This is a genomic window from Pseudomonas sp. HB05, from assembly GCF_016756915.1.
GTDB lineage: Bacteria > Pseudomonadota > Gammaproteobacteria > Pseudomonadales > Pseudomonadaceae > Aquipseudomonas > Aquipseudomonas alvandae.
Genome location: NZ_JAESPG010000008.1, coordinates 113,375 through 170,793, shown reverse-complemented (window position 1 = coordinate 170,793; position 57,419 = coordinate 113,375). Strand labels below are relative to the sequence as shown.

The following is a 57,419-nucleotide window of genomic DNA, read 5'->3' as shown; positions in this document are numbered from 1 at the left end:
GTGGCGCTGCCAGGCAGCCCCGGCGCGCCGGGCAAGGCCAACCGCAGCGAGCGTGGGGTCAAGGTGCTGGAACGGCCGCGTCGCGAAGACGTCGACACCGCCGCCTGGCAACCGGAGCTGGTCACCGATGCCAACGGCAAGGCGCGCTTTACCTTCAAGATGCCGGACTCGTTGACCCGCTGGCGTATCACCGCCAAGGCGATCGCCGACGATGGCCAAGTCGGCCAGAAGAAACAGTTCATCGCCTCGGAGAAACCGCTGTACCTGAAATGGAGCGGCCCGACCCGCTTCCGCGTGGGCGACAAGCCGCAACTGGGCCTGTTCGCTTTCAGCCAGTCCGAGAAACCGTTGAAGGCCGAGTTGCTGATCCGTTACGCGGGCGCCGAACAGCGCGTGGTGGCGGACCTGAAGAACGGCATCAACTACGTCGCGCTGCCAGCCATGGCCTTGACCGACGGCGACCTGACCGTCCAGTTGCAGTTGAACGGTGAGACCCAGGACGCCCTGGCCATGCACCTCAATGCCAGCGGCAACGGTTGGCAAGTCACCCAGAGCCAACGCCTCGACGTGGCCAGCGGCGACACGCCACTGAACTTGCCGGCGGACGCCAGCGATATACGCCTGCGCCTGGATGACAGCCCGCAAGCGCTGTTCCGTTCGGCCCTGGACGACCTGCTCAGCTATCCGTATGGCGGCGTCGAGCAGACCGCCAGCCGCCTGCTGCCGTTGAGCATCGCGTATCCGACCCTGGCGTCGAACCCGCAGATCCGCGACCGTTTGCGGTTGATCATGCAAAACAGCCGCCTGCGCCTGGTGCAGATGGCCGGGCCTTCGGCGAGTTTCACCTGGTGGGGCCAGGACGGCGAGCCGGACGCGTTCCTCACTGCCTATGCCTATTACGCCGACTGGAACGCCAGCAAGGCCCTGGACCTGAACCTGCCGCCGGAACACTGGCAGCGGGTGCTGGAGGTCTATGCCAAGCAGGCCGGCGATACGCCGCTGTTGCAGCGCGCATTGATCCTGTCGTTCGCCAAACAGATGCAATTGCCGGTGAACACCTTGCTCAGTGGGCTGATGGATGACTTGGCCAAGGCCAGTGAAGACAGCACCGAGAGCGTGCTGGACAGCGGCGAGGACAGCCTGGTCATGTACGCGCCGGATTCGGCCCTTGGCCTGGCCAGCGCCCGTGTCCTGACCGCGTCCCTCGCCAAGCAGGCGAAAGTGCCGTTGCCGGCAGCGTTCAGCCGTCAGGCCGACGCCGCGCAACAGCAACTGGAACTCAGCTCCCAGCCGTTCGTCGAGGCTTTGTTGTTGTCGGTGCAAGGCTTCGATCAGGCTCGCGCCAGCGCATTGCTGGAGCGCGTGCTGCCGCAGCAGTCCACCCTGGAACGCGCACTGGCCCTGACCTGGTTGCAGCGCAGCATCGAACAGGCCGCGCCGGCCGTGGCCCTGGCGCCGGGCGAAGGCTGGAAAGCCAAGCAAGGCGCGACCGGCGAAACCTACTGGCAATGGCAGGGCACGCAGCTTCCAACGCAGCTGACCCTGACCGGCGCCCAGGAGCGTCCATTGCAAGCGGCGTTGAGCTTCCAGAGCCAGCAAGCCCCCGTGGCGCCGATGGCCGTGTCGATCACCCGTCGCCTGTCGCGCCTGGTGCCAGGAGACGAGGCGTTCACCTTCAAGCTCGAAGCCGTGGGCAACAAGCCGTTGTCCAGTGACGCCCTCTATCTGGATGAAGTGATCATCAACAGCAAGGCCGCGACGCCGCTGCGCTACGGCATGCTCGAAGTGCCGCTGCCGCCGGGCGCCGATGTGGAACGCACCACCTGGGGCATCCAATTGATGGGCAAGGCCGACAGCGAGCCGACGTCCCTGGAAAAGGCCCGCTTCGAGCCGGGCCAGATGGCTTACGCCGTGCCGGTGGATGCCCTCAGTGGCGAGCTGCGCCTGCGGCACTTGGTGCGTTTCTCCCAGAAGGGTCAGTTCACCCTGCCGCCGGTGCGCTTCACTCAGGTCTACGCGCCACAGAACCAGGCCCGCGAACAGAAACCGGCGCTCGGTCAGGTGACGGTCGACTGACATGCGCAGGCGTTGGGGCTGGTGGTGGTTGTGCTTGATTCCTGTGCTGGCGACAGCGCAGGAGGAGCCGCTGCGCCTGGCCTTCGACGGTCAACTGTTGCGCGTAAGCCAGACCCAGGCGCTGGACCGCCAGCCGTTGCCCGATTCGTTACAGGCACCGCTGGGCAGCTTGTGGAAACTCTTCGTCTACGCCTGGCTGGTGGACACCGATGCCCGCGAGCCGGCCTATGAATGCCGAGGCGAATCGAAAGAAGAAGTCTATTGCTGCAACGCCGGGCAGAGCATTGGTCGCGACCAGGCACTGGTGAAGTCCTGCGGCTTGTATTTCGAACCGCAACGGCTCGGACTTTCGGCGCCTGGCTGGCGGGATTACTGGCAAGCGCGGCAGGCGCCGAAATGGTTGCAGGACCTGCCGGCCTTGCAGCCGCAAACCCAAGTGCCCGTGGCAGAGCTGCTCAAGGCGCTGGCGACGCTGCCGGCCCAGGATCAGGCTCGTCGGGTGTTGCTCGACGTAGTGCTTGGCGCGGCGGATGGTCGGTTGGTCGGTCAGTTGGGCGGTCGCCTGCGGGTCAAGACCTGGAGCTGGCTGGGCGATCAAGGGCCTTCGTCGCGCCAGGGCGGTTTCGCCGGTTGGCTGGTCGATGGCACGCCCGTCTGGGCCGGTGGACGCGGTACCAGCCAGCAGGTCTTGAAGAAATATGGCGATGGCTTGGCCATGGCACTGCCATCCCGTTGGCCGGCGGAAACCGGGCGTTGCGTGGAAGTGGGGTTGTTTGCCCGCTATCCCTTGCAACGAGTGATGTCCGGTGAACGTCCAGCCACGCCGGGACAACTGCGCGGCGACTACCGCGTCGAGTTCAGCAACGGCAACCAGCTGGATATCCACAGCGACGGCGAACTGTTCCTGCTGCCTGGCAAACTGGTCGCGCGGTTGGACCGGGAGGAATACGTCGCTCGGGTCCTGCAGCGCGAAGCCAAGGCCGAACCCGCCGAAGCGGCCAAGGCATTGGCCGTGGCTATCCGCACCTACCTGTTGCAAAACGCCCAGCGCAACGGCGATTGCCTGAGCATCGACGACAGCAGCCATCGCCAGCGCGTCGCGCCGCGTCCGGCGGCGCCTGAAACCCGAGCGATTGCCGCGTGGACCAGCGACCTGGTCCTGGCCGGCACCGATGTGACGTATCACTCCGATCAACCCGGCCCGGACAAGTTGTCCTGGGCCCAGGCCGTCGAGCAAGCGAACGGCGGCCAGCGCTACGACGCGATCCTGTTGCACGCCTATCCACGTGCCAGTCTCAGCCGTTGGGACAATCCGGTGGCGTCCTGCGAAGCGCTGCCCGCCGCCCAGGAGTGGCTGCTGAAACAGCGGCGAGGCTGGCGCCAGCGCTTGGAAAGCGAAGTCGGCTACAACGAAATCAGCGCCTTCGCGGTCTGCCGCGTCTCTTTCGGCCGGCCTTATGTCGACCGCGAACGCCAGCGCATCTATGTGCGCGGCGTGTTGTCGCTGCAAGACCGCCTCGACCTGACCCATGAATATCTGCACCTGGCCTTTGAGGCTCACCCCAATGGCCAGGACGAAAACTATATCGAAGGGCTTGCCCGTCACCTCTTGCTGGAATAGACCATGACACTCCGTTATCCACAGGTCTTGCTGTTGCTCTGCGCCCTGACCGCGTTGCCCCCGACCATGGCCGCCGACGCCATCAAGCTGGAAACCCCCATTGGCGGCTGGCGCAGCGGTGCGCCGGGCGGCGAGGGCGAAAGCTTCAGCCAGACCGTCAACTACCCGGCCTCGTCGGTCAACACGCCCCCAGGCCAGGCCAACACCGCCCGCATCACCGGCCAGATCAAAGGCACGCCGAAGAGCAATGAGCCGGGCCAACTCATCGTCAACGGCGTGAGCTTGCCATTGAAGCTCGACGAGGAAGGTCGCTTTGATCGGCCGTTCTCGTTCCCCAATGGCAGCAACAGCGTTGAGGTGCGTAGCGCCGATGGCCAGCAGCGCCACCGCACGCAATTCCTCAACACCAGCGGCGGCGCCACCCCGGCCAAGTTGCGGGTGTTGCTGACCTGGGACAGCGACGGCACCGACCTGGACCTGCACCTCGTCACGCCTGATGGCGCGCACATCTGGTACGGCGACCGCGCCGTCGCCAACGGCGCTGCCCTCGATGTCGACGTCACCACCGGCTACGGCCCGGAAATCTTCGCCATGCCCGCGCCGATCAAGGGCCAATACCTGGTGTATGTGAACTACTACGGCGGCGGGTACCGCGGTGATGAGGATGAAGAGGGCGATGGCGAACCAGTGGAGCAAGCGCAACAAGCCCTGACCACGGCAAAAGTCACTGTCATCACCGAAGAAGGCACACCGAGCGAGAAGATGGAGACCTTCGTGGTGCCGATGCGGGCGGTGGGCGAGCTGACGTTGGTCAAGAGCTTTAGCTATCCGTAAGACCGCATGTGATGACCCCTGTGGCGAGGGAGCAAGCTCCCTCGCCACAAAAGCGGTCAGCCCACAGGGTTCGTCGGTGTTTGTGATTCAGAAAAATCTCACGCGTGAGCTATTGTGAGGCTTGGAAAGTACCTGTAGTGTTTCTCACGCGTGAGTTTTTCACAGTGGGGTCAGTACCATGTCAACCAGCTCTCCATCAGACCCGGATGACGGGTCTGTGACCGATTCAGCGAGCCGCACGGGAGAGCGCGCCAAACCCTCCGCGAAAAAGCCATCGAGCTTCTACATGAAGCAGATGCGCGCGGGCCTGAGTGCCGCCGGGTATGTGAAACACGAGACTTGGGTGCTTCCTGAAAACCGAAGCCTGCTCAAGCAAATGGAGAAACAGCTACGCCAACCGATTCTGGCTGGCCCATTCATGTCGGAGGATTACATGAGCGCAGGTAACAACTGGAACATCGATCGCCTCTACAGCGCCCTTCAGGCTCTGGATGAAGTGGTCGCGAACGACATCACCCTCTCCCTCGTCCAAGGCGCCGAGTCCAGCATCAAGCTGGAAATGAATGACTTCGGTGGCTTGCCGATCTACATCGCCGTGGTCGGCGACCAGATCATCGTCGATACCGTGCTGGTGGATGTCGAGTCGATCAACGACGTCGCGGCCTTCAACGACGCCGTGTTGCGCAGCCGGGAAATGTTCCCGCTGTCGTCCATCGGCATCGAGTCCATGCCCAACGGGCAGGTCGTCTACAACATGTTCGGCTCCCTGAGCGCAGGTTCCAGCCTGACCAACGTCGTCACCGAGGTCAAAACCCTCGTCGACAACGTCCAGCGCGCCAGCGAAGCCTTCGAACGCTTCTTCATTTAATTCGCCGAATAGGAACCCTCCCATGACCCAGTCCATCTGGAGCAAGTTGTTCACCGCACTGCGTGGCGGTGCCAACGAAGTCGGCGAATCGATCGTCGACCAACAGGCCCTGCGCATCCTCGACCAGGAAATCCGCGACGCCGACACCGCGCTGGCCAATGCCAAGCGCGAGCTGGTCACCATCATGGCCAAGCACAAGCTGGCGACCGATCGCGTCGCTGAATACAACGCCAAGATCAAGGACCTGGAAGCCAAGGCCCTGGCCGCGATCCAGGCCAACCGCGAAGACCTGGCGCTGGAAGTGGCCGAAGCCATTTCGACCCTGACCAACGAACTGGACGCCGAGCAAAAGCACGCGACCGAGTTCGGTGGCTATGCGGACAACATGCGCAAGGACATCACCAAGGCCGAAAGCCGCATCAAGAGCCTGCGCCAGCAAGTGGACATGGCCAAGGCCCGGGAAAGCGTGCAGAAGGCCCAGGTCAGCGCCTCGATCGCCAGCGGCGGCGCCAATGGCAAGCTGGAAACCGCCGTCGGAACCCTCAACCGCCTGCAGGCCAAGCAACAGCAACGTGCCGCTGAACTGCAAGCCCAGGACGAGCTGGCCGAGGCTTCGACCGGCTCTGACCTGGAGCGCAAGCTGCGCGATGCCGGCATCACGCCGAACGAAGGCAGCGCCAATGCGATCCTGGAACGCCTGAAGAAAAAATCGGCTGAGTAAGTCGTGCAGGTGCGCTCATCACCCTGAGCGCACTGAACCTGTGGCGAGGGGATTTATCCCCGCTGGGCTGCGAAGCAGCCCTAAAACCTGACACCTCGGTGTGTCAGTCAGGTAGCGTTCGCTACTTGGGGGCCGCTTCGCGGCCCAGCGGGGATAAATCCCCTCGCCACAAGGACTGTGCCAGGCCTGCCTGCTCAGCGGATTTATTGTCGCCAAGGTACTTCTATCCAAGCCCCGCAACAGGTTTAATGCTGTCCGGCCACTACGCTCGGGCACTCGGATGCCAGAGCGATTAGCCCGCCAGGAACCAAGCCCCACGGAGTCAGGGACGAAATGTCGATTTTCCTTCTGTTGCGCACCTACGCGTCGTCCTTCTTCCATCGCTTCGGTTGGGCGGGGCTGGCCATTGCGTTGGGTGTGCATCTGTCCATCGCCTGGATCGGCCTGGTGCTGCTGGGCGAGCAGCACCTCATCACCGCCGCCACGTTTATCTACTTCTATCTCACCACCACGCTCACTGTCGGCTATGGCGATCTGTTGCCGCAGACATCCGCCGGGCGAATTTTCGTGGCGACCTGGATCATGCTCGGGGGCATTGCCCTGTTGACGACGGTCATCGGCAAAACCACCAGCAGCGTCATCGATGTATGGAGAAAAGGCATGAAGGGCAAAGGCGATTTCACCGGTAAGAGCGGTCACACGGTTCTGATCGGTTGGGAAGGTGCTTCCAGCGAGCGGGTCATTGAACTGCTGCTGCAGGACGAAACGTCCAATGACAACCTGATCGTCATCTGCGATTGCGATCTCGAAGAAAACCCCATGCCCGGCAAGGCCACGTACATCAAGGGCGATAGCCTGTCTTCCGTCGCGTTGTTGCAACGTGCCGGCGTGCCGGGCGCCGAACGCGTGTTGGTGCGCACCCATTCCGACGACCTGACCCTGGCCACCGTGCTGGCGGTCAATCGTCTGGGACCGGTCGGGCATGTCGTCGCTCATTTCAATGACAGCGAGATTGCCGCCCTCGCCAGCGCCTACGCGCCGAGCCTGGAATGCACCTCGAGCATGGCGATCGAAATGCTGGTGCGTGCTTCCCAGGACCCGGGCTCGTCAGTGGTCATCAATGAATTGCTCTGTGTCGGCGAAGGCGCCACCCAGTACCTGATGAAACTGCCCGAGGCGTTCGAAGCGACGTTCGGCGACCTCTACACCCGCATGAAAGAGCAGCACAACGCTACGCTGATCGGTTACCGCGCAAAGGGCGCCCGACATCCATCGATCAACCCGCCTGGCGCCACCCGCGTCATGGGCGGCGAACTTTTCTACATCGCTTCCACGCGTCTCAAGGATATTTCCCATGGGGTGGTTTAAACAGTTGATGGGGCTTGAGGCCCCGAACGCGAACACGACAACCAGCACACCTGTCGTTGGGCCGCTGGGCCTGGCCTCTGGCAAGCAAGTCATGTTCGATGCGACGCTCAAGTTGTTGCTCGACGGCAACAGCGCCGTGGTGATCCCGGCCAACCAACAGATCTGGAGCCTGGGCATCGTCGACCTCGGGCAGTCGAACTGGCTGTCGCGCGCCTACATGAACGACGAGGACTACTGGTTGCAGGTGCACACCAGCGGTGACGTCGCCGGGCAGGTCGAGTCGGTGATCCTGTTCAACTACCTCAGCTACGTCACGATCAACAGTGAGGCCGAGTTGCGTCGCCTCGCCGGCCCCGAAAGCCTGATCGGCCTGCCGACCTACACCCACGACGGCGTCGAATACACCCGCGAATGGGGCACCGAGGCGGGACAGACGGAGCTGGTGGTGTTGAGCGAGCGCGTGAGCAATCCGGACGAGTCCTACAACGTCGAACACCGTTCGATGCTGTACGCCCGCGACACGGGCCTGACGGATCGCCGGGAGTTCCTGCTGTTCTCCGTCGAAGAGGACGCCGAAGGCACTGTCAGCCTGAGCACTTCGCTGGGTATTTCGCTGTACACCACTGACCTGAACACTTTTTGAATAAGGAAGAAGTCCATGCTTGAAGCGCTCTCCATTTCCCTGAACAAAGCCGCCGTGCTCGGCTTTGTCATGTACATCCTCGGCGCCGCCGTGCTGTTTGCGCTGTTCCAGTTCATCTACACCCGCGTCACACCGCACAAGGAATTCGAACTGATCCGTTCGGGCAACGTGGCCGCGGCCATCGCCCTGGGCGGTGCCGTCATCGGTTTCGCCATTCCGGCCAGCAACGTGATTGCCTACTCGATCAACATGCTGGACTTCGTCGTCTGGGCGGTGATCGCCGCGGTCGTCCAGTTGCTGGCGTTCCTAGTGACCAGCCTGGTACTCAAGGGCGCTTCCGCGCGGATCAAGAACGGTGAAATCGCCGCAGGTATCTACATTGCCGCCGTGGCCATCAGCGTTGGCATGTTGAACGCCGCGTGCATGACGCCTTCCACGAACTGATCGCGCCACGGAGATCCCGATGAAACGAAGCAAGTACGTCCAGCTTTCGCTGGCTGCATCGGTCGCCCTGGCGATATCCGGCTGCGGGCCAACGGAAAAAACCTACAAGTTGCAGAAGAAGTACAACTTCCAGTCCGTCCAGCAATGTGTCGATGAAAAGCTGCCGGTGGACATCTGCGCCGACGCCTACATGACCGCCATGGCCGAGCACCGTCGCATCGCGCCGACCTACGACAGCCAGGCTGATTGCGATGCCGACTTTGTCCCCGATTGGTGCCAGCAGGACTCGGCCGGCAAGTTCATCCCCAAGCTCGGTGGTTTCGAGCTGAGTGCCGATGGCGAAGTCACGCAATCCCAGGTCGACGCCGCCCGGGCCCAATTGCCGGCGTCGGAAGCGAACGTCGGTGGTTCCGGCTTCGGCAACCTGCTGACCGGCATGCTGATCGGTAACATGTTGAGCAGCAACCGCAACAGCTATTACTCCGAACCGGTCTACCGCTACCGCGATGACCGTGGCGACTTCGGGTCTTCGACGCTCAGCCAGCGGGTGTCGAGAGGTTCGACCTTCAACAAGTCCAACCAGGCGCGGTATGGCAGCTACACCGACTCCATCAAGAGCAGCAAGGCGATGTCCGTCTCGTCCTCCACGTCCCGTGGTGGTTTCGGCAGCAGTTCCAGCGCCCGCAGCGGTTGGGGCGGTTCCAGCAGCTCCGGCGGTTGAGGAACCAGCGCCATGAAGAAGATCCAGTGCGCAGAACGTCCTGACTGGAAGCAGACCGCTGAGCAGCTCGGCTTTCTGTTCCACACCATCGACGACGAACCCTATTGGGACGAAAGCGCGTACTACCAGTTCACCCTCAAGCAGATCGAGGATGACCTGGAAGACCCGACCACCGAGCTCCATGAGATGTGCATGGACCTCGTGGCCCGGGTGGTCCGGAGCGAAGAATTGCTGGAGCGCCTGAGCATTCCCGCGCCGTTCTTCGACCTGGTGCGCACCTCATGGCTTGAAGGCCACCCGCACCTGTATGGGCGCATGGATTTCTCCTACAACGGCACGGGCCCGGCCAAGCTGCTGGAGCTCAACTACGACACGCCGACCAGCCTCTACGAGGCGGCGGCGTTCCAGTGGGGCTGGCTGGAACAGTGCATCGAGCGCGGCATGCTGCCGGCCCATGCCGACCAGTTCAACAGCATCGACACCAAGCTGCACCAGGCCTTCGCCCAGTTGCAGCTCACCGAGCCATTTTACTTCGCCTCGATGAAAGGCTCGGTGGAGGACAAGGGCACCACGGATTACTTGCGCCTGATCGCGGAAAAAGTCGGCATCGAATCGCGGCACATCGATATCGAAGACATCGGCCTCAACAGCGACGGACGCTTCGTCGATCTGGAAGAACGCTGGATTCCGCACCTGTTCAAGCTGCATGCCTGGGAGTTCATCTTCCACGAACCGTTTGGTGCTGCGATTGCCCAATGCGACACGCAGTTTTTCGAACCGGCCTGGAAGTCGATCATCTCCAACAAAGGCATCCTGCCCCTGCTGTGGGAATTCAACAAAGGCCACCCGAACCTGCTCGCGGCTCACCTCGACACCGACACCAGCAAAGCGGTGCCCAAGGGCTGGGTGCGCAAGCCGTTCTTTTCCCGGGAAGGCGCCAACATCGAGTTGCAGACCGCTGACGGCTTGATCGTCAAGGAAGACGGGCCCTACACCGACGCGCCGTTCATCCTCCAGGAATTCGCGCCACTGCCACGCTTCGGCGACAGCTACACGCTGATCGGTTCCTGGGTCATCGGCGACCAGGCGGCCGGCATTGGCGTGCGGGAAGACAACAGCCTGATCACCAAGGATTCGAGCCGGTTCCTGCCGCATCTGATCCTCGATTGATCCCCTGACACCGAACCCCTTGTGGGAGCGTGCTTGCTCGCGATAGCGGTGGACCAGTCGATATCCATGTGACTGACCGGCCGCCATCGCGAGCAAGCTCGCTCCCACAGGGTATCTTTTCCCGGGCATAGCCACCGCCTGTCGCCTTTGCGGAATTGCACCTGTCGCCTTCCTGTCGATTTCTTAGAGTCTAGAAATCGACACGCCATTCGTGCAGGAGGCCTCCATGCATATCCACCACCTGAACTGCGGTTGCATGTGCCCGGTGGGCGGGAAGCTGTTCGACGGCTACAGCCGGGGGCTGACGGCGTGCCTGGTGTGTCATTGCCTGCTGATTGAAACCGACAGCAACGGCCTGGTCCTGGTGGACACCGGTTTTGGCCAGCGGGACGTGCAGACGCCCGAGCGATTGAGTCGATTTTTCCGGGCCTTCAACAACATCAAGTTCGAACATCGCCTGACGGCCCTGGATCAGGTGCGGCGCCTGGGTTTCGATGCCAACGACGTGCGGCATATCCTGCTGACGCATCTGGATTTCGATCACGCCGGCGGGCTGCAGGATTTTCCCCAGGCGCGGGTGCATGTCATGCGCGACGAAATGGCGGCGGCCCGCTCGGCTGACAGCTGGATCAGTCGGCGCCGGTTCCAGGCGCGCCAGTGGCAGGGCGTCGATAATTGGGAGTTCTATGCCCCGGACGGCGACACCTGGTTCGGTTTCGATTCGGTGCGTGCGTTGATCGGCGCCGAAGAAGAGGACATTTTCCTGGTGCCGCTGCAGGGCCATACCGCCGGCCATGCCGGGATCGCCCTGCGCACGCCTGACGGCTGGATGCTGCATGCCGGCGACGCGTATTTTTTTCACGATGAAGTCCATCAAGCCGAGCGCCGTTGCCCGCCGGGCCTGAAGTTCTATCAATACATGATGGACACCTGCCGCTCGGCACGGATGCGCAATCAGGATCGCCTGCGGGAACTGGCGCGGGTTCAGGACGGGCACGTCGAGATTTTTTGCAGCCACGATGCCAGGGAGTGGGAGAAGGCAATACTTCAGTCACGCACGGTCCGGGTGGACTCCACGGCAATGCCCTCGGCCGCCGGTAGACAATCCTCCTGACGCGGCCCTCGATATATCCGCTTTCCCTTTGCCCACGTCTCGTGGGCTTTTTTTTGCCAGCGATGCCGTTCGTCACCGTATCAGGATGTTTCTCTCAACTAAGGCGTGGGGGCCAATTCTAAAAATCGTGTACCCAACAACACTGCTGAAAGGAGAAGGCCATGCCTGCTTCTCACGATCTTTACCAGGATTTGAATTGCAGCAAAGAGGCGGTTCAACAGCGGCGCCAGCAAGACCCGGAACTTGATCGCTTGCTCGATGAATACACGGATGTGGATAACCAAGTGTTGGCGGCCGAATCGATTTCGGCGGGCAACGTCGAGGATGACGACCTCCGCGGGCTCAAGGAGCAGCGCCTGTCGATCAAGGACAAGATCGCGCGGCAACTGACAAACAACCCATAAGCGAAGCCCAAGACATGCGAACCCGACTGCCTTGTTACGTATCAAGGTTGTTGCTGGTCGGCGGGATGCTGTTGCTCGGCGGTTGCGACATGGTGTTGTTCAATCCCAAGGGACAGGTCGGCGTTGACCAACGCAACTTGATCATTCTCTCGACGCTGTTGATGTTGCTGGTGGTGATACCGGTGATTGTCATGGCGTTCATCTTTTCCGTGAAATACCGCGCCTCCAACACAAAGGCGAAATACACGCCGGAGTGGGCGCACTCGCGCAAGATCGAAACCGTGGTCTGGGGTGTGCCGCTGGTGATCATCATCATTCTGGGGGTGGTCACTTGGAAGTCCACCCATGCGCTCGATCCTTATCGACCGCTGGATTCCGACGTCAAGCCGTTGGTGGTACAGGTGGTCGCCACCGATTGGAAGTGGCTGTTCATCTACCCGGAACTGGGCATCGCCTCGGTCAACGAACTGGCCATGCCGTTGGACACGCCGGTGAACTTTCGCGTGACGTCCGACGGCGCCATGACCTCGTTCTTCATTCCTGCGTTGGGCGGGCAGATCTATGCCATGGCCGGCATGCAGACCCAACTGCACCTGATCGCCAACGAGGCGGGGGAATACCGAGGCATCGCCGCCAACTACAACGGCCCGGGTTTCTCCGACATGCACTTCCGGACCCTGGCCACCGATGCGGCGGGCTTCGACAAGTGGGTCGCCGGCGTACGGGCGGGGCAGGGGCGTTTGGACAAGGACAGTTATGCGCGACTCGCCCGGCCTACGGTCAAGCACCCGGTTGAACACTACGCCTCGATCCAGCCGGATTTGTTCCAGAGCATCATCGATAAGTACGAAGGCATGAACCGCTCCCGTGAAGTCGAGCATCGCATGGGGCACATGCAAGGCAGCATCGAATCACCCGTCGGGGCCCGGCAGCAAGGGCAGTAACACGATCTGGAGTAGAACAGCATGTTTGGAAAACTGACGCTTGAGGCGATCCCGACGGATGAGCCCATCATCATGTGGACCCTCGCCGTAGTGGCGCTGATCGCCTTGGCTGGCATCGCCGCCATCACCTACTACCGCAAGTGGGCCTACCTGTGGAACGAGTGGTTTACCTCGGTGGACCACAAGCGCATCGGCGTGATGTACATCGTCGTCGGCCTGGTAATGCTGCTGCGCGGCTTCTCCGACGCGATCATGATGCGCACGCAACAGGCGATGGCGTCCGACGGTTCGCCCGGCTACCTGCCGCCGGAGCACTACGACCAGATATTCACCGCCCACGGCGTGATCATGATTTTCTTCATGGCGATGCCGCTGGTGGTGGGCTTGATGAACATCGTCGTGCCCTTGCAGATCGGCGCCCGGGACGTGGCGTTCCCGTTCCTCAACGCGTTGAGTTTCTGGTTGTTCGTCGCCGGGGCGATGTTGGTGAACGTCTCCCTGGCGGTGGGTGAGTTCGCCCGCACCGGTTGGGTGGCTTATCCACCGTTATCGGGGCTTTCCTACAGTCCTGGGGTCGGGGTGGACTATTACATTTGGTCCTTGCAGATATCCGGGGTCGGGACGTTGCTCACCGGGGTGAATTTCTTCGTCACGATCCTGAAAATGCGTACACCGGGCATGACCCTTTTCCGCATGCCGGTGTTCACCTGGACGGTGCTGTGCACGGCGGTGCTGATCCTCGCGTCGTTCCCGATCCTCACCGCCACGTTGTTCATGCTCAGCCTCGACCGCTACCTGGACATGCACTTCTTCACCAACGAGCTGGGCGGCAACCCGATGATGTACGTCAACCTCATCTGGGCGTGGGGCCACCCGGAGGTGTACATCCTGATCCTGCCGGCGTTCGGCATCTTTTCCGAGGTGGCGTCGACCTTCAGCCGCAAGCGCCTGTTCGGCTATCACTCGCTGGTGTGGGCGACGATCGTCATCACCATCCTGTCGTTCATCGTCTGGGTGCACCACTTCTTCACCATGGGCTCGGGGGCGAACGTCAACGCATTCTTCGGCATCATGACCATGATCATCGCCGTGCCCACCGGGGTGAAAATCTTCACCTGGCTGTTCACCATGTACCGCGGGCGGGTGCGCTTTGAAACGCCGATGCTGTGGACGGTGGGCTTTATCGTCACGTTCAGCATCGGCGGCATGACCGGCGTGCTGCTGGCGGTGCCCGGGGCGGATTTCCTGCTGCACAACAGCCTGTTCCTGATCGCCCACTTCCACAACGTGATCATCGGCGGCGCCGTGTTCGGCTATATGTGCGGCCTGACCTACTGGTTCCCCAAGGCGTTCGGCTTCAAGCTCCACGACCGCTTGGGCCGGGCGGCGTTCTGGTGCTGGATCATCGGGTTCTATTTCGCCTTCATGCCGTCTTACTTCCTCGGCTTCATGGGCATGACCCGGCGCCTGAACCACTTCAACGTGCCCGAATGGGAGCCATGGCTGCTGGCGGAGTTGCTGGGCGTGGGCATCATCCTTTGCGGGGTCAGCTGCCAGATCCTGCAGTTCTACTTCAGCATCCGCCAACGCCACCAGAACCGCGACCTGACGGGGGATCCGTGGGACGGGCGCACGCTGGAGTGGTCAACCGCCTCGCCGCCGCCGTTCTACAACTTCGCCCAGCAACCGGTGGTGGAGGGTATCGATGCCTATTGGGGCATGAAGGAGCGCGGCCAGAAGAGCGCCGTCGAAGCCGATTTCCAAGCCATCCATATGCCGCGCAACACTGCCATGGGGCTGGTCATCAGCCTGTTCAGCCTGATCATGTGCTTTGCCCTGGTCTGGCATATCTGGTGGCTGGCCATCGTCGGGCTCGTCGCCGCCATTGGTGGCGTGATCTGGCGTAGCGCCGATGACGACATCGACTACTACGTGCCTGCCGAGGAGGTGGCGCGCATCGAAAACCAACGCATCAAGATGTTGGCGGAGGCTTGACCATGTCCAATCTCGTCCAGCCAAACGCCACCGCGCCGGAATCCGAACACGGGCATTCGGATGCAAGCTCCATGACCCTGTTCGGGTTCTGGATCTACCTGATGACCGACTGCATTTTGTTCGCAACGCTGTTCGCGACCTATGCGGTGCTCGGGCAAAGCGTGGCCGGCGGGCCTGGTGCCGCCGATATTTTCGAATTGCCCTACGTCCTCACGGAAACCTTCATCCTGCTGTTCAGCAGCATTACCTACGGCTTCGCCATGCTCGCGCTGAGCGCCGGGCAGAAGCAGAAGGTGCTGGCCTGGCTCGGCCTGACCTTCGTCCTCGGCCTGGCGTTTATCGGCATGGAAATCCATGAGTTCCAAAAGCTCATCGGCGAAGGCTACGGCCCCGACCGCAGCGCCTTTCTCACCGGGTTCTTCACGCTGGTGGGGACACACGGCCTGCACGTCACCGCCGGCCTGATCTGGATGGCGGTAGTGATGTTCCAGGTCCAACGCAACGGCCTGACCATGGTCAACGCCACGCGCATGGGCTGCCTGAGTCTGTTCTGGCACTTCCTCGACGTGGTGTGGATCTGCGTGTTTACCGTGGTCTATCTGTTTGGAGTGATGTAAATGAGCAACCTTCATGGCAGCGTCGACGCCAGTCACGGCAGCGTGAAATCCTACCTCACCGGGTTTGTGCTGTCGGTCATCCTCACCGTCATCCCGTTCGCCCTGGTGATGTATCCCACGCTGCCCAAGCCTGTGACAGCCGGCGTCGTGGCGATTTTTGCGGTGATCCAGGTTGTCGTGCATTTGATCTACTTCCTGCACCTCAACTTCTCACCGCATCAACGCTGGAACGTGACGGCGCTGGTGTTCTCCACCGTGGTGATTGCGCTGCTGGTGGGGCTGTCGCTATGGATCATGTACAGCGTGCATCACAATATGTTGGCGCATTGAACCGAGGGCAAGGTACCTGTTGGGTGGGTGCAAATGCCCCTGTGGCGAGGGGATTTATCCCCGCTGGAGCGCGAAGCGGTCCCAAGAGCAAGTAACTCGGTCAACCTGACGCACAGCATGCGCGGATTATGGGGCCGCTTCGCAGCCCAACGGGGATAAATCCCCTCGCCACAGGGGTAAGCGGTGTCTCAGGACAGGGTTATCTCAAGTCCACCAATACCGAACCAGATGGAAGAAGATCGGCGCGGCGAAGCACACCGAGTCCAGGCGGTCGAGCATGCCGCCGTGGCCCTCGATCATGTGGCCCCAATCCTTGACCCCACGGTCGCGCTTGATCGCCGACATGACGATGCCGCCAGCAAACCCGAGCAGGTTGATCAACAGCGCGATGAGGAACGACTGCCACGGATTGAACGGCGTGATCCACCACAGCGCACCGCCGATCAGCGAGGCCAGGAAAATACCACCGGCAAAACCTTCCACGGTTTTCGAGGGCGACAGGTTGGGCGCGATCTTGCGTTTGCCGAACAACTTGCCGCAGACGTACTGCAACACATCCGAGAGCTGCACCACGATCACCAGGTAGGCGATCAGCAACAAGTTGCGTCCTTCAAAACCGGCGATGTCCAGGGTCAGCAGCGCCGGCACAAAGGAAATGCAGAACACCGCGATCATCAAGCCCCATTGCACTTTCGAAGCGCGTTCCAGGAAGTGCGTGCTGTCGCCGCCCAGAGACGCGAGGATCGGCAGCAGCAGGAACACGTACACCGGAATGAAGATCGAGAACAGCCCGTACCAGTCGTAGTAGATCAATAGGTATTGCAGCGGCAGCGCCAGGTAGAACGCCGCCACCAGGGCCGGGTAGTCACTGCGCCGGGTTGGGGTGAGGGTGAGGAATTCCCGCAGCGCGTAGAACGACACCGCGTAGAACAACAGGATCACTGCCGCGTTGCCGAGCCAGAACGCGATGCCGATCACCAGCACCATGATCCACCAGGCGTTGATCCGCGCGTTGAGGTTCTCGATGACCGAGTTCGGCGCGCCTTTGGTCCGTAGCTTGAGGATGAAACCGACCAACGAGGCCAGCACCAGAATCGCGCCGATCCCGCCAAACAACATCAGGGTATATCGATCCATGTCAAACGTGCTCCGGGGCCAGTGCCAGCAGCGCGGCGCGGCTGCGTTCTAGAAATTGCTCTTTGCTTTCGCCTTCTTCGATGCACAGCGGTGCGCCGAAACTGGTCGTGCACAGCAGCGGCAACGGCAGCACGCGGCCCTTGGGCATGACGCGGTTGAGGTTGGCGATCCACACCGGGATCACTTCCACCTCGGGATGGCTTTTCATCAAGTGGTAGATCCCGCTCTTGAACGGCAGCAGGCCTTCGTCCGGATTGCGGGTGCCCTCGGGGAAGATGATCAGCGAGTCACCGTTTTCCAGCGCGTCGAGCATTGGCTGCAAGGGGCTGTAGGAAGGATCCTTGCGCTCGCGGTCCACCAATACGCCGTTGAACACCCGGTTGATGATGTAGCGGCGCATCGGGCTGGTTTGCCAGTAATCAGCCCCGGCGACCGGGCGGGTGAGCTTGCGCAGCGCCGGCGGCAGCGAGGCCCAGAGCAACACGAAATCACCGTGGCTGCTGTGGTTGGCGAAATAGATCCGCTGCACGGGCTTGGGCGCGCAGCCGAGCCACAGGCTGCGAGCGCCGGTGACCATCCGCGCGGCGGAGGTGATGAGGTTGGCGACCACGGGTTCGAACATGAGGATTCCTTGTCCTGAGAAACATAAGTATCACTGTGGCGAGGGAGCTTGCTCCCGCTGGGCTGTGCAGCAGCCCCCAAGAGGCTGAATGCAACCAATCTGACACACCGCAGTGCTTGGTTTTGGGGCTGCTTCGCAACCCAGCGGGAGCAAGCTCCCTCGCCACAAAAACTTCCTAGATACCTGACGCTAGCCAGGGACTGGCCAGGATGAAGCCCAGCACCAGGACAACTTGTATCGCCAGCAACCGCGACTGCCGCCGCAGCAGCAATAACGCGCCGTGCCGCCTTTCGGTCCACAGGCGCCCGGCGCGTTCGGCGGGTTGCAGGCCCAACGCGGTCAGGGCTTGATCCAGTTCATAGGTGCGTTCGGCCAGGGAGTGGGTGCTGTCCGCCATGCGCTGGAACAGATCGGCGTCGAACGCCACGCGCAACGCCCAGTATTTTTCCAGCACCCCGATAACCACAAGCGCAGCACTCAACAGCAGCAACCACGGATCGATCACGCCCACCAGCCATTGCCCCAACCCCAGCAGCGCCGCCAGCAACGTCAGCCCCGTGGACAGTTGATCCAACGAATGACCGCGGCGCAACAGGCTCGCCACGGTGTGGAGCTCCATATCACTGATCATGAGCATTCCCCTGCGTTGTGGATAACTGTTCCAGTGCCCGACGGTGCTCGGCGTGCAAGACGATGCGCGGTCGAGCGCGCTGGATCTGCACGATTGCGGCATCGACACTCGCCGCCCGGCCGCTGTGAAGCAACCACGCCGCCACGGCCGTGGCGCTGCGCGAATAACCCAAGGCACAGCAGACCAGCACCGGCCCGTGCTGGCGCAGTTGCTCGATTTTCTGTGCGGCCTCCAGGCATTGCTCGGCGGTCGGTGCGGTCAGGTCGAGTACTGGCACGGAGCGGTAGGCGATGGCCGTGCTGTCCATGGACAACTCGGCGCACAGGTCGAGCACCCCGCTGAACGGACTGCCCTTCAGCGCAACCGACGTAGGAATCCGCCCGAGCCAGACGTCATCCATTATCTGATCCGGTTGCGGGTGTTTGCGCGTCCACAGGCGGGAATTGATCCATGCAGCCGCCAGATAAGGAGCCAGAATCCAGCGCACCGCCGGGCTCAGCCGACCGTCTTCGCGCTTCTGGAACCCACTCGCGCCGAACAGCAGATAATTCAGCGCCACCATCAGCACCGCCACTGCTGGCCAGATCAGCCAGAGCCATGTGCCACCGAAGGCAAACGCCGGGATGAACATCGCCGCCGCGCCCACGCCATAACGCAAGGCCAAGCGGCGACGGGCAGGATCTGTCGTCAGGCGCGCACTCAGCAGCGGACTCGGTCGGTCCAGCGGCCACAACCAGACACACAACCACCCGGCCAGCGCGCCAGTCGGCACGTCGACAAAATGATGTTGATACGTGGTCAGCACCGACACGCCAATCAACGCGAACCAGCCGTGCATCAACCAACGCCAGACGCCTTGCAGGTGGCGCTCATAACAAACCCAGAGCACCACCAGCAGCGCGATGTGCAGCGACGGTGCCTGGTTGAACGGCTTGTCGAAGCCCGCCAGCACCTCGAATAACCAGCCAAACACACCGTCCATTTCCGGCCGGGGGAAGGTGAACGTCAGCGGCCAGAGCAGGAAGCAACTGACCGCGATCACCTGGGCCGTGAGCAGGCGCAAGGCGTGGCGCTTGAGTTCGTCGCGGCTGTTGGGCAGCAACAGGGACAAGCCGTACAGCAGGTCGATCGACCAGTACGGCACGATGGTCCAGGCCATGAACGGCATGTGGCTTTCCCAGCCGAACACCAGGCTGCCGACGTCGTCACGCTGGGCCGTGACCCAGGTGGCGAAGCCGTACGTGGTGAAAAACAGCGGCGCCAGCAACAGCAGCCACAGCACCGCCGGTTTCAACAGCGCGGGTTCGCGGGCTGGAGCGATGACGGCGCTCATTACTGGACCCGCTGCGCCAGCGAAACGCTGAAAATGCCCCACTCATCGACCCGCAGGGTGATCTTGCGAAAGCCTGCTGCCTCGACCAATTGGTCCATTTCCGCCTGGGTGCGCCGACGCATTACCCACGCCTGGCCGGCGCGGTGGCTGGTCAGGGCGCGGGCGATCAGTTCCAGTTGCGGGTGCCATGGCTGGCCGGTATAGACCAGGAAACCGCCGGGCTCCACCGCTTCGGCCAGGCCGGCGAGGGAGCCGCCGACCATCTGGTTATCGGCGAACAATTCATACAGGCCGGAGACCACGGCGAGGGTCGGCTTGGGCTCTAGCGCCGCCAGGTCCTGGCGATCGAAGGCATCGCCCTTGACGAAGCGGGCGATGTCCCCGAGGCCTTTTTCCACGATCAGCGCACTGCCGTCGCGCACGTTGATGTCGCTGTAGTCGCGCAGAAGGATCGACTCCGGCAACGGACTCACGCCTTGCAGCGCTTCGAGAATGTACCGGCCATGGCCGGCGGCGATGTCGACGATGCGCACCTCGCGGTCCTGGGCGCGCAACTCGGCCATCGCCAGTCGCAGCAGTTCTTCAACGTGCACCTTGCGCTGGCGAATGCCGCGCCAGCCGATGGAGTTCAGATAGTTCTGGTCGATCATCTTGCCCAGCGCCGAGGTGCCGGTGGGGCGATTGCGATAGACGTAGTCCAGCGTGCTGCCGGAGTCGAACCCGGTGTCGAAGCCCAGCTTCACACCCGCAGACAACTTGCTGCCAAAGCGCATGCTGGCGCGGGTCATGCGCCAGTAAAGGTCACGCAGCGAGTTGTGCGGGAGCGGCGTCGCCAGGGTTTCGGCTTCGGCGCAGGTCACGCCGATGCGATCGGCGTCCAGCAGGGAAGGGCGCTCCAGCGGACGGGCAAAGTTTTGCAGGATGAAACGGCGGGCGCTGGCGATGGCGGGCGCACGGTTTTTCTCACCAAGGGTGTCGTGGAAGAAGCCCGGCAGGATGTGTTTTTCCTTGTGCAGGCTGCCCAGCCGCTCGAAGAATTGCTCCTGGGGTTTGCGATGCACCACGAAGTCGGAACCGGAAATCAACAGCTGCGTCGGCACCTGGATCGCCTGGGCATCGGCTACAACCCGGTCGGCGGCTTCGTACAGGCCCAGTAGCACATTCACCGAGATGGCCTTGGTGATCAGCGGATCGCTGTCGTAGGACGCGACTCGTTCCGGGTCGTGGCTGAGGAACTTGGCCTTGACGTAACTGTTGACGAAGAAGTTGCCACGGAACTTGCGCATCAGCGCCAGGCCCGGACGGGCGAACGGCACGTAGAGCTTGACCTTGAAGGCCGGCGACGCCAGCACCAGCGAGCGAATGCGCGGCGCGTAGTCATGGACCCAGGTGGACGCGATCACCGCGCCGACGCTTTGCGCGACCACGGCGATGTTCTGCTCGTCAATCTGGTGTGTCGCGCCGATGTGATCGCAGAAGGTCTGCACGTCACGGGCGCTGGTGGCAAAGCTCGGGCTGTCGCCGCGTTCGCCAGGCGACTGGCCATGGCCGCGTGCGTCCCAGGCGAAAAATTCGAACCCGGGCAAGTCCAGCTCATCCACCAGGTGGGCGATGCGCCCCGAGTGCTCATGGCCGCGGTGAAACAACAACACAGCCTGGCGGGGTTCACCCGCCGTGGCCTCGACAGCCGGCCAGTGCCGGTAGAACAACTCCACGCCATCGTGGGTGGTGAACGTCAGTTCCTGGGCTTCGCGCATTGCAACTTCCTTATGCTGAGGGAGCGTTTTCCGTCACTTGGCTCAGGCCATGACGGACCCGATTGACCAAGGTATAAACCAGCAGGGCGGCAACCACCGCCATCACACCATCAACCCACAGCGCCCCGAGCCAACCCAGGGCAATACCGGTCGCCAGCACGCCAAACACAAAGGCGCGGTCACTCTTGCCCATCGGCCCGTCATAGCGCCGCGAAGCCCCGACCATCGCCCCGAGCACGCCGGCGTATTCGCTGAACAACGCCAACAGCGTGACCAACAACACGAGCAACAGGCTGGTATCGGGAAACAGGGCAAAAGGCAGGATCAAGGCAGCGTCGGCGATGATATCGCATAGCTCATTGAGGTAGGCGCCCAGATTCGATTGCTGGCCAAACTCCCGCGCCAACATGCCATCCACCGCATTCAACGCCATGCGCAGGAACATCCACACCGGCACCAGGACGAAAACCCACGGATGACTGGCGAACCACGCAATCACCGCCCCCACCAGCACGGAAACGACGCCCGCGAGCAAGGTCACCTGGTTGGCGGTGACGCCATTGTTGTAAAGGCGTTGTACGGTGGGGCGAAGCAGATTCTGGAAAGCGGGCTTGAGTTGATAGATGGAAGGCATTTGGACTGTGATCTCGGCCGGATTCGGGGCAGGGCTTGTGCAGATGCGAGATTACGATAGGTTGGGGCGTTGCTGGTGGGTATTTGCTGGGAATGCGCGCGGGTAGGCATCTGCGTCGGTATTCGCGCTGGAAAAACGACTGCATAAGGACTGTTCACATGCTGCGAGTGGATTGGCTCGTCAACCACATGGATAAATGCAACCTGATGGCCGAATGGCTGTATCGGGAATTCACCTACGAATTCGCCCACCAATCACTCGGCCACTGGCAGCATGAATTCTCGACCGGGCAGCGCGATGGCCGCTGGAAATGCCTGGTCGCCCTGGAGCACGACCAATTGCTGGGCGGCGCCTCGCTGGCAAACGACGACCTGCCCGAACGCCCCGACCTCGGCCCCTGGCTCGCCTGCGTATTCGTCCACCCGGACGCCCGCCGTCGAGGCCTCGCCGCGCGATTGATCGAAGGCATCTGCAACCATGCCAAACAGGCTGGCTTCGCGACGTTGTACCTGCACACCCACAGTGAACGGGACTACTACGCCAAGCTTGGTTGGGAAGTGCTGGAGCGCTTCGAGGCGTGGGGCAAGGAACAGTGGCTGATGTCGCGGCGTTTATAACGTCGGCAGGAGCCCTATCCCCCAGCCCGCAACGGCCCACCGACCGGGACGTACTCGACCGGCGCTTCCCCCGGGCAGGTTCTTTATGGGGTCTTCGGCGTAACCGTATCCTTCCTCCTTCAGATTGATCGAATGCACGCTGTGCTCACGGGCAGTGCTGTCGGTGAGCTTGGTAAACAGACGGTGATCGGCGGGCAGGGTGAAGCGATCGCTGGGGTGGAGTTGGGCGAAGGTGAGGGTTGGGTGATTCATGGCGGCGGGCTCCGTCTCGGGTTGGTCTCTCTGAAGTTGAGGGGGAGCGCTGGGATGGGGTTCCGTTTTTTTTGGTTATCGACTCAGTGGCCGGCTCGAAGTACGGCTCTGGTCTTTAGGTGATCCCTTGTGGGAGCGAGCTTGCTCGCGAAGGCGGTGTCAGACGAGAGCGATTTTAACTGACCTGACGCCATCGCCTATATTTTTACGAGTCCGCCTCCTTACAGCGTGGCGACACGTTTTTGTATGCTACAAAAAATTGACATTAATCCTATCCACCTCGATTTTTACGAATCGCCCCGCCAGCTCAGGGAAATCAAAATGTATATCCTCATCGGGAAACACGGTGAAGGTTTTGAAAATGTCTCCTTCCAATACGCCGTACAGGTAGTAGCCGAAACCATCTCCGTTTTTCTCAAGCGGAGTGTTGGTCTTGGAAGATAATTCAATTTGAATGGGGTCTGAGTAGTCAATCGTGATTTCTGCCTGGTGCGTTTCGCCTACAGCTACGTTGCTTGCGCAATGGTTTACAAAACACTCCACGGTATACCCGTGAACTAATAGAGTCATGCAGTCTTCCACCACGTCGTCGATAGCGACAATTTTAACTTCTGTTGGGTTATTCATAGGGCCTTATTGTCTTGTCCTTCGCATCACCGTTAATTGTCTTCCAGAAGTCCTTGTCTGTCTTTACATGTGCTGTCGTGATTTCTTGTCTGTTGTTGGTTCCAACAAATGCGAACTTGGACTTGCCTTTGTTGTTGTTTGCTAGAAACATAACAAATCCCGTGCGTGTCTCGTTTTTATAGGGGTATTGGACTTTTATACCGTTATCTATGATTTTACGCGCGATAGAAAGATAATCTTCAGCATTTTTAGCACCAAACTCACCGCCATGTTTTTCGAAATGCCCGTCCAGCTTTTCTTTCGATCCGAAGTCTTTGGGATTAGCGACTGCTCCGGGAAGAGCGGGCTCCCCCTCATCAACCCCAACCTTCGCCGCGGGGGCCTGCTCCCCAACCGCCGGCTTGCACCCGCCACTCCCAGGGCAGTCGTCCAACCCCAACGGATCCACCCACCCCGTCGGGTTCAGGGTGTACCGGTACCCATTGAGCCCGCCCTTGAGCTTGCTCGGGTCCAGCGTCAGATATCGCCCCGTCTCCGGATTGTAGTACCGGTGCCGGTTGTAATGCAGGCCGCTTTCCCGGTCGTGGTATTGGCCCTGGAAGCGCAGCGGTTGTTCCAGGCGCTTGCCGTTGCCGTGCCGCAGTTCGGTGAGTTTGCCGTAGCCGTTGTAGCGCGCGGCCCAGACGATTTCGCCTTGGTGACTGGTCAGTTCCTGCGGTGTGCCGAGGTGGTCGTTGTGGTAGTGGAACGGCGTGGCGTTGTCCGGGCCTTCGCCTTCGAGCAAGGCCAATGGGCGGAAGGTGCCGGGTTCGTAGACGTAGCTTTGATAGTGGCGGTCGCTGCTTTCGGCGATGACTTGATCGCCTTGCCAGATGAATTCCGTGGTCTGGCCGGCCACGGTCTTTTCGATGCGTCGGTCGAAGGCGTCGTAGCGGTAGGACGTTTCGTTGCCGTCCGGGCTGGTGACGCCGATGAGGCGGTGTTGGCTGTCGTAGCGGTAGTGCGTGACGAGGCATTGGGTTTTGCCGCGGCGTTCGCGGATGAGGTTGCCGTAGGCGTCGTAGTCGTAGTGGCGGTCGCCCTCCATGAGCAGGCGGTTGGCCTTGAGGGTGGTCGGGCCGGGGCGGTCTTGCAGCAACAGGTTGCCGGCTGGGTCGTGGGCGAAGCGTTCGGGGCCTTGGCTGTGGGCATGGTCGATGCGGACCAGCCGATCTTGCGCGTCGTACTGGTAGCTGCGGCGGTTTCGATTGTCAGAAAGGGCGGCGAGGTTGCCGTTGGCGCTGTAGGAGTAATCGCGCCAGAACAATTGGTGCTGCTGGGTCTGCCACACGGTTTGGGCTTTGAGGCGACCTTGTTCGTCGTAGCGGTAGTCGCTGAGCAGCAGGCCTTGCTGGCGTTGGGTTTCGCGGCCGCCCTTAAAGCGGTGTTCGGTCAGGCAGGTGCCGTTGAGGTCGATGGCGATCAGCGCGCCACCGCGGGCGTGGCGGTAGTCGAGGGTGCTGCGGTCGGGCAGTCGGCAGTGGATCAGGCGACCAACGCTGTCGTAGCGATAGCGCAGGGTGGCCCAGCCCTGGTGTTCGGCGACTAAACGGTCTTGGGCGTCGTACTCGTAGGCCAGCGGCCAATGGCCGTCGTCGACGCTGACCAAACGGCCAAGGGCGTCGTAGCAGTAATCGACCGCCTCGCCATCTGGCAAGGTTTTTCGCACCAGGCGGCCGGCGCTGTCGCGTTGGTAGGCGGTGATGCGCTGGCTGCCATCGGCCCCGAACTCGGTTTTTTCCAGTAGGTGACCGTTGAGGTCGTAGGCATAGCCGGTGCGCTGGCCGTCGAAGCCGGTTTCCTGTCGGATCAGTCCGTTGGGCGTGTAGTCCAGCCGATAGTGTTCGCCGGATTCGTTCTCGATGTCGGTCAGCAACAGCCGCGCCGAGTCGTAGCGATATTTGAGTTCGCTGCCGTCGGGGTTGAGGCGGCGGCTGATCAGGTGCAGGTCGTCGGCGTATTCGTAGCGGGTGGTGCGCCCGAGTTCGTCCTGCTCGGCGATGACCTTGCCGTAGGCGTTGTAGCGCCAGGCGCGTGTCGCGCCGCCGGGCAAGGTGGTTTGCAGCAAGCGGCCCACGGCGTCCCATTGGTAATGGGTGATAGCGCCGTGTTCGTCCTGGCGGCTGAGCAAACGCCCCAAAGCGTCGTAGGAAAAACACCGCTGGCTGCCATCAGGCAGGGTTTCTTCCGTCAACTGGCCCAGGTGATTGCGCACGAAGTAATGGGCACTGGCGTCCGGGTAGCTGATGGTTTTCAGTTGCCCTTGGCCGTCGTAGTGGTACCAGGTGCTTTGGCCGTCCGGGTCGATGGCCTCGATGACGTCGCCCTGGTCATTGCGGCGGTAGGTCCACACGGCTTTGCCGCGTTGCCGAGCATGCAGGAAACCGTTGCGGTACTCGTAGGACGTGGGCTCGTCTTCAGGCGGAATCAGCGCCACCAGCCGTCCGACTTCGTCGTAGCGGTATTCGGTGACGGCGCCGAGCGGGTCTTGCTCGGCGATCAGCCGGCCCTGTTCGTCATAGGCCTTGAGGTGTTCGCCGCCGGCGGGATCGACCTGGCGCACCAGTCGCGCGCGGTCGTCGTGGACGTAGACTTCCTGGCTGCCATCAAGGTTGTGAACGGTGACGCTGCCGTCCTCGCCCCAGGTGTAGCGGCTGTCCATCTGCGCGAACGATGCCCAATGCCGCACGCAGCGCGCCGCCGGACCGGAGCCTTGCCACTCCCAGTAAAAACTCGCGCCGCCGGCCAGTTGCCGCTGGAGGATGACGTGCTGGTCGTCGTAGTCGTAGCGTTCGCTTTCGCCGGCGGCGTTGGTCGCTTCGATGAGTCGGAAACGGCCGTCGTAGCGGTAGGAAACCAGCGTTTGTTCAGTGCGCCAGCTTTCGTCGCGGGTCGGTGCTGGGTGATAAGTCTGATAGTCGATGGCGACCAGGTGGCGGTGTTCGTAGCGCAAGCGCAGGCAGCGTCCAGCGCCGTTGTCCAGGCGGCTGATGTCGCCGTAGATGTTGCGCTGGACGGTCAGGCGGTTGTCGTACCGATCGCTCAGGGCGATCAGACAACCGTCGCGAAAATGTAGGAAAGGGGCGTCTTCGCCGGGCTGGGCGATGATCAGTTCGTCCGGCTCATTGCTCAGGTAGATCGCCGCGCGGGCCAGGCTGTTGTGGATGGCCGGGCGTTGCAGGCTCGGGCGGGGGAAGGTGGTGCGGCGGTTTTCCTGGTCGAGCCAGATGACCTGCTCGCCTTCGATCACCAGGCGATGGGCCAGGGCATGGCTCCAACCACGGCCGAGGCCGATGTCCAGTTCGGCGGCGCTGGTGCGATAGAGCCGGGTGAAGGTAAACGGCAGGCGTCCGTCGAGGGTGCCGTCTTCCAGGGTCAGCAGTTCTTCGCCGGTGACCATCGACACCGGGCAGCCGTGGGTGCGGGTCTGGGCGGCGCTGTCGGCGGGGTCGCCGTTGGGGTTTGTCGATTGAGTGGAGGCGTCGTCGTGGTGTTCTTGTTTGCTCAGCCGAGTAGAGGGCTGGGATTTTTCCCGCACGACCGGGGCTGGATTGCTGACCGACAGTGGTGGGGAATCCCCTGCGGTGATGTGCAACGGTGTGACGGGAGCGGGGCCTACGGATGGGCCTCGGCCGGCAATCACGACCGGCTTGAGCACATCGGCATGGGCGTTAAGGCTGTCACCACCGAGTTGGCCTAGGCGCTGGCTCGACGCCTGCAGCCATGTCCGAACACGCTCCGAACGGACATGACGTAGTACCTTGCCGCTCATTCGCAGGCCGACGCCCAGGCCAGCGGTTAAACGCGCCAAGATGAGGTTGATCAGAATCGAGGCGCGCATTTCACCCAGCGCTTCGGCCAAGTACCGGGGCGGCAACATCCGCATCCAGCTGATGAACGCCGCGGTGTAAACGAAGAGCAAGGGCTCATCGCTCACGATCATCAGCGCTTTGGCGATCGCTTCGGATGAAGCTTTCAGCAGTTGCTCAAGTTCGGCCTCGGTGAAGTATTCCAGCAACTTTTCACTGTTGGCCTGCAAGTCCGCCAGCAGGTCGAAGATCTGTTTGACGTCGTCCCACAGCTTATACAAAGCGTTTTCAAAGCCACGTAGCTGAGCGTCCTGCAACGTGTTGTAGCGATCCAGGAAACCTTTTTCCGAATGCTCCTTCCATAGCGGCTGAAACTCTTTCCACTCGGCTTTCAGCCAACCTTCGAGCTCGGCGATTGCTGTTTGATAAGAGGCATACAGCGCCTTGACGTGATCGGTCGTGACATTCGGAAAAAAACTGATGCGGTAACGCTGGCCGCGGTCGCATTCGGGGATTTCCAGAATGCCGCTGGGGCCGATGACGTATGGGATTGGATCGCCAAACGTTTCTTTCCCCAGTTCGTCCCGAATGATGGGTTCGAGCTCCACCGGTGTGTCGCCAATCGGCACGAAACGCGAGGCTTGGAACATATGCACCAGCGTCAGCGGGCCTTGTGCCGGACAGCTCGCCACCACGGCGCTGGCTTGCTTGCTGCCGTCCTTCGCGGGCGCGAGCGACACTTCGTTGCCCACCTTGAACACCTGCTCGATTTCCAGCGTCTGGCCGTTCCAGAACTTTTCCGCCCAGGTGTCGTAGTCGCCCAGGCAATTGCGAAAATCCTGTAGCACTGCCTCGGCATCGGGCGAGTTCATGACGGCCAGGACCAGCGAACCAATGGCGCCGCTTAGAGACGGGGTCTTGTCAGGGAAACGCATTCAGACATCTCGCAACGCAGGAAGGCGCGAGACTTTGCCGGGGATGGCCGGAGAAATAAGTCAGGGAAGGAGGCAGTGTTTGTAGGGCAAATCTTTAATTGGTCCCGAATAGGCAAGAACCCCACCAACTCCCTTGTGGGAGCGAGCTTGCTCGCGAAAGCGGCGGGTCAGCCAACATCTCTGCAGCAGACACATCCCAATCGCGAGCAAGCTCGCTCCCACAGATTTTTGTATTACCCACTTACTTGCTGGGCCTCATCCAGCCATTAAAAAAACCACCCCTTTGGCACCGATAACATCGTTTCTCGGAGGCGCGGCTTTTCCCTATATTGGCCCTCAGATTCCGGCGGATGGCTCAACGTCCACCCCCTCAGTGCGAGTAGTCACAATGAACAAAAAACCTGACAGCGCAGGGCTTATCAACGCAGGAGCGGGCACCCGGGCGGTGTGGGGCGGGGAGCAAGTCAGGCATCCTTACAACGCCACCCAGACCCCCATCGTCGTCAGCGCCGCGTACGGTTATGACGACATCGACGTCTGGTACGACGTTGCGTTGGGCAAGGCGCCGGGCTTTATCTACAGCCGCATGAGCAACCCGACCGTCGAGACCGTCGAAGCGAAGATCCGCGAACTGGAAATGGCCGAATCCGCCGTGGCCTTCAGCAGCGGCATGGCGGCGATCAGCAGCGTGCTCTACACCTTCCTCGCCAATGGCGATCGCGTGGTGTCGACCAAGGACAGCTACGGCGGCACCAACAAAATCTTCGAAGAATTCCTGCCGCGCACCGGCGTCGCGGTGACCTTGTGCGAGACCTTCGACCACGAGGAAATCGAGCGGGAAATCGCCAAGGGCTGCCAGGTCCTGTACCTGGAAACGCCAACCAACCCGACCCTGAAAATCCTCGACATCCCGCGCCTGGTTGCGGCGGCGAAACGCGTCGGCGCCCTGGTGGTGGCGGACAACACCTTCGCCACGCCGTTGAACCAGAACCCGCTGGCACTGGGTGTCGACGTGGTGATCCACAGCGCGACCAAATTCCTCAGCGGCCACGGCGATGTACTCGGCGGCCTGGTGTGCGGCAACGAAACCTTGATGGCGAAGGTGCGTCATTACCGTGAAATCAACGGCGCCACGCTCGACCCGTTCTCGGCCTACATGATCATCCGTGGCATGAAAACCCTGGCCCTGCGCATGCGCCAGCAACAATCCAGCGCCCGTGCCCTGGCGGAGTTCCTCTGCACGGAACCGCTGGTGGAATCAGTCAACTATCCCGGCTTGCCGAGCCATCCGAACCACGCCGTGGCCTGCGCGCAAATGTCCGGGTTCGGCGCCATCGTCAGCTTTGTGCTCAAGGGCGGCATGGACACGGTCAAGGTGCTGTTGCCGCGTCTGCGATTTGCTCATTGCGCGGGCAATCTCGGCGCAGTCGAAACCATCTACGGCCCGGCCCGCACCACCAGTCACGTCGAGAACACCTTGGAAGAACGCCTGGCCCTGGGGATTTCCGAAGGGTTGGTGCGCGTGTCGGTCGGCATCGAAGATACCGACGACTTGTTGGACGACCTGAAACAGGCCTTCGCCTTCGCCAGGAAAACCCTCAACCCGCAACTCAATGAAGTGCTCACCGAGACCGCAAGCTGAAGTCAGCAAGTTGATAACCCCACGACAAGGCTGTCAGCGGGGCGTTCATGAATAGGAATAATAATAAAAGCTCAGCGGCGCTTGTCTGACTCGCGTAGACGTCGATGCGCGCCCTGACATTTCATGAGAAACAACCATGTCCCTAACAGAACAACAAAGCAGTACGCGGGCCGGCTTCAAGCAGGAAATGCAGACGCGCCATATCGTCATGCTCGCCTTGGGTGGCGTCATCGGCACCGGGCTGTTCCTGACTTCCGGCTACACCGTCAACCAGGCAGGCCCGATGGGCGCGGTCATCGCGTACGTCATCGGCGCGCTCATGGTTTATATGGTGATGATGTGCCTCGGTGAGCTGGCGGTGCAGATGCCGGAAACCGGCTCCTTCAGCACCTACGCCACGCGTTTCCTCGGCCCTGGCACCGGCTACACCGTGGCCTGGCTGTACTGGCTGACGTGGACGGTGGCGATCGGTTCCGAGTTCACCGCCGCCGGCATCCTCATGACCCGATGGTTTCCCGACACCCCGGTGTGGATCTGGAGTGCGCTGTTCGCCGGCGTGGTGTTCCTCACCAACGTGGTCTCGGTGCGTTTGTTCGCCGAGACCGAGTTCTGGCTGTCGTTGATCAAAGTGCTGACCGTGGTGGTGTTCCTGCTGATCGGCGGTGGTGCGATTCTCGGTTTGCTGAACATCGACCAGGCCCACAGCATCGGGTTAAGCAACTTCACTCGCGAAGGACTTTTTCCTACGGGCTTCATGCCGATTGCGATGACGCTGCTGGCAGTTTCCTTCGCCTTCTCCGGCACTGAACTGATCGGCATCGCTGCCGGGGAAACCAAGGATCCGCAACGCAACGTACCCCGCGCCATCCGCACCACGGTGCTGCGCCTGGCGGTGTTTTTTGTCGGGACCATTTTTGTCCTCGCGACGCTGCTGCCCCGCGAACAGGCTGGCCTGGTGGAAAGTCCGTTCGTCACCGTGTTCACCTACATCGGCATTCCGTACTCCGCCGACATCATGAACTTCGTGATCATCACCGCCCTGTTGTCGGCGGCCAACTCCGGGCTGTATGCCGCCTCGCGCATGCTCTGGACCCTCAGCGACCAAGGCCACCTGCCCAAGCAGTTCTCGGCCCTGACCCGCATGGGAACGCCGCTCAACGCGATCATCGTCAGCATGGCCGGCGGCGCCGCATCGTTGCTCAGCAGCGTGTTTGCCGCCGACACCATCTACCTGGCGTTGGTGTCGATTTCCGGCCTGGCCGTGGTGGTGGTGTGGATGAGCATCGCCGCGAGCCAGATCGGTTTCCGTCGCCACTACGTCGCGAACGGCGGCGACATTCGCGACCTCAAGTTCCGGGTTCGTGGTTATCCGTGGGTGCCGTTGGGGGCGCTGGTCTGCTGCAGCCTGGCGTGCATCGGCATCGCCTTCGACCCTGAACAGCGAGTGGCGCTGTACTTCGGCTTGCCATTCATCGCCTGGTGTTACTTCGTGTATTACATTACCCGCAAAAGCCGCGAGCGACGCTTGTCGGTCGCCCTCGTGGCACAACCGTCCGACGCGTTCTAAGCGCCGACGGTGCGGGCAAATGGGCCCGGTGCATGGGGGCTAACGAGGTAAGACCATGAAGCAAAAAACGTTGCCCCCGTTGAACTGGCTGCGGGCGTTCGAAGTGTCCGCCCGCTGCCTGAACTTCACCCACGCCGCCGATGAATTGTTCCTGACCCAGGGCGCGGTCAGCCAGCAGATCCGCCAACTGGAAAGTCATCTCGGCGTGGCGCTGTTCAAGCGCTTGCCCCGTGGCCTGGGCCTGACCGAAGAAGGCCAGGCCTACCTGCCAGTGGTGCAGGACGCGATCACGCGGCTGGCGGTGGGCACCAACGAAATCTTCGGCCAGCACAAACGCCGGCCGATCAAGGTGCGCGGCAGCCTAGCGTTTTTCGTGCACTGGCTGGCACCGAAACTGGTGGATTTCCGTCAGGCACATCCCCACGTCGATATCCGCTACATCAGCAACATTTGGGTCAAGGAGCTGGACGGCGAAGACGACATGGAGATTCGCTGGGGCCACGGCCAATGGCCCGGCCTGGTGTCGCAACGGCTGACCTGGGACACCTTGTTCCCGGTTTGCTCGCCGGCCCTGATGGCGACGCTGAAGGCGCCGGCGGACGTAGCCAAGCATCCGCTGCTGCACGTATTGGGCTACGAAGAAGGCTGGGGTTACTGGCTGAACAGGGTCGGCGTCGACAGCGTGGATTCTTCGACCGGCCTGCAATTCGACACATTGGTCTGCACGTTGCGCATGGCCGAGCTGGGGCAGGGGATTGCCCTGGCCCGGTCGTCGATGGTCAGTGAATTGCTGGAAGACGGGCGCTTGGTCGAGCCCTTCGCCCAGCGCATCGAAGCCAGCGAATCGTTCTACCTGGTGCGCAGTTCCGGGGCCGAGCAACACCCGGACGCGGCGCGATTTTCCACCTGGCTGGTGGAGCAGGCGCATCGCTACAAATGAGCTGTTTTATCTGAGTTTGCGGAGTTGACCATGCGCTACGTGAGTACCCGAAATTCCGCCGTGCAGGTCGATTTCGAAAAAGTCGTGCTGTCGGCCATCGCCGAAGATGGCGGACTGTTTGTCCCCGTGGAATTGCCGCAGTTCGAACCCCAGGACATCGCCAACTGGTCGACCTTGTCCTACGACGAACTGGCCTATCGAGTGATGCGCCCGTTCGTGGGCGAAGCGATCCCCGAGGCCGATTTCAAGCGCTTGCTCAAGGAGGCCGGCAGCCAGTTCAGCCATCGCTCCCTGGCGCCGCTGCATCAGGTGGATCGCAACGAATGGGTCCTGGAATTGTTCCATGGGCCGACCCGTTCCTCGAAGGATTTTGCCGCGCAATTGCAGGCTCGGCTGGTGCAGTATTTCCTGCGCAAACGCGGGCGTCGCGCCGTGGTGATCGGCGTCACCAACGGCGACACCGGCCTGGCCGCCATCGAGGCTTTCAAACACTGCGACGAGACCGACGTGGTGGTGATTTATCCCGAGGCCGGCGTACCGCAAGACCAGCTTCAAGACCTGCAGGCGACGGCGCATCCGCGGGTTCATCAAGTGGCCGTCGATGGCAGTTTCGATGAGTGCCAGACCTTGGTCACTCAACTGTTCCGCCAGCATGAGGCGATCAGTTTCAATTCCAGCAACTGGGTCAGCGTCATGGCGCAGTTGGTGTTTTATTTCCACGCGGTGCTGCAACTCGGCGGTGGTCAGCGGCCCATCGGTTTCAGTGTGCCGGCGGCGAGTTTTGCCGAAGTCTATGCCGGCTACATCGCGCAGAAGATGGGCTTGCCGATCACGCAGATGATCGTCGCCACCAACCAGAATGACGCGCTGCATCAGTTCTTTTTGAAGAACCACTACTCGCGATTGCGCGCCAGCAAGACCCTGTCGCCGGCCATGGATTTGTCGATTTTTTCCAACCTGGAACGCTTTCTCTGGGAGCTCTATGGGCACGACGACCAGGCCGTGAGCGCGCTGATGCACACCTTCGAAACCCAGGGCGAAATGACCATCGCCAACGAGTTCTGGTTGCAGGCGCGGATGATCATCGACTCGTACGCGGTCAGCGATGAACAGACGCTGGAGGAAATCACGTCGCTGCATCGCGACACCGGCTACGTCATCGACCCACACACTGCCACCGGCGTGCTCGCGGCGCGTTTGTACCGGCGCAGCCTGGTGGCGCCGATGGTGACCTTGGGCGAGATCTCACCTATTAAATCGGCGGTGTTGCTTGGTGAGTTGGGGATCCCCGTGGCGGCGCAACAACGTCCTATTTCCGAACACGGCCCGGCGCAGATTCATCGCATCCAGTCGGACGACCTCGGTGCCCTCCATCAACTGCTCGGCGCCCTATAAACCGGAGGCCCCATGAAGCGAATTCTCGACCCCCTCGACGAACGCATCATCGCCGAACTGCGCCTCAACGCCCGCGCCGCCCACGCCGAACTGGCGGCCAAGGTCAACCTCTCGCGCAACGCCGTACGCCAACGCATCGAACGCCTCGAACGCGACGGCGCGATCCAGGGCTACACGGTGCGCACCGGGGAGGGCGCGCACGCATCGTCGAACATCAACGCGGTGATCTTCGTCTACCGCTACGACCGCATGCGCGGCGCCGAGGTGTTGCAGGCGCTGCAGGCCATGCCCGAAGTGCTGCAGTGCGATGTGATGAGCGGCGAATTTGATTTGATGCTGCGAGTCGGCGCGGCGAACCCGGAGCGGGTGCACAAGGTGTGGAAAGAGATCTCGGCGTTGCCGGGGGTGGAGAACACCGTGACGTCGTTTGTGTTGTCGTCGGTGGTCTGAACCTACACCCAACCCGTGGCGAGGGAGCAAGCTCCCTCGCCACAAGAGCCGGCGGGTGCATGCTCTGCCACTAATAGACCAAACACTGAAGAAAACTGTGGGAGCGGGCTTGCTCGCGAAGCGGTACACCAGCCACCATCAATGTCGCCTGACCTGGCCCTATCGCGAGCAGACTCACTCCCACAGAGGCCTGTGTTCGGCCAGGCCCCACCTACTCACTATCGCTAATGGTGTCCACAAATAAGCCGGCCACCACAAACCCCGTGGCGAGGGAGCTTGCTCCCGCTGGGCTGCAAAGCAGCCCCAACCAAGTTGACTCAATCAACCTGACCCACCGCGTTGAATGATTTGGGGCCGCTGCGCAGCCCAGCGGGAGCAAGAGCCGGCGGGTGCATGCTCTGCCGCTAATAGACCAAACACTGAAGAAAACTGTGGGAGCGGGCTTGTTCGCGATAGCGGTACACCAGCCACCATCAATGTCGCCTGACCTGGCCCTTTCGCGAGCAAGCCCGCTCCCACAGGGGAATGTGTTCAGCCAGGCCCCGCCTACTCACTACCGCTAATGGTGTTCACAAATAAGCCAGCCACCACAAACCCCGTGGCGAGGGAGCAAGCTCCCTCGCCACAAGAGCCGGCGCAGATGAATGCCCCGACTCCAATGGACCAAACACTGAAAAAAACTGTGGGAGCGAGCTTGCTCGCGATGGCGGTAGACCAGTCGACATCAATGTTGCCTGACCTGACCCCTTCGCGAGCAGACTCACTCCCACAGAGGCCTGTGTTCGGCCAGTCGATTCTGTCGGCTTTCCCCCCACCCACCACTTCGCCCACCCCCTGGTCAAAACGCCCAGAAAATAGAGCAAATTGGCATATTTCACTGCCCACCCCACACCCCTAACCTAGATCCCAACAACCTCATCACCCGGATCAAGGGACACAACAAAAATGACTGAATACAAACTGGCTCTAGTCGGCTTCGGCGGTGTAAACCGGGCATTGGCCCAACTGATTGCCGAGCGCAACCAGCAGTGGAAAACCGAACTCGGCTTCACCCTGAAAATCGTCGGCGTGACCGACCTGTTCCTCGGTTCGGTGATGAACCGCCACGGCCTCGACGCCGCCTCACTCGCCCGGCTGCCCGCCAGCAAAGGCGCCATGGCCCAACTCCCTGGCGGCACCGTCGATGCCCTCAACGAAGCCGTGATCAAAGACTGCGGCGCCGACATCATCGCCGAAGCCACCTTCACCAACCCGGTGGACGGCGAGCCCGCCACTTCGTTCTGCCGCTGGGCCCTGGAGCGCGGCAAACACGTGGTCACCACCAACAAAGGCCCCATCGCCCTGCACGGCGCCGAACTCAAGGCCCTGGCCCGATGCAACAACGTCGCCTTTGAATACGAAGGCTCAGTGATGAGCGGCACCCCGGTCATCCGCCTCGCCAAACAAGCCCTGGCCGGCAGCTCGATCACTGGTTTCGAAGGCATCCTCAACGGCACCTCCAACTTCGTCCTCACCGCCATGGAAGGCGGCCTCGGGTTCGCCGAAGCCGTCAGCCAGGCCCAAGCCCTGGGCTACGCCGAAGCCGACCCAACCGCCGACGTCGAAGGCCACGACGTTCGTCTCAAAGTCGTCATCCTCGCCAATGAACTGCTCGACGCCAAACTCACCGTCAACGACGTCAGCTGCAAAGGCATCTCCGCCCTCAGCCTCGACGACATCGAAAAAGCCCGCCGCGACAACGCACGCTGGAAACTCATCGGCGCCGCCACCCGCAATGCCGACGGCTCCATCAGCGCCAGCGTCGAACCGCGCCTGCTCAGCAACGACCACCCGCTGGCGAGCATCAGCAGCGCCACCAACGCCGTGTCGTTCACCAGCGAACTGCTCGGTGCCGTCACCGTCTCCGGCCCAGGCGCAGGCCGCACCGAAACCGCCTTCGCACTGCTGTCCGACATCATCCACATCCACCAATCGGCAACCCGCAAACAGGAGCACACCCTGTGAACGTATCGCGCCTGGCCCTGGCGGTCGTCGAACCGCACATCGAAGTCCTCAACCCGTTTGACGGCAGCATCGTCGGCACCGTCGCCGACGTGTGCGCCTCAGAAGTCCCACACCTGCTCGAGACCGGCCGTAGCGGCGCACGCGCCTGCGCCGCACTTCCACGTCATCGCCGCGCCAGCATCCTCGAACAAGCAGCACTGAACATCGAGCGCGACGCCAAAGCCTTCGCCCGGCTGATCGTCGACGAAGCCGGCAAGACCCTCAAACAGGCCGAAAAAGAAGTCAAACGCTGCGTCAACACCCTCAAGCTCTCCGCCGAAGAGGCTAAGCGCAATGCCGGTGAAATCGTACCGTTCGACGCCTACGAAGGCGCCGAATCGCGCCAGGGCTGGTTCACCCGCGAACCCCTGGGCCTGATCGTCGCCATCACCCCCTACAACGACCCGCTGAACCTGGTCGCCCACAAACTCGGCCCGGCCATCGCCGGCGGTAATGCGGTGATCCTCAAACCGTCCGAACTGGCCCCGTTGTCCGCCCTCAAACTGGTGTCGTACCTGGTCGCCGCCGGCCTCCCCGAAACCGTCGTCACCGTCGCCACCGGCGGCGCCGAACTCGGCAAAGCCCTGGTCGCCGCCCGCGACGTGCGGATGATCTCCTTCACCGGCGGCTTCGTCACCGGCGAACAAATCGCCCGCACCGCCGGCCTGAAAAAACTCGCCATGGACCTCGGCGGCAACGCCCCCGTCATCGTCATGGGCGACTGCAACCTCGACGCCGCCGTCGACAGCTGCGTCTCCGGCGCCTTCTGGGCCGCCGGGCAAAACTGCATTGGCACCCAACGGTTGCTCATTCACGCGCCGATCTACGAAGCCTTCCGCGAACGCTTCGTCAACCAGGCCCAAGCCCTCGTCGTCGGCAACCCGCTGCTCGCCAATACCGACATCGGGCCGATGATCACCCAGCAAGCTGCGCAGAACGCCGAACAGATGGTGAACGAAGCGCTGCAACAAGGCGCCACGTTGCTCTGCGGGCATCGGCGTCAGGGCAATTGCTATGGGGCTACCGTGCTGGAAAATGTCGATCATTCCAGCCGGATTTGGCGCAACGAAGCGTTTGCGCCGGTGGTGGTGTTGCAGGTGTTCGAGACGTTCGATGAAGCCATCGCATTAGCGAATGAACCTGAATATGCGCTTCATGCCGGAATTTTCACCAACGACCTTAGCACCGCCATGAGCGCTGCACGGCGGATTGAGGCGGGAGGCGTAATGATCAATGACTCGTCGGATTTCCGGTTTGATGCGATGCCGTTTGGCGGCTCCAAGTACGGCAGCTTGGGCAGGGAAGGGGTGCGGTTTGCGTATGAGGAAATGACTCAGCCGAAAGTGGTTTGTTTGAATGTGTTGGGGTGAGGGGCGAGCCAGTCCCGAGGAGTCGGTTTACCTGTCATGTTGCTAAAACGCGGTTTTGACGACACGTTTCGTTCTCATGTCGTCGGCAGCGACATGAGGAGGAAACGTGTCGCAGAAATCGCAAAACGGCGACACGTTATCCTCTCGTGATGGGGTGGGGCGGCGCGGTGTTTATTGGGCGCTTGGAATCCAGGGCGCGACTGACGTTTTCTTGCGCCATTGCCTACAACTACGCCAGAATCCGCCGGCTTGTGCGTTTTGGAGCCCGTCGGTAGTTTGAGTCTTGTCACTGAGCATCAGTGATCGGGTTTCGCAGCCCGGACTCTATAGGCGCACAACGTCACCTTCGAAAGCAGATTGTCCTATGTCTGTGATTTCGTCAGAGGTGGCTGTGCGTGGGAGACCCCATGGGTCTGCCGGTCCCTAGAGTCCCGGTCTGCGAACCCGCGTACAGCTGCCACCCCAACTTCGTTTCGCAGCGAATGGTGGTAGCTCCAACAGACTCTAGGAGCTTTACCATGGCTAAAATTACACCGAACCCGCCTGCTACAGATGAGCATGTGTCTCGCGCTCAGACTGCTCGTAACAAGAAGCTTGATGATGCTGCCACCCGGGCATTGGATTTTTATCTGAAGCCTACTCCGAAGAAAGAAACGTCTGACAACCCCAACAGCATTTTCCGTATTGCGCCGGATGTTGATTCGGAGTGTCTGCTTGCCAGCCTCAGTGAAAACCTGGCTTCGGCTAATGCCATGATCAGTGATTTGGCGTTTGATCTTGATGGATCGCGACGGCGTGTTGCGATGGGAATTTTGCAGGTGATTGAGGTGAGTGAACTGTTGGCGAATCGGGCTTTGGATATTGTTGAGGTGAGATAGGGCGGGGTGTTGGCTGCCTTTTCGCGATAAAAGGTCTTGCTTTGCAAGACCTTTTACAACAGCCCCGAAACGGCAGGTGCTCAGATTGTCCAACAACCTGTTGGATAATTGCCCAAGTCAGCAGGACGTCAATGGGAGTGGTAATCGGCGAGCCGACTCTCAAAGTACTGTGCCGTTTCCTCGTCAGTGCAGTACAGGTAGCATCCTTTCATCCCACGGGTCATCAATGTTCGGTACGTGTTTTTGATGATCATATCTGTCTCCTTCTCCGCGAAATCAGGCCGCTCTTTCATCAGTTTCTTCCAGCCACGGATCGATTTGTCGTACTTGTCACGCTTGTGCGGTGACGTCAGAACTTGCCCATCACGAACGATTAAATCCGGCCCGATGATTACTCCTATGTAGTCGACTTCCAGCCCCTGGCAGGTGTGGATGCAACCGACCTGTTCGATGGAGTTTTCCGCGATGATCCACAAACTGCCGTCCTGATCCAGGTTCCACTGACGCGCATAAGCATCGCCGATCACGATGTCGGAAGCCTGAGAGTCTTTTTTGCTGAGCCAAGGCCAGCAGTAACCCGCGATAACACGAGCTTTGTTCCCGTGGTTTTTCTGCTCGATGGCCGCGTGCATTGCCTGTGGAGTATTGAAAACCTTGAACTCGTATTCGCTAGTATCAAGTAGCGGATTGGCAGTCGGTCGAATAGCCAATACGTCATCCAACCACGCTAGATAGCCGTCAGAGCCGCTGCAACGGAACTGAGAGGAAAGAGAATATTCCTCCACCGTTGCGCCTTTTGCTTTGGCAAAGGCGCGGATCGCCTGTTTACTACCAATGTCGCTCAAGGTCACGCGCTGGTCTTCGTCGATGAAAAAAATCGAGCATTTCGCTGAGCCGATCAGTTCTTTGATCTGGTTCTCGCCTAAGTTTCCATAAAGACCGCTTTTCTCATTCAGCCTATGGGCTTCGTCAACGATTAGCGCGTCATACGTGTTGGGCTCGGTGTCGATAAACGCGCCCGATCCAGAAAAAAAATTAGAAAAATGGCTACGTTTGATCGTACCAACCAGCTTGCTTTCGTACACTTTGCGTGGCGCTGCGTTTTTTGAGACGTACTTGGTCAGTAACTTCAGCGCGGTGAGGCGTACCAGTAAGTTGATCGCCAGGACGGTTTTTCCTGTTCCTGGGCCCCCTTCGATGATTAGCACCTTTGGGGCTTCTATGGTGGCTTCAGTTCCTGCAACGAGTGCTGACTCGAAGACTTCTTTCTGGTCATCAATCAACACAAACTCAGGTTTACTATCCATGAGCCCGGTAAGCGCCTCGGCTAGCGCTTTGGATGGACGAATTTTTCCATTGGAAAGTTCGTAAAGCACCTCTTTATTGTCACCGTGAGTGATGTGCTTTTTTAGGAAACTTCTTAGTTTCGTCAGTTCCTCAGGACCTTTGAGAAACAGCGGAGCTTTACTGGTGTGCGCTTCGTAGTGAACAGAATTGATGACGCCATCACTGACATAGTTATGCAGGTAGGCACAGGGGCGAATTTCGATGCTTTTGTCATATACCGCTTCGTTGAAGCCTTCCAGCAGCGCTGCGTACGACCATACCTGGTAGGACGGGTGAATGGTTTCAACGAGACCGCCACCTAAGGCGGTTTTGACAATTGCGTCCTTGGTGGTTGCGCTCGCCTTGCTCCATTGCTTCAGTTCGATCAATACAGCTTTTTTTGCTTGGTTCTCATCGCGTCCCGTGAGCAAAAAGTCGATGCGTTTCGAGGACTGTGGGATATGCAGCTCAATGGCCAGACCAGCGTCGCTGGGTAGGTCATCGTCTCGAAGCACCTTGGCCATATAGGTCAAGGATCCCTGCCACGACCTGATCTCTGATGCGCCCACCTTCTTACCGGTGGCCTCTTTAAAGTGCCGCAGAATCACTTCTTCTATATCGTCGTTATCGTTGTCTTTCAGGAATTGCTGTTTGGTCGCCGCGTAAACGATCACAAGAGATCCTTAGAGCACTGAAGGTCAGAGTTGGTCGTACTTTTTGCTGGTGCTTTTGGCTTTGTCGACAGGGTATTTTTGGCCGTTCAGAGCAAGCTTGCTCATGACCGCTTCGTTGAGATCGACTCCGAGCACGCTGCTCAGACGGACTAAGTACATGAATACGTCGGCTAGCTCGTCCTTCACCGATTGGGCGGTCGCCGGATGCTTGGCAGCAGCCAGTGAGTCGGCTTCGCTCATCCACTGGAACACTTCGCAAAGCTCACCCACCTCGCCTGTCAGCGCTAGCAGAAGGTTTTTGGGCGAGTGGAATTGCTGCCAGTCGCGATCATCTGCAAAGCGCTGAAGGGACGCTGCAAGATTCTCCACGTCGATTAATTGTTTTGGGGGGCCATCTGCCTTGCTCATAGGCTTGCCTCTCTTTTTCTGCCAGAAACGTGACAGCGGCCGTCAGAAATCTAGGGATGGATTGTAAGAGTTTTCTTTTGGCGTAGTGGGCTTTTCACTGATTGCCCATGGCAGCCGACCCCAGTTCAGGCTGTGTTTTTAGCTGCTTGGTAGCGGTCCTTCACCTCGATTACGCTCAGCCACTTACGGCGTGAATGCACCACTCGATGGCAATTGGCACACAACAATGCGAGGTCCGCGAGCTTGGTTCTATCGCCAGGTTGGAGCGTATGTAGTGGCTTGGTGTGGTGCACATCGATAACGCCTTCGACGTCAGGACCGTATGTTTTGCTGAAGTTGAAGCCACAGGCTTCGCACTGGAGGACACCGTGAGTCTTCAGGGCTTCGTCCTTTTTTCGTTTGACGAGTTTTTTGTCCCTTTCCCGTACACGGTGCACGCGGGTTAACACTTTTCCTTCCTCTGCTTCGAAGAATCCCGGCTCTTCCTCCGCACTTAGATCTACTGGCGTAATAGCAGTGGTTCCGACGTTCGCCTTGATGGCTCCTACGACCTCGGCCAGGCGCACGGGGTCGTTAGCGAACTCCAGCCATACCAACTCCTCATCCTTATTGCCTTTTGCAAGTCCTGTGCGGCCCGTGTTGGTGTAGCTCGGATCCCAACGACGGAAATTATTGAGCTTCATGCAGACACCATTGGTGTTACGAAAACTCTGGTTCTTGCTCACACCGGTGGCGTTGCCAATGAGATTGAGGCTCTGAGATAGGGCTTGGACGTCCGGATGATTAACGCCCGGCAGACCATTGCGGTGAAGAAGGTACAGATCCAGAGCTAGGACGAGTTCGTCACGGCTCCAGGGCGGATTGGATTGATTGCTGGTAGGTGAAGAGGACATGGCGGGGGCTATCCGTAGGTTTCCCGTTTCGCTGTAGGACGCAGCGCAATATGTCGTCAGAATATTCTCTTCTGATGGCGTTTGGGAATCATGCGGTGTTTGATAACTTTCGCTGTCGAGTACGGGGGATGCTTACGTGCGGCGTTGCTTGGTCATCAGGCGGGATTTGGATGGGGGATGGGTAAAACACAGACATTAAAAAGCCGGCTTATGGCCGGCTTCTCGTTGACTGATTCAGCTCGTTTTTGACAAACCTTACCAGCCTTCAAAACGTACATCCGGCTCTTGCGGCCGGCTGTGGGACTTGGTCAGAAAGTGATCTGCCTTGTCGGTGCGAGGCGTGGGCTCGCAAATGTGGGGCGGAGGATACGCGGGTTTGCTTTGGAATCCCAGTGGTAAGTGGTGTGGAATCATTGGGTTAGGGCGATTCAGGGGAAAGTAGGGGGCTGCTGTGCAGCCCAGCGGGAGCAAGCTCCCTCGCCACAAGAGCTCCTGCCACAAAAGCTCCTGCCACAGATCCTACTGCAGTTCCTGCCACGGTTTCTGGTCTTGGGTGGGTTAGTCGAACACCGGCGGTCTCTGTTTGTTGAGGGTTGACCACCAGAACACCCAGCCGATCACGTGGATGTGTTGCTTGTCGATCTGTTCTGCGCTGAAGACTTCGTCGGGGTAGGCGGCGCTGTTGTGGCTGCGCAGGCGTAGTCGGTTGCCGGGGATGCGGTGGAGGTATTTGATGCGGAGCATGCCGTCATGCTCCAGCGCATAGATTTGACCATCAACAATTTGCGTCAGGCCGCGGTCGATGGCGAGTGTGGAGCCGTCTTCAATACGTTCGGCCATGCTGTCGCCGACCATGGTGGTGCAGATGGCGTCGCTGGGGTCGATTTCGAGGGATTCGAGGTGGCTGCGGGGCAGGCGAATGGATTGGTCGGGGATTTCGACGATGTGGGTTTTGGTTTCGCCGGGGGCGATGGGGACTTCCTTGTAGAAGGGCAGTTCGATGTCCGTGGGTTCGGCCACGCTGTAGACGCCGTCGTTTTCGGCGGCTTCATAGGTGGTGCCGGGGCCGAGGCCCAATGGCGTTTGCGGGCCTTCGCCGCGGGCGAGCCATTCCGGGCTGACGGTCAGCAAACTGGCGATGGAGTGGATGCGCCCGGGCGGGATGCCACGGTTGAACCAGTTGTTCACGTGTTGGGATTTCACGCCGTACAACTTCGCGAAGTCGGCGGATCGGATGTTCGCTTCTCTGAGAAGGGCTCTGAAGCGGTCGCCACTGGAAAGTATTTTCATAAACGGAAAGTTTAGAGACGACTGTGTTTTGGGCAATAAACATGTCGTGTGAATTTATAAGACGATCTTTCCGTTTGCGGGAATCGAAACTGGCAATGTAAACGTGGGTAAACGCTACTAATACGAAGTTGTATTAAGTAGGGTCCGGGCATAAAAAACCCCGGTATTAACCGGGGTTCTTTTTAAGTTCGATTTCAGCCTTTGTAGGCGGCAACCGACTTGGTGATCGCTTCGCGGGCGGCGTCTGCGCCGGCCCAGCCTTCGATCTTGACCCACTTGCCTTTTTCGAGGTCTTTGTAGTTCGCGAAGAAGTGCTCGATCTGCTGGATCAGCAGTGGCGGCAGGTCGGTGTATTCCTTCACGTCGACGTACAGTTGCGACAGTTTGTCGTGCGGTACTGCGATGACTTTGGCATCGCCGCCGCCGTCGTCGGTCATGTTCAGGATGCCGACTGGACGGGCGCGGATGACCGAGCCTGGGGCCACTGGGTATGGGGTCACGACCAGTACGTCGAGGGGGTCGCCGTCGTCGGCCAAGGTGTTGGGGATGTAACCGTAGTTGGCCGGGTAGAACATCGGGGTGGCCATGAAACGGTCAACGAACAGGCAATCGCTGTCTTTGTCGATTTCGTATTTGATCGGGGCGTGGTTGGCCGGGATTTCGATCGCGACGTAGATGTCGTTCGGCAGGTCTTTGCCAGCCGGAATCTTGCTGTAGCTCATTGGGCGGTGCCCCCGTTAGTTGACCAGATGACTGGTCGGATTGACCAAAAAGTGGCGGCGATTATAGGCATATTCAGCCGCTGTTGCCACGTTACCAGGGTCGTAGAGACCTTAGTATGACGCCTGATAGACCGGATCTTCGGCCTGAAGTTGCCGCAGCCGGGCCAACGGATCCTGGCGGTAGAACGCCTTGAGCTGTTCGTAGACCTTGGGATAGGCCTGGTGCAGCAGGTCCGGGGCGCTGAAGAAGTATTCGCTGGTGACGGCGAAGAATTCGGCCGGGTTTTCGGCGGCGTAGGGGTCGATGGCGGTTTCTGCGTCGGGGTTCTGGTCGAGTTGGCGGTCGAGGTCGTCGAAGGCTTGCTGCATGGCCTCGGCCCAGTCGCTGACGCGCATGTCGGCGTGCAGCGGTGGCAGGCCGTTGGCGTCGCCGTTGAGCATGTCGAGTTTGTGCGCCAGTTCGTGGATCACCAGGTTGTAGCCGTCCCAGCCGCCGCTGGCCATGACGCCGTCCCAGGCCAGGATGATCGGGCCTTGGGGCCAGGCTTCGCCGCTGTGTTCGCCGTCCCATTCGTGTTCGATGCCGCTGGCGTCGCGGTAGCGCTGGGGGCTGAGGAAGTCGTCGGGGTAGAGGACGATTTCGTGGAAGCCTTGGTACCAGTTCAGCTCGCCGAGGTGCATCAGCGGCAACTGGGCCTGGGCGGCGAGCAGCAGGCGTTGTTCCTGGTGCAGTTCGACGCCGGGCAGGGCGGTGAGGTGTTTATCGTGCAGGAACAGGACGCAGGCTTCCCGCAGCCATTGGTCCTCGGCGGCGCTGATGCCGTCGAGGAAGCTCAATTGTTGGCGCACGCGCTGCCAGGTGTCCTCGGCGACGGGGTGTTTGGCGAGGGTGCGTCGGCGGCGCCAGTTGCTCAGGGACCACATGGGCGATCAGCGCGTTTCGGCTTTCGAGGCGCGCTGGTTCAGTTTGCTGCGCACCAGGCTGATGATCATCGGCAGCAGCGACAGCAGGATGATGCCCACCACCAGCAAGGACAGGTTTTGCTTGATGAACGGCACGTTGCCGAAGAAGTAGCCGAGGGTCACCAGGCCGCCGACCCAGAGGACGGTGCCGAGGACGCTGAACCCGAGGAAGCGCAGGTAGTTCATCTTGCCGACGCCGGCGACGAAGGGCGCGAAGGTGCGGATGATCGGCAGGAAGCGCGCCAGGGTCACGGTTTTGCCGCCGTGTTTGTCGTAGAAGTCGTGAGTTTGCTGCAGGTAGTCGCGGCGGAAGATTTTCGAGTTGGGGTTGCTGAAGAGTTTTTCGCCAGCGGTGCGGCCGATGAGGTAGTTGGTGCTGTCGCCGAGGATGGCCGCGAGCATCAACAGGCCGCCCAGCAGGACGGGGTCCATGGCGCCACCGGCGGCGACGGCGCCGGCGATGAACAGCAGGGAGTCGCCGGGCAGGAACGGCATGACCACCAGGCCGGTTTCACAGAAGATCACCAGGAACAGGATGGCGTAGACCCACGTCCCGTAGTTGGTCACCAGCATGTCGAGGTAGACGTCGAGATGCAGGATGAGGTCGAGGGGGTTGAAATCCATGTGTAGCACCTTGGTGGCGGCCCGGCTCGGCGGGCTGGTGGGTCTGGCTTTTGAGTATGACTACAGGGTGTGTAGCTTTTTCTTACAAGCTGGGACGAGCGGCATTATACGGTGGGGATTGTGAAGCGCGTGTTGAGTTTGTAGCTGGGGATTTCTGAGAGATTGGCTGGATGAGGCGTGGCTCGGACCGCTTTTGTGGCGAGGGAGCTTGCTCCCGCTGGACCGCGAAGCGGTCCCCCAGAAGCTTACTCAGGTCAGTCAGGTGTACCGCGTGCTTAGGTTTTGGGGCTGCTGCGCAGCCCAGCGGGAGCAAGCTCCCTCGCCACGGGGTGTGGTGTCAGTGGAGTTTGTTTGTGGAGCGGGATTCTGTGGCGAGGGGATTTATCCCCGCTGGAGCGCGAAGCGGTCCCCCTCAAAAGCTGGCTCGGTCAGGCTGGTGCACCGCGTGCTCAAGTTTTGGGGCTGCTGCGCAGCCCAGCGGGGATAAATCCCCTCGCCACACGGTTTCACCAGCCACAAGGGGTTCACTCAGCCACAGAGTTTTTCACCCAGCCGCAGGGGTCAGAGCCCTTCGCTGATTGGCAGCACGTAGTTCTTGAACTCGGTGTCTTCCTTGAAGCCGATCGATTCGTAGGTTTTCTGCGCGACTTCGTTGTTGCTGCTGGTGGAGACGCGCATGCGCACGGCGTTGGTTTCCTTGGCCATTTTTTTTGCGGTGCGGATCAGGTTGTCGGCGACGAGTTGGCGGCGGGCGTCTTCGGCGACGTAGATGTCGTTGAGGATCCACACGCGCTTGAGCGACAGCGACGAGAAGCTGGGATAGAGCTGGCAGAAGCCGAGCAATTTGCTGTCGTCGTCATCCGGCAGGGCCAGGTAGATGACTGATTCCTTGCGGCGCAGGCGCTTTTCGAGGAAGACTCGGGACGAGTCCGGGTATGGCAGCGAGCCGTAGAATTCCCGGTATTTGACGAACAATGGGGTCAGCAGGTCCAGGTGTTCCAGGGTCGCTTGGATAATCCGCATGGTAGGTCTCGTCTGCAAAGGTCGACAGATATTCAGACAACAATGTCGCGCTGCCGTGCTTTTGATGCTGCCTGAAAGCGGATCAAAAACGCAATCGGATAAACGGATCAGTTGCGGGGCGGCGCCAGTAGGAAATTACCTTTCATATCGGCAGGATTTTCCGACTCTAGAGTATGAACCTGGGCTTCGTCCTTCAGATTGACCCCCGAAAGCTGGCGGCGACAGGCCTCGCGCATCAGGTAGATCAAGCGATGGGCCGCCATCCCGTAGCTCAAGCCTTCGAGGCGGACGTTGGAGATGCAGTTGCGATAGGCATCGGTCAGGCCGACCTTGGGGGCGTAGGTGAAATACAGCCCGAGGCTGTCGGGGGAGCTGAGGCCGGGGCGTTCGCCGATCAGGATCACCGACATTTTTGCGCCGAGCCGCTGCGCCACTTCATCCGCTACGGCGACGCGACCCTGTTCCACCAGGACCACCGGCGAAACGGACCAGCCTTCGGCGACGATCTGTTCTTCCAGCCGCGCCAGGAACGGCAAGGTATGGCGATGCACCGCCAGCGCTGAAAGGCCGTCAGCCACCACGATAGCCAAATCCACGCCGCCGGGATGGGTCGCCGCGTACTCGTCCAGGATTTGCGCGGATGCCTCATCGAGCCGCCGGCCCAGGTCCGGGCGCTGCAGATAGCTATGGCGGTCGGCTGCGGCACTGTGGAGCAACAGGCTTTCACGGCCGCGCTCAGTCAGTTGTGCGCGAATGCCCTGGTGATCGAACGCCAGGTGCACCGCATCGCGGGCCTGGGCGTGGGCGTATTGGAAGTCCAGTTGCGCCGAGGTCGGCAGGCTGGTGCCGGTGCGGCCCAGGGCGATGCGCGCCGGGGTCAGGTTGCGCAGGTTCAGCCAGGGGTTTTGCGAATCGACAGGTTTTTTATCCATGGGCAACTCACTCATAAAAATGCGGCTTATCCCAAATGCGCAAGGGCCTGGCGAAACGCCGGTGGCAGGTTGTCGCCGAACCGCACTCGGCCATCGGCCTGGGTGAAGATGCCCATGTTCGCCAACCACGTTTCGAATTCCGGCGCCGGCTTCAGGCCGAGGGTCTGGCGGGCGTAGAGGGCGTCGTGGAACGAGGTGGTCTGGTAGTTGAGCATGATGTCGTCGGAGCCGGGAATGCCCATGATGAAGTTGATCCCGGCCACGCCCAGCAGGGTCAGCAGGGTGTCCATGTCGTCCTGGTCGGCTTCGGCGTGGTTGGTGTAGCAGATGTCGCAACCCATCGGCACGCCCAAAAGCTTGCCGCAGAAGTGATCTTCGAGGCCGGCGCGGATGATCTGTTTGCCGTTGTACAGGTATTCCGGGCCGATGAAGCCTACAACCGTGTTCACCAGGAACGGGTTGAAATGTCGCGCCACCGCGTAGGCTCGTGTCTCGCAAGTCTGTTGATCGACGCCGTGGTGGGCGTTGGCCGACAGTGCGCTGCCCTGGCCGGTTTCGAAATACATCAGGTTGTTGCCCAAGGTGCCGCGATTCAGGCTGAGGCCGGCGTCGTAGCCCTCTTTCAAGATGTTCAGGTTGATGCCGAAACTGGCGTTGGCCGCTTCCGTGCCGGCGATGGACTGGAACACCAGGTCCAGGGGCACGCCGCGGTTCGCCGCTTCGATGGAAGTGGTGACGTGGGTCAGCACGCAGCCCTGGGTGGGAATGTCGTAGCGCTGGATGATGGCGTCGAGCATTTCCAGCATGGCGCAGATCGAGGCGGTGCTGTCGGTGGCCGGATTGATGCCGATCATGGCGTCGCCGTTGCCGAAGAGCAGGCCGTCGAGGATGCTCGCGGCGATCCCGGCAGGTTCGTCGGTGGGGTGGTTGGGTTGCAGGCGGGTGGACAGTCGTCCGCGCAGGCCGAGGGTGCCGCGGAATTTGGTGACCACGCGGATTTTCTGTGCCACCAGCACCAGGTCTTGCACGCGCATGATCTTCGACACGGCGGCGACCATTTCTGGCGTCAGGCCGGGGGCCAGGGCGCGCAGGCTCTGTTCATCGGCGGCGTCGCTGAGCAGCCAGTCGCGAAAACCGCCGACGGTGAGGTGGCTGACGGTGGCGAAGGCGTGTTTGTCATGGGTGTCGACGATCAATCGGGTGACTTCGTCGATCTCGTAAGGAATCAGCATTTCTTGCAGGAAATGGCTGAGGGGCAAGTCAGCCAAAGCCATTTGCGCGGCCACGCGCTCGCCATCGTTGAGGGCGGCGACTTCGGCGAGGAAATCCCCGGAACGCGCCGGGCTGGCCTTGGCCATCAGGTCTTTGAGGCTGTCGAAGCGGTAGGTCTGGGCGCCGACGGAATGGGCGAATGCGGCCATGGACGGTGTCCTCCTGGTTCTCTAAATACTCAAATACAACCCGTAACCCTGTGGGAGCGAGCTTGCTCGCGATAGCGGAGTGTCAGCAAAAATACTTGTCGACTGATACACATCTATCGCGAGCAAGCTCGCTCCCACAGGGGACGGTGTGCACTTTTAAATAGCAGGCACCGAGCCCTCGGCCCGGTGCCGGTGCAACTTCAGATACCTGTGAGCATAGCGTCCGCCGGCGCGTCGGAGCGTTGCTTGGCGGTCAGTTGGAAATACAGGTAGCCGACAATCATGAAGCCGAGGAACACCAGGCCGATCAGGGTGTTGAACCACGCCATCGCCACCAGGCACACCACCGCCAGGAACAGCGCGATGCCCGGCACGAGCGGATAGCCCGGCGCGCGGAAGGTGCGTTCCAGGTTCGGTTCGGTCTTACGCAGCCTGAACAGGCTGAGCATGCTGATGATGTACATCACGATGGCGCCGAACACCGACATGGTGATCATCGCCGCCGTCAGGCTCATGCCCTGCAGGTTGACCAGGCCATCGCTGTAGATCGCCGCGATGCCGATGACGCCGCCGGCCAGGATCGCCCGGTGCGGAGTCTGGAAACGCGAGAGTTTTGCCAGGCCGCGAGGCAGGTAGCCGGCCCGGGCCAGGGCGAAGAACTGCCGCGAGTAGCCGAGGATGATCCCGTGGAAACTCGCCACCAGGCCGAACAGGCCGATCCACACCAGCATGTGCATCCAGGTTGAATCGTTGCCGACCACGGCCTTCATGGCCTGGGGCAGCGGGTCGTTGATGTTCGACAGCTGGCGCCAGTCGCCGACGCCGCCCGCCATGATCATCACGCCGATGGCCAGGAACACCAGGGTCAGGATGCCGCTGACATAGGCGCGGGGGATCGTGCGTTTCGGGTCCTTGGCTTCTTCGGCGGCCATGGCCGCGCCTTCGATGGCGAGGAAGAACCAGATGGCGAAGGGGATCGCCGCGAATATGCCCGGGATCGAGGCGAGGCTGAATTCATTGGAGCCGGCCCAGCCGTTGAGTACGAAGTTGCTGAAGCTGAAGCCCGGCGCAACCACGCCCATGAACACCAGCAACTCGGCGACCGCCAGCACGGTGACCACCAGCTCGAAGGCGGCGGCGATGCTGACGCCGAGGATGTTCAGGGTCATGAACACGATGTACGCGCCCACCGCCGCGAGCTTCGGATCGAGCTCGGGAAATTGCACGTTGAGGTAGGCGCCGATGGCCATGGCGATGGCCGGCGGCGCAAAGACGAATTCGATCAAGGTGGCGATCCCGGCGATCAACCCGCCTTTCTCACCAAAGGCCCGTCGGCTGTAGGCAAAAGGCCCGCCGGCGTGGGGAATTGCGGTGGTGAGTTCGGTGAAACTGAAGATGAAACAGGTGTACATCAACGCCACCATCAGGGCGGTGACGAGAAACCCCAGGGTCCCTGCGGTGCCCCAGCCGTAGCTCCAGCCGAAGTATTCGCCCGAAATCACCAGGCCGACGGCTATGCCCCATAAATGCAGGGTGCCGAGTGTGGGTTTGAGTTGGGTGGTAGAAGTCATAAGTCCTCTCTGTCTTTTTTATTGTTTGATCTGTTGGACTTTCGGGTTTGCTGTGGAGCGGGCACGCAAGGCTCATGCCAGAGCGGTGGGGCATTGATTCTGTGTGTGAGTGAGGGCGCCATCGTCGGATCGCCGCCCGGAGCAAGCTCGCTCCCACAGTGGATCTGTTGCCAACCCTGGAAACGAGTTATCCACAGATCCCTGTGGGAGCGAGCTTGCTCGCGATAGCTATCTTAAGGGCGAAGCAGGAATACCTGCTTCACCCTCTTTGGCTTAGAAGAACCCCAACGGATTGATGTCGTAGCTCACCAGCAGGTTCTTGGTCTGCTGGTAGTGGTCGAGCATCATCTTGTGCGTCTCACGCCCGACGCCGGACTTCTTGTAGCCACCGAACGCAGCATGCGCCGGGTACAGGTGGTAGCAATTGGTCCAGACGCGACCGGCCTTGATCGCACGGCCCATGCGGTAGGCGCGGTTGATATCGCGGGTCCACAGGCCGGCGCCAAGGCCGAACTCGGTGTCGTTGGCGATCGCCAGGGCTTCGGCTTCGTCCTTGAAGGTGGTGATGCTCACCACCGGGCCGAAGATTTCTTCCTGGAACACGCGCATTTTGTTGGTGCCCTTGAGCAGGGTCGGCTGGATGTAATACCCGGTCGCCAGGTTGCCCTCGAGTTTTTCCACCTTGCCGCCGGTCAGCAGCTCGGCGCCTTCGCCCTTGGCGATTTCCAGGTACGAAAGAATCTTGTCGAATTGCTGCTCGGAGGCCTGGGCGCCGACCATGGTGTCGGTGTCCAGCGGGTCGCCGCGTTTGATCTGCAGGACTTTCTTCATCACCACTTGCATGAATTCGTCGTAGATCGACTCCTGCACCAGGGCGCGGGATGGGCACGTGCAGACTTCGCCCTGGTTGAAGAACGCCAGCACCAGACCTTCGGCGGCTTTTTCGATGAAGCTTGGCTCGGCCTGCATGATGTCTTCGAAGAAGATGTTCGGCGACTTGCCGCCCAGTTCGACGGTGGACGGGATGATGTTCTCGGCGGCGCATTTCATGATGTGCGAGCCGACCGGGGTCGAGCCGGTAAAGGCGATCTTGGCGATGCGCTTGCTGGTGGCGAGGGCTTCGCCAGCTTCCTTGCCGAAACCTTGCACCACGTTCAGCACGCCCGGTGGCAGCAGGTCGCCGATCAGCTCCATGAGCACGCAGATGCCCAGCGGGGTTTGCTCGGCCGGCTTGAGCACCACGCAGTTACCGGCGGCGAGGGCCGGGGCGAGTTTCCAGGCGGCCATCAGCAGCGGGAAGTTCCACGGGATGATTTGCCCGACCACGCCCAGCGGTTCGTGGATGTGGTAGGCCACGGTGTTGCCGTCGATCTCGGCGGCGCTGCCTTCCTGGGCCCGCAGGCAGCCGGCGAAGTAGCGGAAGTGGTCGGCAGCGAGGGGGATGTCGGCGTTGAGGGTTTCGCGCACGGCCTTGCCGTTGTCCCAGGATTCGGTGATCGCCAGGGTTTCGAGGTTCGCTTCGATGCGGTCGGCGATTTTCAGCAGGATCAGCGAACGTGCCTGGACGGACGTGGCGCCCCAGGCATCGGCGGCGGCGTGGGCGGCGTCCAGGGCTTTGTCGATGTCTTCGGCTGTGGAGCGCGGGAATTCGGAGATGGGCTGGCCATTGACCGGGGATGTGTTGGTGAAGTACTGACCTTTGACAGGCGCGACGAACTCGCCGCCGATGTAGTTACCGTATTTAGCCTTGAACGAAACGATAGCGCCTTCAGTACCGGGGTGAGCGTAACGCATGATGAGTTCTCCTTGGCTTTTGTGCTTATTAGGGAGCCGCGCAAATTCGCGCTGGTACTTAAGCCTAGAGCAAAGGTCGGGCCACTGCCTTGCGGGGCCCGGAAATCAAGACTTTAGGAGGAGTTGGTCGGACAAACGGAGGGGCTGTGTCACGGTTGCGATACGCGGGGTGTGACAGTTTGTGCCATGGGTGAGACAGTCTGTGACCGGCAGGTCGCGCCAGCATTGCAAAGGTCGATGGGCTGGAGGATGCTGGGCCTCACCAAATTGGCCTGCCCAGCAATGTTGTGGCGAGGGGATTTATCTGTGGCGAGGGGATTTATCCCCGCTGGGCTGCGAAGCAGCCCCCAAAGCAGCCAACTCGATCAACCTGATGCACCGCACTCTCAGGTTTTGGGGCTGCTGCGCAGCCCAGCGGGGATAAATCCCCTCGCCACAGGGGTGAGTGTCAAGCACAGGTCTAAGTGTCAAACACAGGTTAAGTGTTAAACAGTTGCTCCAGTAAGGCCGTTACCTTCGGGGAGAACAATAAGAAAATGCACAGCAACCACTTGAGTCGCCATGCCCAGCAAGTCCTGACGGTCACCCAGGGCAAGGCCCATTTGCAGGGCCCTGGCAGCGATCCGTCGATTGCCCGTTCCTGGCTGCGCTGCCTCGAGGACTATCACCTCGACCCGGCCCAGAACCTGGCGCCGACGGTGCTCGAGCACGGTCGGGTGCTGGAAAGCCGCGAACGCTTGCAGCAAGTGCTGCACATCGCCGGCACGGAAATGACCAGCCTGCATCAACAACTCTCCGGCGCCGGTCACGCGGTGCTGCTGACCGACGCCCGGGGCGTGATCCTCAATTGCGTCACCGCCCCCAGCGAACGGAAGATTTTCGAGCGGGCCGGCCTCTGGCTCGGCGCCGACTGGAGCGAAGCCTGCGAAGGCACCAACGGCATCGGCACCTGCCTGGTGGAGCGCCAGGCCCTGACCATTCACCAAGAAGAACATTTCCGCGGCCGCCACACCGGCCTGACCTGCTCGGCCAGCCCGGTCTTCGATCCCCAGGGCGAATTGCTGGCGGTGCTCGACGTGTCCTCGGCGCGGCCGGACGTGTCGCGCCAGAGCCAGTTTCACACCATGGCACTGGTCAACCTCTCGGCGAAGATGATCGAGAGCTGCTATTTCCTGCGTTGCTTCGACAATCAATGGCTGCTGCGCTTTCATTTGCAGGCCGAGTCCGTGGGGCTGTTCAGCGAAGGGCTGATGGCGTTCGACGGCGAAGGGCGAATTTGCGCCGTGAACCAAAGTGCACTGAACCTGCTCGGGCATATTCGCGGTGGCTTGCTGGGTCAGCGGGTCGAGGATTTTTTCGATTGTTCCCTGGATGAATTGATGGGCCGGGCCAGTGCCCAGGCCAGCGCCAGTTGGCCGTTGCGCACCCGCGATGGCCGGCACCTGTTCGCCGTGTTGCGCGGCCAGCCGCGCAGCGTGCCGGTGCCGGTCGCGCCGGCCTTCAAGGTTATCGAGCCGGCCCGTCTGCCGGGTATCTGCTTGGGGGATGCGGCGTTGCAGGAGCATTTTCGCAAGGCGCTGCGGGTATTCGAGCGCGATGTGCCGCTGCTGATCCACGGTGAAACCGGCTCTGGCAAGGAGGCGTTCGCCAAGGCTGTGCACCACGCCAGCCAGCGCGCCGGGAAAAATTTTGTCGCCCTCAATTGCGCGGCCATTCCGGAAAGCCTGATCGAGAGCGAGCTGTTCGGTTATCGCGGCGGCAGTTTCACCGGGGCGCGCAAGGAAGGCATGCGCGGCAAGCTGCAGCAGGCTGACGGCGGCACGCTGTTCCTCGATGAAATTGGCGACATGCCCCTGGCTTTGCAGACCCGGTTACTGCGGGTGCTGGAGGATCGCCAGGTGGTGCCCATCGGCGGCGAGCCCGAGGCGGTGAACGTGCGCATCATCAGCGCCACTCACCGACAGTTGCTCGATCGGGTGCGGGATGGCAGCTTCCGTGAGGATTTGTACTACCGCCTCAATGGCTTGGAAATCCCGCTGCCGGCGTTGCGCGAACGCAGTGACAAATCGCAGTTGCTGGATTTCCTGCTGGCCGAGGAGAGCGGCGGCGAAACGGTCTTTATTGACGAACCGGCGCGCCAGGTGTTGCTGGGGTTCGACTGGCCGGGCAATGTGCGGCAATTGCGCAATGTGTTGCGTACCCTCGCTGCGTTGTGTGATGGCGGACGGATCGGGCTGGAGGATTTGCCGGCGATGATCCGCCAGCGCTCGGTTGTGATGGTTGAAGCCCCGACTGAACACCCATTGGAAGATGCCGAGCGCCTGGCATTGCTCGATGCACTGGAGCGCCAGCGCTGGCACATGACCCACACTGCCGAACAACTGGGGATCAGCCGCAATACCCTTTACCGCAAGCTGCGCAAACACGCCATTGCCCGCTGAACCGCATTCATCCTGGAGAAATGCGGTCAACTGTGGGAGCGAGCTTGCTCGCGATGACGGCAGCACATTCAACATTGTTGGAGGCTGATAGACCGCTATCGCGAGCAAGCTCGCTCCCACAGGGGATTTGTGGTGTCCAGGCGGTGTGAAGTCTAAACACAAGGTGCGATTTTCCCCTCCCTACGCTAACCTGCGGCCATGTTTACGAGGTCGACTATGCACATCCATATTCTCGGTATTTGCGGCACTTTCATGGGTTCGATGGCGGTCCTGGCCAAGGAGCTGGGCCATCATGTGACCGGTTCCGACGCCAACGTCTACCCGCCGATGAGCACTCAACTGGAAGCCCAGGGCATCGAGCTGACCCAAGGCTATGACCCGGCGCAACTGGACCCGGCGCCGGACCTGGTGGTCATCGGCAACGCCATGTCCCGTGGCAACCCGGCGGTGGAATACGTGCTCAACAAAGGCCTGCCGTACGTGTCCGGGCCGCAGTGGCTGGCCGATCACGTGTTGCAGGGCCGTTGGGTCCTGGCCGTGGCCGGCACCCACGGCAAGACCACCACCAGCAGCATGCTCGCCTGGGTCCTGGAGCACGCCGGCATGAGTCCGGGTTTCCTGATCGGTGGCGTGCCGCAGAACTTCTCCGTGTCGGCTCGCCTGGGCGGCACGCCGTTCTTCGTGATCGAAGCCGACGAATACGACAGCGCGTTTTTCGACAAGCGCTCGAAATTTGTCCACTACCGTCCACGCACGGCGATCCTCAACAACCTTGAGTTCGATCACGCCGACATCTTCCCCGATCTGCCGGCCATCGAACGGCAATTCCACCACTTGGTGCGTATCATCCCGAGCGAGGGCCTGGTGATCCATCCGACCACCGAGCCGGCGTTGCAGCGCGTCATCGAGATGGGCTGCTGGACCCCGGTGCAAACCACCGGCGCGGGCGGGCAGTGGCAAGTGAAGTTGCTCAAGGATGACGGTTCTGAGTTCGAAGTGATGTTCGAGGGCCAGTCCCAAGGCATAGTCGAATGGGACATGACCGGCCAGCACAACGTTGCCAACGCCTTGGCGACCCTGGCGGCGGCCCGTCATGTCGGCGTGGTGCCGTCCATGGGCATTGCCGCGTTGAGCGCGTTCAAGAGCGTGAAGCGGCGGATGGAGAAAGTCGCCGAGGTACGCGGCATCAACATTTACGACGATTTCGCCCATCACCCGACTGCCATCGCCACCACGCTCGACGGCTTGCGCAAGCGCATCGGCGATGCGCCACTGATAGCGATCATCGAGCCGCGCTCCAATTCCATGAAGCTTGGCGCCCACCGTGACGGCCTGCCGGAAAGCGTGGTCGATGCCGACCAGGTGATCTGGTACGCACCGGCCAACCTGGGTTGGGACCTCGCTGCCACCGCCGCGCTGTGCACGGTGCCGTCGATTGTCAGCGACTCCCTGGAAGGCATCATCGAGCGCGTGAAGAGCCAGGCCCAGCCCGGCACTCACGTGGTGATCATGAGCAACGGCGGCTTCGGCGGCCTGCATGGCAAACTGGCCGAGGCGCTGAAATGAGCAGCGGCCCGGAACGCATCACGCTGGCGATGACCGGTGCGTCCGGCGCCCAGTACGGCTTGCGCCTGCTCGATTGCCTGGTGCGCGAGGACCGCGAGGTGCATTTCCTGATCTCCAAGGCCGCGCAACTGGTGATGGCCACCGAGACGGACGTGACCCTGCCGGCCAAGACCCAGTTGATGCAGGCGTTCCTCACCGAATACACCGGTGCGGCGGCGGGGCAGATCCGCGTGTATGGCAAGGAAGACTGGATGTCGCCGGTGGCCTCGGGCTCCGGTGCGCCAGCGGCGATGGTGGTGGTGCCGTGTTCCACCGGCACGCTGTCGGCGATTGCCACCGGCGCCTGCAACAACCTGATCGAAAGGGCGGCGGACGTCACGCTCAAGGAGCGCCGCCAGTTGATCCTGGTGCCGCGGGAAGCGCCATATTCGAGCATCCATCTGGAGCACATGCTCAAGCTGTCGAACATGGGCGTGACCATCCTGCCAGCGTCGCCGGGTTTCTATCACCAGCCGCAGACCATCGATGACCTGATCGATTTCGTGGTGGCGCGGATTTTAAATTTGCTGAACATTCCCCAGGACATGTTGCCGCGCTGGGGCGAGCATCATTTGAGCAGTGATGAATAAGCTGCTGGTCGTGCTGCTGGCGGTGCAACTGACCGGCTGCGCCACCGCCCGCACCCTCGACGCCGCGAAGCCGGGGGCGCCGGTGGTTTATGCCGGGACACGCCTTGACCTGTATGCGCTGAACGGCGGTTGCTGCGCCAAGGACCGTTTTGGTGCCGAGGCGCCGAGCTATCCGGGGCTCGATCTACCGGTGAGTGCGCTGCTCGATACTTTGTTGTTGCCGTTGTCGTTGTTCACGGCGTTGGGTGTGGGGTTTCAGGCGACTGGCGGTTTGTAACGCCCAACGTGAGTGCAGGTGTGCTAGGGATCATTTGTGGCGAGGGGATTTATCCCCGTTGGACTGCGAAGCAGGCCCTTGAGATCGGATCATTCTTCCTTAGCAACTGCATGGACACACGAACAATTGGGGCCGCTTCGCGGCCCAGCGGGGATAAATCCCCTCGCCACAATGATCGCGCTGTCCCAGGTGTCACTTTATTTACCAAGCTTGCGCAACTCATCCGACTCCACCACCCGCACCCCATCCTGCTCTTCCAGCGCAAGCCGCCACATGGCCCGGGCTAACTGACAGGCTTCGATGCCGTGATATTTACC

At 61.0% G+C, this 57,419-nt stretch carries 51 protein-coding genes (2 of these 51 running past the window's edge); 29 read left to right on the top strand and 22 right to left on the bottom strand.

All coding sequences use genetic code 11. The annotated features are described in order from the left end of the window. The 16 genes from JMN22_RS10110 to cyoD form a co-directional block, all read left to right on the top strand. Positions 1-2,076: the 3' portion of an alpha-2-macroglobulin family protein gene (locus JMN22_RS10110; RefSeq protein WP_198796733.1), read on the top strand. It extends 2,493 nt beyond the left edge of the window; the window shows 2,076 of its 4,569 coding nt (coding positions 2,494-4,569); its start codon lies off the left edge, out of view; it ends in the stop codon at positions 2,074-2,076. 1 nt (position 2,077) lies between these two features. After that, complete coding sequence (locus JMN22_RS10105) at positions 2,078-3,697, top strand: DUF2300 domain-containing protein (protein ID WP_198796678.1); 1,620 nt, start codon at positions 2,078-2,080, stop codon at positions 3,695-3,697. 3 nt (positions 3,698-3,700) lie between these two features. Beyond that, complete coding sequence (locus JMN22_RS10100; RefSeq protein WP_198796679.1) at positions 3,701-4,531, top strand: YfaP family protein; 831 nt, start codon at positions 3,701-3,703, stop codon at positions 4,529-4,531. Positions 4,532-4,817: 286 nt separating this feature from the next. Continuing rightward, the gene (locus tag JMN22_RS10095; RefSeq protein ID WP_198796680.1) at positions 4,818-5,399 is read left to right on the top strand and encodes a YjfI family protein; all 582 of its coding nucleotides are present in this window, start codon (positions 4,818-4,820) and stop codon (positions 5,397-5,399) included. 22 nt (positions 5,400-5,421) lie between these two features. Beyond that, positions 5,422-6,120 (top strand): PspA/IM30 family protein, encoded by a 699-nt coding sequence (locus JMN22_RS10090; RefSeq protein ID WP_039594249.1) that lies wholly within the window; start codon positions 5,422-5,424, stop codon positions 6,118-6,120. A gap of 333 nt (positions 6,121-6,453) precedes the next feature. Further along, positions 6,454-7,488 (top strand): ion channel, encoded by a 1,035-nt coding sequence (locus tag JMN22_RS10085; protein WP_030140440.1) that lies wholly within the window; start codon positions 6,454-6,456, stop codon positions 7,486-7,488. Then, complete coding sequence (locus JMN22_RS10080) at positions 7,475-8,131, top strand: DUF2491 family protein (RefSeq protein WP_030140439.1); 657 nt, start codon at positions 7,475-7,477, stop codon at positions 8,129-8,131. Before JMN22_RS10085 ends, JMN22_RS10080 begins: the two co-directional genes overlap by 14 nt. Before the next feature lie 15 nt (positions 8,132-8,146). After that, complete coding sequence (locus JMN22_RS10075; protein ID WP_030140438.1) at positions 8,147-8,575, top strand: DUF350 domain-containing protein; 429 nt, start codon at positions 8,147-8,149, stop codon at positions 8,573-8,575. A 19-nt stretch (positions 8,576-8,594) separates the two neighbouring features. Further along, positions 8,595-9,296 carry a DUF1190 domain-containing protein gene (locus JMN22_RS10070; protein WP_030140437.1) on the top strand — a complete coding sequence of 234 codons (702 nt, stop codon included), beginning with the start codon at positions 8,595-8,597 and terminating at the stop codon, positions 9,294-9,296. Between the two features lie 12 nt (positions 9,297-9,308). Continuing rightward, positions 9,309-10,466 (top strand): glutathionylspermidine synthase family protein, encoded by a 1,158-nt coding sequence (locus JMN22_RS10065; protein ID WP_030140436.1) that lies wholly within the window; start codon positions 9,309-9,311, stop codon positions 10,464-10,466. 226 nt (positions 10,467-10,692) lie between these two features. Beyond that, a complete protein-coding gene (locus JMN22_RS10060) occupies positions 10,693-11,580 on the top strand; it encodes an MBL fold metallo-hydrolase (RefSeq protein ID WP_030140435.1) in 888 nt (295 codons plus the stop codon). Positions 11,581-11,741: 161 nt separating this feature from the next. Next, a complete protein-coding gene (locus JMN22_RS10055) occupies positions 11,742-11,984 on the top strand; it encodes a YdcH family protein (RefSeq protein ID WP_030140434.1) in 243 nt (80 codons plus the stop codon). 14 nt (positions 11,985-11,998) lie between these two features. Beyond that, on the top strand, positions 11,999-12,928 hold the full coding sequence (gene cyoA, locus JMN22_RS10050) for a ubiquinol oxidase subunit II (RefSeq protein ID WP_198796681.1): 930 nt from the start codon (positions 11,999-12,001) through the stop codon (positions 12,926-12,928). Between the two features lie 21 nt (positions 12,929-12,949). Further along, the gene (gene cyoB / locus JMN22_RS10045) at positions 12,950-14,923 is read left to right on the top strand and encodes a cytochrome o ubiquinol oxidase subunit I (RefSeq protein ID WP_198796682.1); all 1,974 of its coding nucleotides are present in this window, start codon (positions 12,950-12,952) and stop codon (positions 14,921-14,923) included. A gap of 2 nt (positions 14,924-14,925) precedes the next feature. Beyond that, positions 14,926-15,540: a cytochrome o ubiquinol oxidase subunit III gene (gene cyoC / locus JMN22_RS10040; RefSeq protein ID WP_030140431.1), complete on the top strand. Its 615-nt coding sequence runs from the start codon at positions 14,926-14,928 to the stop codon at positions 15,538-15,540. Continuing rightward, complete coding sequence (cyoD, locus tag JMN22_RS10035) at positions 15,541-15,870, top strand: cytochrome o ubiquinol oxidase subunit IV (protein WP_030140430.1); 330 nt, start codon at positions 15,541-15,543, stop codon at positions 15,868-15,870. A gap of 204 nt (positions 15,871-16,074) precedes the next feature. Here the strand turns inward: cyoD and JMN22_RS10030 are convergent, their stop codons facing one another. The 6 genes from JMN22_RS10030 to JMN22_RS10005 all read right to left on the bottom strand — a co-directional run bounded on the left by JMN22_RS10030 (position 16,075) and on the right by JMN22_RS10005 (position 21,984). Beyond that, positions 16,075-17,007, bottom strand: coding sequence for a phosphatidate cytidylyltransferase (locus tag JMN22_RS10030; RefSeq protein WP_030140429.1), 933 nt, complete (start codon positions 17,005-17,007; stop codon positions 16,075-16,077). A gap of 1 nt (position 17,008) precedes the next feature. After that, positions 17,009-17,629: a lysophospholipid acyltransferase family protein gene (locus JMN22_RS10025; RefSeq protein ID WP_030140428.1), complete on the bottom strand. Its 621-nt coding sequence runs from the start codon at positions 17,627-17,629 to the stop codon at positions 17,009-17,011. A 175-nt stretch (positions 17,630-17,804) separates the two neighbouring features. Beyond that, a complete protein-coding gene (locus JMN22_RS10020) occupies positions 17,805-18,260 on the bottom strand; it encodes a hypothetical protein (RefSeq protein ID WP_198796683.1) in 456 nt (151 codons plus the stop codon). Continuing rightward, positions 18,250-19,593: a phosphatase PAP2/dual specificity phosphatase family protein gene (locus tag JMN22_RS10015; protein ID WP_198796684.1), complete on the bottom strand. Its 1,344-nt coding sequence runs from the start codon at positions 19,591-19,593 to the stop codon at positions 18,250-18,252. The genes JMN22_RS10020 and JMN22_RS10015 overlap by 11 nt, the downstream gene beginning before the upstream one ends. Further along, positions 19,593-21,350, bottom strand: a complete 1,758-nt coding sequence (locus JMN22_RS10010; protein ID WP_198796685.1) for a bifunctional alpha/beta hydrolase/class I SAM-dependent methyltransferase — start codon at positions 21,348-21,350, stop codon at positions 19,593-19,595. The genes JMN22_RS10015 and JMN22_RS10010 overlap by 1 nt, the downstream gene beginning before the upstream one ends. Positions 21,351-21,360: 10 nt before the next feature. Continuing rightward, a complete protein-coding gene (locus JMN22_RS10005) occupies positions 21,361-21,984 on the bottom strand; it encodes a CDP-alcohol phosphatidyltransferase family protein (protein WP_198796686.1) in 624 nt (207 codons plus the stop codon). A gap of 158 nt (positions 21,985-22,142) precedes the next feature. Here JMN22_RS10005 and JMN22_RS10000 point away from each other — a divergent pair, with 158 nt between their 5' ends. After that, a complete protein-coding gene (locus JMN22_RS10000) occupies positions 22,143-22,601 on the top strand; it encodes a GNAT family N-acetyltransferase (protein WP_198796687.1) in 459 nt (152 codons plus the stop codon). Here the strand turns inward: JMN22_RS10000 and JMN22_RS09995 are convergent. The 3 genes from JMN22_RS09995 to JMN22_RS09985 all read right to left on the bottom strand — a co-directional run bounded on the left by JMN22_RS09995 (position 22,596) and on the right by JMN22_RS09985 (position 28,263). Beyond that, on the bottom strand, positions 22,596-22,853 hold the full coding sequence (locus tag JMN22_RS09995; protein WP_198796688.1) for a hypothetical protein: 258 nt from the start codon (positions 22,851-22,853) through the stop codon (positions 22,596-22,598). The two genes, JMN22_RS10000 and JMN22_RS09995, sit on opposite strands and share 6 nt — an antisense overlap. 249 nt (positions 22,854-23,102) lie before the next feature. After that, positions 23,103-23,480: a hypothetical protein gene (locus tag JMN22_RS09990; protein WP_198796689.1), complete on the bottom strand. Its 378-nt coding sequence runs from the start codon at positions 23,478-23,480 to the stop codon at positions 23,103-23,105. Beyond that, positions 23,473-28,263, bottom strand: coding sequence for an RHS repeat-associated core domain-containing protein (locus tag JMN22_RS09985; protein ID WP_198796690.1), 4,791 nt, complete (start codon positions 28,261-28,263; stop codon positions 23,473-23,475). The genes JMN22_RS09990 and JMN22_RS09985 overlap by 8 nt, the downstream gene beginning before the upstream one ends. A gap of 388 nt (positions 28,264-28,651) precedes the next feature. Here JMN22_RS09985 and JMN22_RS09980 point away from each other — a divergent pair, with 388 nt between their 5' ends. The 8 genes from JMN22_RS09980 (at position 28,652) to JMN22_RS09945 (ending at position 38,548) form a co-directional block, all read left to right on the top strand. Further along, positions 28,652-29,905, top strand: a complete 1,254-nt coding sequence (locus tag JMN22_RS09980; protein ID WP_030140413.1) for a cystathionine gamma-synthase family protein — start codon at positions 28,652-28,654, stop codon at positions 29,903-29,905. A gap of 136 nt (positions 29,906-30,041) precedes the next feature. After that, positions 30,042-31,472 (top strand): amino acid permease, encoded by a 1,431-nt coding sequence (locus JMN22_RS09975; RefSeq protein WP_198796691.1) that lies wholly within the window; start codon positions 30,042-30,044, stop codon positions 31,470-31,472. A 55-nt stretch (positions 31,473-31,527) separates the two neighbouring features. After that, complete coding sequence (locus JMN22_RS09970) at positions 31,528-32,412, top strand: LysR substrate-binding domain-containing protein (protein ID WP_198796692.1); 885 nt, start codon at positions 31,528-31,530, stop codon at positions 32,410-32,412. A gap of 30 nt (positions 32,413-32,442) precedes the next feature. Next, on the top strand, positions 32,443-33,807 hold the full coding sequence (gene thrC, locus JMN22_RS09965) for a threonine synthase (protein WP_198796693.1): 1,365 nt from the start codon (positions 32,443-32,445) through the stop codon (positions 33,805-33,807). Between the two features lie 12 nt (positions 33,808-33,819). Beyond that, positions 33,820-34,257, top strand: a complete 438-nt coding sequence (locus tag JMN22_RS09960) for an Lrp/AsnC family transcriptional regulator (RefSeq protein ID WP_003205952.1) — start codon at positions 33,820-33,822, stop codon at positions 34,255-34,257. Positions 34,258-35,202: 945 nt separating this feature from the next. Then, positions 35,203-36,261, top strand: a complete 1,059-nt coding sequence (locus JMN22_RS09955) for a homoserine dehydrogenase (RefSeq protein ID WP_198796694.1) — start codon at positions 35,203-35,205, stop codon at positions 36,259-36,261. Further along, positions 36,258-37,670, top strand: coding sequence for an aldehyde dehydrogenase family protein (locus JMN22_RS09950; protein WP_198796695.1), 1,413 nt, complete (start codon positions 36,258-36,260; stop codon positions 37,668-37,670). The genes JMN22_RS09955 and JMN22_RS09950 overlap by 4 nt, the downstream gene beginning before the upstream one ends. Positions 37,671-38,188: 518 nt before the next feature. After that, positions 38,189-38,548 carry a DUF6124 family protein gene (locus JMN22_RS09945; RefSeq protein WP_198796696.1) on the top strand — a complete coding sequence of 120 codons (360 nt, stop codon included), beginning with the start codon at positions 38,189-38,191 and terminating at the stop codon, positions 38,546-38,548. Positions 38,549-38,676: 128 nt separating this feature from the next. On the opposite strand, the gene JMN22_RS09940 is transcribed toward JMN22_RS09945, so the two are convergent. The 12 genes from JMN22_RS09940 to exaC form a co-directional block, all read right to left on the bottom strand. Then, positions 38,677-40,548: a DNA/RNA helicase domain-containing protein gene (locus tag JMN22_RS09940; RefSeq protein WP_198796697.1), complete on the bottom strand. Its 1,872-nt coding sequence runs from the start codon at positions 40,546-40,548 to the stop codon at positions 38,677-38,679. Between the two features lie 24 nt (positions 40,549-40,572). Then, complete coding sequence (locus JMN22_RS09935; RefSeq protein ID WP_198796698.1) at positions 40,573-40,956, bottom strand: nucleotide pyrophosphohydrolase; 384 nt, start codon at positions 40,954-40,956, stop codon at positions 40,573-40,575. A 125-nt stretch (positions 40,957-41,081) separates the two neighbouring features. After that, positions 41,082-41,849, bottom strand: a complete 768-nt coding sequence (locus tag JMN22_RS09930) for an HNH endonuclease (protein ID WP_198796699.1) — start codon at positions 41,847-41,849, stop codon at positions 41,082-41,084. A gap of 558 nt (positions 41,850-42,407) precedes the next feature. Beyond that, the gene (locus JMN22_RS09925) at positions 42,408-43,139 is read right to left on the bottom strand and encodes a LexA family transcriptional regulator (RefSeq protein ID WP_198796700.1); all 732 of its coding nucleotides are present in this window, start codon (positions 43,137-43,139) and stop codon (positions 42,408-42,410) included. 194 nt (positions 43,140-43,333) lie between these two features. Beyond that, a complete protein-coding gene (ppa, locus tag JMN22_RS09920; RefSeq protein WP_003205933.1) occupies positions 43,334-43,861 on the bottom strand; it encodes an inorganic diphosphatase in 528 nt (175 codons plus the stop codon). Between the two features lie 111 nt (positions 43,862-43,972). Further along, positions 43,973-44,785, bottom strand: a complete 813-nt coding sequence (locus tag JMN22_RS09915; protein WP_198796701.1) for a zinc-dependent peptidase — start codon at positions 44,783-44,785, stop codon at positions 43,973-43,975. 6 nt (positions 44,786-44,791) lie between these two features. Further along, on the bottom strand, positions 44,792-45,448 hold the full coding sequence (locus tag JMN22_RS09910; RefSeq protein ID WP_030140399.1) for a DedA family protein: 657 nt from the start codon (positions 45,446-45,448) through the stop codon (positions 44,792-44,794). A gap of 561 nt (positions 45,449-46,009) precedes the next feature. Next, the gene (locus tag JMN22_RS09905) at positions 46,010-46,471 is read right to left on the bottom strand and encodes a GNAT family N-acetyltransferase (protein ID WP_198796702.1); all 462 of its coding nucleotides are present in this window, start codon (positions 46,469-46,471) and stop codon (positions 46,010-46,012) included. A gap of 107 nt (positions 46,472-46,578) precedes the next feature. Next, positions 46,579-47,403, bottom strand: coding sequence for an ethanolamine ammonia-lyase subunit EutC (gene eutC, locus JMN22_RS09900; RefSeq protein WP_198796703.1), 825 nt, complete (start codon positions 47,401-47,403; stop codon positions 46,579-46,581). A gap of 26 nt (positions 47,404-47,429) precedes the next feature. Beyond that, positions 47,430-48,824, bottom strand: a complete 1,395-nt coding sequence (locus JMN22_RS09895) for an ethanolamine ammonia-lyase subunit EutB (RefSeq protein WP_198796704.1) — start codon at positions 48,822-48,824, stop codon at positions 47,430-47,432. 200 nt (positions 48,825-49,024) lie between these two features. Continuing rightward, positions 49,025-50,395: an ethanolamine permease gene (gene eat, locus JMN22_RS09890; RefSeq protein ID WP_198796705.1), complete on the bottom strand. Its 1,371-nt coding sequence runs from the start codon at positions 50,393-50,395 to the stop codon at positions 49,025-49,027. Positions 50,396-50,668: 273 nt separating this feature from the next. Further along, positions 50,669-52,189, bottom strand: coding sequence for an acetaldehyde dehydrogenase ExaC (exaC, locus tag JMN22_RS09885; protein WP_198796706.1), 1,521 nt, complete (start codon positions 52,187-52,189; stop codon positions 50,669-50,671). Between the two features lie 536 nt (positions 52,190-52,725). Between exaC and JMN22_RS09880 the strand changes: the two genes are divergently transcribed. The 4 genes from JMN22_RS09880 (at position 52,726) to JMN22_RS09865 (ending at position 57,102) form a co-directional block, all read left to right on the top strand. Beyond that, positions 52,726-54,630 carry a sigma-54-dependent Fis family transcriptional regulator gene (locus JMN22_RS09880; protein ID WP_030140393.1) on the top strand — a complete coding sequence of 635 codons (1,905 nt, stop codon included), beginning with the start codon at positions 52,726-52,728 and terminating at the stop codon, positions 54,628-54,630. 216 nt (positions 54,631-54,846) lie between these two features. Continuing rightward, entirely contained in the window at positions 54,847-56,196 is a 1,350-nt protein-coding gene (gene mpl, locus JMN22_RS09875) for a UDP-N-acetylmuramate:L-alanyl-gamma-D-glutamyl-meso-diaminopimelate ligase (RefSeq protein ID WP_198796707.1), read from the top strand. Further along, positions 56,193-56,825: a flavin prenyltransferase UbiX gene (gene ubiX / locus JMN22_RS09870; RefSeq protein ID WP_198796708.1), complete on the top strand. Its 633-nt coding sequence runs from the start codon at positions 56,193-56,195 to the stop codon at positions 56,823-56,825. The genes mpl and ubiX overlap by 4 nt, the downstream gene beginning before the upstream one ends. Then, on the top strand, positions 56,818-57,102 hold the full coding sequence (locus JMN22_RS09865) for a YceK/YidQ family lipoprotein (protein WP_198796709.1): 285 nt from the start codon (positions 56,818-56,820) through the stop codon (positions 57,100-57,102). The genes ubiX and JMN22_RS09865 overlap by 8 nt, the downstream gene beginning before the upstream one ends. 197 nt (positions 57,103-57,299) lie before the next feature. Here the strand turns inward: JMN22_RS09865 and JMN22_RS09860 are convergent, their stop codons facing one another. Continuing rightward, positions 57,300-57,419, bottom strand: partial view of an oxidoreductase gene (locus JMN22_RS09860; protein ID WP_198796710.1) — the 3' end only. Its footprint extends 522 nt past the window's final position; only the last 120 of its 642 coding nucleotides appear in the window; its start codon lies beyond the right edge, outside the window; the stop codon is at positions 57,300-57,302.

Excerpts from the sequence above, each read along its gene's own strand:
- cyoB (WP_198796682.1), top strand. The coding sequence starts at position 12,950 with ATGTTTGGAAAACTGACGCTTGAGGCGATCCCGACGGATGAGCCCATC.
- ppa (WP_003205933.1), bottom strand. The coding sequence starts at position 43,861 with ATGAGCTACAGCAAGATTCCGGCTGGCAAAGACCTGCCGAACGACATC.
- JMN22_RS10000 (WP_198796687.1), top strand. The coding sequence starts at position 22,143 with ATGCTGCGAGTGGATTGGCTCGTCAACCACATGGATAAATGCAACCTG.
- JMN22_RS10075 (WP_030140438.1), top strand. The coding sequence starts at position 8,147 with ATGCTTGAAGCGCTCTCCATTTCCCTGAACAAAGCCGCCGTGCTCGGC.
- JMN22_RS10015 (WP_198796684.1), bottom strand. The coding sequence starts at position 19,593 with ATGAGCGCCGTCATCGCTCCAGCCCGCGAACCCGCGCTGTTGAAACCG.
- JMN22_RS09995 (WP_198796688.1), bottom strand. The coding sequence starts at position 22,853 with ATGAATCACCCAACCCTCACCTTCGCCCAACTCCACCCCAGCGATCGC.
- JMN22_RS09865 (WP_198796709.1), top strand. The coding sequence starts at position 56,818 with ATGAATAAGCTGCTGGTCGTGCTGCTGGCGGTGCAACTGACCGGCTGC.
- JMN22_RS10095 (WP_198796680.1), top strand. The coding sequence starts at position 4,818 with ATGAAGCAGATGCGCGCGGGCCTGAGTGCCGCCGGGTATGTGAAACAC.
- JMN22_RS10070 (WP_030140437.1), top strand. The coding sequence starts at position 8,595 with ATGAAACGAAGCAAGTACGTCCAGCTTTCGCTGGCTGCATCGGTCGCC.
- cyoD (WP_030140430.1), top strand. The coding sequence starts at position 15,541 with ATGAGCAACCTTCATGGCAGCGTCGACGCCAGTCACGGCAGCGTGAAA.
- JMN22_RS09970 (WP_198796692.1), top strand. The coding sequence starts at position 31,528 with ATGAAGCAAAAAACGTTGCCCCCGTTGAACTGGCTGCGGGCGTTCGAA.
- JMN22_RS10010 (WP_198796685.1), bottom strand. The coding sequence starts at position 21,350 with ATGCGCGAAGCCCAGGAACTGACGTTCACCACCCACGATGGCGTGGAG.
- eat (WP_198796705.1), bottom strand. The coding sequence starts at position 50,395 with ATGACTTCTACCACCCAACTCAAACCCACACTCGGCACCCTGCATTTA.
- eutC (WP_198796703.1), bottom strand. The coding sequence starts at position 47,403 with ATGGATAAAAAACCTGTCGATTCGCAAAACCCCTGGCTGAACCTGCGC.
- JMN22_RS09960 (WP_003205952.1), top strand. The coding sequence starts at position 33,820 with ATGAAGCGAATTCTCGACCCCCTCGACGAACGCATCATCGCCGAACTG.
- JMN22_RS09985 (WP_198796690.1), bottom strand. The coding sequence starts at position 28,263 with ATGCGTTTCCCTGACAAGACCCCGTCTCTAAGCGGCGCCATTGGTTCG.
- exaC (WP_198796706.1), bottom strand. The coding sequence starts at position 52,189 with ATGCGTTACGCTCACCCCGGTACTGAAGGCGCTATCGTTTCGTTCAAG.
- ubiX (WP_198796708.1), top strand. The coding sequence starts at position 56,193 with ATGAGCAGCGGCCCGGAACGCATCACGCTGGCGATGACCGGTGCGTCC.
- JMN22_RS09980 (WP_030140413.1), top strand. The coding sequence starts at position 28,652 with ATGAACAAAAAACCTGACAGCGCAGGGCTTATCAACGCAGGAGCGGGC.
- JMN22_RS09990 (WP_198796689.1), bottom strand. The coding sequence starts at position 23,480 with ATGAATAACCCAACAGAAGTTAAAATTGTCGCTATCGACGACGTGGTG.
- JMN22_RS10085 (WP_030140440.1), top strand. The coding sequence starts at position 6,454 with ATGTCGATTTTCCTTCTGTTGCGCACCTACGCGTCGTCCTTCTTCCAT.
- JMN22_RS10105 (WP_198796678.1), top strand. The coding sequence starts at position 2,078 with ATGCGCAGGCGTTGGGGCTGGTGGTGGTTGTGCTTGATTCCTGTGCTG.
- JMN22_RS09880 (WP_030140393.1), top strand. The coding sequence starts at position 52,726 with ATGCACAGCAACCACTTGAGTCGCCATGCCCAGCAAGTCCTGACGGTC.
- JMN22_RS09915 (WP_198796701.1), bottom strand. The coding sequence starts at position 44,785 with ATGTGGTCCCTGAGCAACTGGCGCCGCCGACGCACCCTCGCCAAACAC.
- JMN22_RS10065 (WP_030140436.1), top strand. The coding sequence starts at position 9,309 with ATGAAGAAGATCCAGTGCGCAGAACGTCCTGACTGGAAGCAGACCGCT.
- JMN22_RS09910 (WP_030140399.1), bottom strand. The coding sequence starts at position 45,448 with ATGGATTTCAACCCCCTCGACCTCATCCTGCATCTCGACGTCTACCTC.
- JMN22_RS10100 (WP_198796679.1), top strand. The coding sequence starts at position 3,701 with ATGACACTCCGTTATCCACAGGTCTTGCTGTTGCTCTGCGCCCTGACC.
- JMN22_RS09955 (WP_198796694.1), top strand. The coding sequence starts at position 35,203 with ATGACTGAATACAAACTGGCTCTAGTCGGCTTCGGCGGTGTAAACCGG.
- JMN22_RS10030 (WP_030140429.1), bottom strand. The coding sequence starts at position 17,007 with ATGGATCGATATACCCTGATGTTGTTTGGCGGGATCGGCGCGATTCTG.
- JMN22_RS10090 (WP_039594249.1), top strand. The coding sequence starts at position 5,422 with ATGACCCAGTCCATCTGGAGCAAGTTGTTCACCGCACTGCGTGGCGGT.
- thrC (WP_198796693.1), top strand. The coding sequence starts at position 32,443 with ATGCGCTACGTGAGTACCCGAAATTCCGCCGTGCAGGTCGATTTCGAA.
- JMN22_RS09905 (WP_198796702.1), bottom strand. The coding sequence starts at position 46,471 with ATGCGGATTATCCAAGCGACCCTGGAACACCTGGACCTGCTGACCCCA.
- JMN22_RS09930 (WP_198796699.1), bottom strand. The coding sequence starts at position 41,849 with ATGTCCTCTTCACCTACCAGCAATCAATCCAATCCGCCCTGGAGCCGT.
- cyoA (WP_198796681.1), top strand. The coding sequence starts at position 11,999 with ATGCGAACCCGACTGCCTTGTTACGTATCAAGGTTGTTGCTGGTCGGC.
- JMN22_RS10020 (WP_198796683.1), bottom strand. The coding sequence starts at position 18,260 with ATGATCAGTGATATGGAGCTCCACACCGTGGCGAGCCTGTTGCGCCGC.
- cyoC (WP_030140431.1), top strand. The coding sequence starts at position 14,926 with ATGTCCAATCTCGTCCAGCCAAACGCCACCGCGCCGGAATCCGAACAC.
- JMN22_RS10005 (WP_198796686.1), bottom strand. The coding sequence starts at position 21,984 with ATGCCTTCCATCTATCAACTCAAGCCCGCTTTCCAGAATCTGCTTCGC.
- JMN22_RS09935 (WP_198796698.1), bottom strand. The coding sequence starts at position 40,956 with ATGAGCAAGGCAGATGGCCCCCCAAAACAATTAATCGACGTGGAGAAT.
- JMN22_RS10060 (WP_030140435.1), top strand. The coding sequence starts at position 10,693 with ATGCATATCCACCACCTGAACTGCGGTTGCATGTGCCCGGTGGGCGGG.
- JMN22_RS09975 (WP_198796691.1), top strand. The coding sequence starts at position 30,042 with ATGTCCCTAACAGAACAACAAAGCAGTACGCGGGCCGGCTTCAAGCAG.
- JMN22_RS09945 (WP_198796696.1), top strand. The coding sequence starts at position 38,189 with ATGGCTAAAATTACACCGAACCCGCCTGCTACAGATGAGCATGTGTCT.
- JMN22_RS09925 (WP_198796700.1), bottom strand. The coding sequence starts at position 43,139 with ATGAAAATACTTTCCAGTGGCGACCGCTTCAGAGCCCTTCTCAGAGAA.
- JMN22_RS09895 (WP_198796704.1), bottom strand. The coding sequence starts at position 48,824 with ATGGCCGCATTCGCCCATTCCGTCGGCGCCCAGACCTACCGCTTCGAC.
- JMN22_RS10080 (WP_030140439.1), top strand. The coding sequence starts at position 7,475 with ATGGGGTGGTTTAAACAGTTGATGGGGCTTGAGGCCCCGAACGCGAAC.
- JMN22_RS10055 (WP_030140434.1), top strand. The coding sequence starts at position 11,742 with ATGCCTGCTTCTCACGATCTTTACCAGGATTTGAATTGCAGCAAAGAG.
- mpl (WP_198796707.1), top strand. The coding sequence starts at position 54,847 with ATGCACATCCATATTCTCGGTATTTGCGGCACTTTCATGGGTTCGATG.
- JMN22_RS10025 (WP_030140428.1), bottom strand. The coding sequence starts at position 17,629 with ATGTTCGAACCCGTGGTCGCCAACCTCATCACCTCCGCCGCGCGGATG.